The following is a 56,619-nucleotide window of genomic DNA, read 5'->3' as shown; positions in this document are numbered from 1 at the left end:
GCCGAGATCCAGAAGTCGCTCTGATGGCGGTCGACGTGGGGACCGGTCTCCAGGTCGAGATGGTCGCGGCCGACCGCGTCGTGTGGTCGGGGGAGGCCTCCATGGTGCTCGCTCGTACCGTCGAGGGCGACGTCGGCATCCTGCGCGGCCACGCGCCGCTGCTGTCGCTCCTCACGGACGCGGCCGTCGAGATCACCTCGCCGGACGGCATCGTCCACGCGGTGGTCGACGGCGGCTTCGTGTCCGTCGCGGACGACCGGGTCTCGATCCTCACCCAGCGGGCCCTGCTCGCCGAGGAGATCAAGATCGACGAGGTGCACGCGGAGCTCGAGGCCGCTGAGCACCTCCCCACCGGTGACGAGCGCGAGGAGCGGATCCGCCGCGCCGAGGCTCGTCTCCGTGCCTACGAGGCATCCAGGGGCTGAGGCCCCGCCCCCTCCGTCCGCGTCGCGCGGCGCCCGCTAGGATCATCCAGCGAGCGCAGCGCGGCGCGGAGGAGGTGCGGATGGCGATCTGGGAGTGGCTGCTCGACGTGGTCGGGGTGCTCCTCGCCGTCCTTCTCCTCACGGTGCTCGCCCTTGTCGTGCGGCGGCGCGTGATCGGCCGCTCCGGCGGCACCTTCGAGATGGCGCACCGTCTGGACGCCACGCAGCCCGGTCGCGGCTGGGCCCTCGGCGTCGGGCGCTACGAGGACGAGCACCTGCAGTGGTTCCGGGTGTTCTCCCTGTCCCCGCGGCCGAAGCGCACGTGGGACCGGGTCGAGCTCGAGTACCACGGCCGTCGCTCGCCCGACGCCGACGAGCAGCTGGCCCTGTACCCGGGCCACGTGGTCGTCACCTGCACGGGCCCGCGGGGTGCCGTGGAGCTGGCGATGGGCTCGGCCACCCTGACCGGCTTCCAGGCCTGGCTGGAGGCTCGGCCCCCCGGCGCGGAGATGCCGGGTCCCGTCCGCCGCTGACAGTTTCGCGGTCTCGGGTGGACCGGTAAACCTTCGAGGTGTCACAGTGGTCCTGTGACCGTCTCAGCTCCCCCCTCGCGTCCGGCGTCGCAGCCCCCCGGGCTGCTGCGCACGCGGAACTGCGTCGCCCTCGCCTTCGCCCTCAACGGCATCGTCTTCGCGACCTTCGTGTCCCGCCTGCCCGACGTCCGGGAGAGCCTGGGCCTGACCAACGGAGACCTGGGGCTCCTCCTGCTGGCCACCTCGACGGGCTCGATCCTCGCCCTGCCGGCGACCGGGTGGCTCGTGGGCCGGCTGGGGGCGGCCACCACGGTCCGCCTCGGCGCCGTCCTGGCCACGTCCGGCCTCGTGGTGGCGGCGCTGGGCGCCGTCCTCGGCACCGTGCCCCTCACGGGGATCGGGCTCTTCGTCCTGGGCATGGGACACGGCACCTGGGACGTGTCGATGAACGTCGAGGCGGCCGAGGTCGAGCGGCGGCTGCGCTACACGATCATGCCGCGGTTCCACGCCGGCTGGAGCCTCGGCTCGTTCACCGGGAGCGGCGTGGCCATCGTCCTGCTGGCCCTGCACGTGCCCCTGATGGTGCACGTCCTCGTCGTCGTGGCCGTCTGCCTGGTCGCGGTCCAGGTCGTCACCCGGCGGTTCCTGGACGCCGAGGTGGCCGGCGAGCACGCCCCGGTCACGCGTGACTCGCGCTCCGCGTGGGGCGAGCCCCGGGTCCTGGCGATCGGCGTCATGGTGCTGGCCTTCGCCCTGACCGAGGGCACCGCGAACGACTGGCTCTCGCTGGCGCTCATCGACGGCTACGACCTGCCCCACTGGGGCGGGGTCGCGGGCTTCACGATCTTCGTCGTCGCCATGACGACGGGCCGTCTCGTCGGCACCACGCTGCTCGACCGGTTCGGCCGTGTCGTCGTGCTCCTCGTGAGCGCGGCCCTGGCCTTCGTGGGCGTCCTGCTGACGGTGTTCGGCGGCCACCTCGCCCTCGTGGCGGTCGGTGTCGTGCTGTGGGGCCTGGGCGCGGCCCTGGGCTTCCCGGTGGGCATGTCGGCGGCCGCGGACGACCCGGTGCGCGCCGCCGCGCGGGTGTCGGTCGTCTCCACGATCGGCTACGGCGCCTTCCTCGCCGGTCCGCCCCTGCTCGGGTGGCTGGCCGACCACGTGGGCACGCTGCACATGCTGCTCGTGCTCGCGGTCCTGCTCGTGCCGTCCGCCGTGGCGGTCTCCGCCGCGCGGGAGCAGCGCGACGACGTCGCCTGACCCGGGCGTGGGGGCGCTCGGGCGCCCACCGTCAGCCAATCGTCAGGTCCGGCGGGCAAACTGGGCCGGTGCCCGGACCGACGCCCGCCCGACCCTCCCCGGCCGGGGACACCCCGCCGGTCCCGGCGGCCGACGTGCTCGTGGTCGAGGACGAGCCCTCGCTGCGCACGGTCCTGGCCCGCACCCTCGGCTTCGCCGGGCACCGCGTGCGCAGCGCCGGGGGAGTGGCCGAGGCGAGGGCGGCCGTCGAGGACGCCGTCCCCGACCTCGTCGTGCTGGACGTGATGCTGCCCGACGGGTCCGGCCTCGACCTGTGCGCGCACCTGCGCACGCACCACCAGTCCGTGGCCGTCGTCTTCCTGACCGCCCGCGACGACGTGGACGACCGGCTCACCGGGTTCGCGCTCGGCGGCGACGACTACCTCACCAAGCCGTTCTCGGTCGCCGAGCTCGTGGCGCGGGTGGCCGCGGTCCTCAGGCGCTCGTTGCCCAGCGCGCCGGTGTCGCTGGGTGGCGCACACCCGGACGCGCTGGTGGTCGGTGACCTCTCGCTCAGCGAGGGCGCGCACGAGGTCACCCGGGGTGGTGACCACCTCGAGCTCTCGCCCACCGAGTTCCGCCTGCTCGCCCTCCTGGCGCTCAACGCCGGGCGCGTCCTGAGCAAGCAGCAGATCCTGGAGCAGGTCTGGGGCTACGACTTCGGCGGGGACGGCGGCGTGGTGGAGAAGTTCGTCAGCCAGCTGCGGCGCAAGGTGGACGACGGTCGGGTGCCCCTGCTGCACACCGTCCGCGGCTTCGGCTACGTCCTGCGCGAGCCGCGGTGAGGGGGCGCGCCCGCTCCCGGCCTCGCTCCCGCGCCCGGCTGGGGTGGGCGGCGGGGCTGCTGGGCAGCGTCCGCGCACGACTGGTGCTGGGGACGGTCGCGGTGCTCCTGGTCGGACTCCTCGCGGTCGACGTGACCGCGTGGGTGGCGCTCGAGCGGCACCTGGCCGCCCGCACCGACGAGGCCCTGGAGGCGACCGCCGACCGGCTGGGCGCGCTCGAGCCGGGGCGGCAGGTGGTCGTGGGGGCCGACCGGGTGGCCGCCCTGGTGCCCGGTGACGCGCTGGTCGTCGCCGTCACCGAGGACGACGGGCAGGTGGTGCTCCGGTCCCCGGCGGGGCAGCCGGCCGCGGCCGCCGAGAGCGCGGTGGCCGCCGCCCTGGCGGCACCGGCGGGGGAGCCGGTGACCACGGGGGAGGGCGACGCCGCGGCCCGGGTGCTGCGCGTCGTCCTGGCCGACGACGCGCTGGAGGTGCGCGACGAGGACGGCCGCGTCGAGCAGGTGTCCCAGGTCGTGGTCGGCACGACCACCTCCGCCGACGCCGCAGCCCTGCACACGCTCGCCGTGGTCGAGGTCCTGGCGGGCCTCCTCGTGCTGCTGGCCGGGCTGCTGCTGAGCAGCGGCGTGGTCGTCCTCGGCCTGCGCCCGTTGCGGGTGCTCGCCCGCGCGGCCCGGGGGGTGGCCGAGGCCGGGGGACGGGGCGAGGAGCAGCCCCTGCCCGTGGGGCGACCCGGGACGGAGACGCACGAGGTGGCGAGCACGCTCAACCAGGCGCTGGCCGCCCGGGCGCGGTCGGAGGCCACGGTCCGGCGGCTCGTCGCCGACGCCTCGCACGAGCTGCGCACGCCCGTGGCGGCGCTGGTCGCGTGGGGCGACCTCTTCGAGGCGGGGGCGCTGCCGGACGCGGCGGCCAAGGACGAGGCGCTCGCGTCGGTGGCCCTCGAGTCGGCCCGGCTGCGCCACCTCGTCGAGGAGCTCCTGGTGCTCGCCAGGATGGACGCCGGCGCCCCGGCCCGGGTGGAGCCTGTCGACCTGGTCTCGCTCGCCCGGGAGTCCTGCGCCGCCCTCGGGGTGCTCGCCGGCGACGACGAGCGGGGCGCCCCCCGGCTCACCGGCCCGGCCCCCGAGGAGCCTCCCGTCCTGGTCCGCGGCGACGCGGCGGCCCTGCGCCGCCTGGTCGACAACCTCGTCGTGAACGCGATCAGGCACGGCCTGGGCGCCGCGTCGTCGCCGGCGACGCGGGTCCGGGTCCGGGTCGCGGCCGGCGCCGTCCTCGAGGTCAGCGACGACGGCCCCGGCCTCGCCCCCGACCAGCTCGCGGTCGCGACCGAGCGGTTCTGGCGGGCCTCGCCCGGACGGGAGCACGCGTCGTCGGCCTCGGCCGGCTCCAGCGGGTCGGGCCTGGGCCTGGCCATCGCCGCGGGCACGGCGCGGGCGCACGGCGGCTCCCTCGCGCTGCTCGCCGGTCGTCCGACCGGCCTCGTCGCCCGCCTCGTCCTCCCCGGCGACGACGGCGTCGTCAGCGAATCGTCAGGGACCCGGCAGCCCGCCGTCGGCTCCTCGTCGGGGCCGGGCAGGGGAGACGGAGGTGGACTGGGGAGCGTGAGCACCGAGCAGTCGACCCCCCGGACCGAGCAAGCGCCGGAGCGAGCCCCCGAGCACGCGCGCGGCGGGCGTGCGCTGGCGCGGCTCGCCGACCTGCCGGTCACCCGGCCGCGCGGCGTGCTGGCCGCGTGGTCGGTGGCCGTCGTCCTGCTGGTGGCGGCCCTGACCGCCTGGGGCGGCACCTACACCGACGACATCGACATCCCGGGCAGCCAGGCGGTCGAGGCCAGCTCCCTGCTGGCCGAGCACCGGACCGGCGGCGGCGGGTTCAGCTCGACCGTCGTCCTCCACGACGACCAGGGGCTGGCGGGGCAGGAGCGTGCGCTCGACGCGTTCGCCGCCGACCTCGCGGACGTGGACGGGGTGACGGCGGTCAGCGCGCCGCTGGCCGACGGCTCGGTGAGCGCGGACGGGACGACCGCCACGCTCACGCTCCAGACCCGGGTGAACCCCCGCAGCCTCGACGACGCCTCGCTGGACGGGCTCCGGGCCGCCGCCGACGACCTGGTGTCGGACGCGCCGGCGGTGGAGGTGTCCTGGGCGGACGTGCTCGGCGAGGCGATCGACGACGGGTCCGGTGGGCACCTGGCGGAGGGGATCGGGATCGCCGTCGCGCTGCTCGTCCTGCTGCTCACGTTCGGCTCCGTGCTGGCCGCCGTGCTGCCCGTGGCCACCGCCGTCGTGGGCGGGGTGGCCGGCGTGGCCCTGCTGGGGCTGCTGGCCTCCCAGGTCACCCTCGGCACCTCCGCGCCCACCCTGGCGCTCATGATCGGCCTGGGGTGCGGCATCGACTACGGGCTGTTCCTGCTGACCCGGGCGCGGCAGCGGCTCCTGGAGGGGGCCGAGCCGCGCGCGGCGGTCCGTGCGGCGCTGCGCAGCTCCGGCCACTCCGTCGTGGTGGCCGCGGCGACGGTGGCCGTCGCGCTCCTGGGCCTCTACGCCAGCGGCATCTCGTTCGTGGGCCGGCTCGGGCTGGCCGCGGTGGTCACGCTGGCCACGGCGGCGCTCGCCGCGCTCACGGTGGTGCCGGCGGTGACGGTCCTGCTGGGACGACGCCTCGACCGGGTCCGCGTGCGCACCCCCGTCGCCGAGGAGCCGGTCGGCCCCGCTGAGGCCGCCGGGGCCGCCGGCGCCACGCTCGCCGCCAGCCGCTGGGCGCGCTTCGCCCGTGGGGTCGCCCGGCACCCGGTGGCGGTGGTCGTGCTCGCCGTCCTGCTCCTGGGGACGCTCGCGCTGCCCGTGGCGTCCCTCCGCCTGGGCCACGTGGACGCCGGCGCCGACCCCGTCGGCACGACCACCCGCACCGCCTACGACCGGCTGGTCGAGGGCTTCGGCGAGGGTGCCCCCGCCTCGATCAGCGTGGTGCTCGACCTCCCGACGACCGGCAGCGGCTCGGGGGACGTGGACGACGACCTCGAGGCGGCTCGTCGGCTGGTCGCGGGCACCGAGGGGGTCGCCTCGGTCAGCGCCTTCACCGTCACCGAGGACGGCGCGGTGGCGACGGCACGGGTGGTGCCCACGACGGAGCCGCAGGACGCGGCGACGACGGCCACGGTGCACCGCCTCATGGACTCCACCGAGCAGCAGGTCGCCGACGCGACGGGGGCGAGGATGCTCCTCACCGGCTCGACGGTGGGCCAGGTCGAGCTCGCCGACACGCTCACCGCGCGCCTCCCGCTCATCGTGGCGCTGGTGGTGGGGGCCGCCTTCGTCCTGCTCACGCTCACGTTCCGCAGCCCCGTGATCGCGCTCAAGGCGGCGGTGATGAACCTGGTCTCGATCGGGGCGTCCTACGGCGTCGTCGTCGCCGTCTTCCAGTGGCAGTGGGGCTCCGGGCTGCTGGGCCTCGACGAGGCCGTTCCGGTGGAGAGCTTCGTGCCGATGATGATGTTCGCCATCGTCTTCGGCCTCTCGATGGACTACGAGGTCTTCCTGCTCTCCCGCGTCCGCGAGGAGCACCTCGCGGGGCGTGCCACCACCGAGGCGGTGGCCGTGGGTCTGGCCGCGACCGCTCGGGTCATCACCGCCGCGGCGCTCATCATGGTCAGCGTGTTCACGGCGTTCGCGTTCACCGGCGACGTGGTGATCACCATGCTGGCCGTCGGCCTGGCGGTCTCGGTGCTGATCGACGCGACCGTGGTGCGGCTCCTGCTGGTGCCGGCCACCATGGTCCTGCTGCGCGAGGCGAACTGGTGGCTGCCGCGGTGGCTGGACCGGCTGCTGCCGGGAGGGGCGGCTCAGGCCTCCGCGGCCGCGCCGCCCGAGAGCTCGCGGGCCAGGCCCTCGAGCCCGGTGAGCAGCCAGTCGTAGACCTCCACGCGGTTGATCGCCTCGAGCAGCATCGCCGGCGGCACGACGAGGACGACGTGCTCGGGCTCCTCCACGCTGGGCCACAGGGTCGGGGTCGGCTCCTCGAAGCCCTCCAGCACGGCCAGGTGCAGGCGGGGGGAGCCGGCCGGCCACTCCTGGTGGCGCGCGAGCGCGCGGTCGAACGCGGGGTCGGACGCGGGCACGGGCCCGAACGCCGGGTCCGGTCCGATGCCGAGGGCGCCGGTCACCTCCGCCACGTTCTCGTCGTAGGCGGTCTCCACGTCCTCGGGCGAGGTCAGGTGCAGCCACTGGAAGGTCACAGCCGGCTCGCCGGCGAGGTCGAACGCCTCGTCCTCACCCTCGACCGGGGCGACCACCAGCAGCGCCTCCGCCTCGTCCCAGGCCCAGCGGTCCGGGTCCAGCGGGGCCCCCGCCGCGAGCGTGGCCTCGTAGGTCTCCCGGCCCGCGGCGACGACCGCGGCCGCCAGCCACTCGGCGGTGTCGCCGGTGTGGCTGCTCGGCACGTCGCACGCCCGCAGCAGCTCCTCGACCAGCGACTCGACCCGCTCCGCGAACGCCTCGGCCTCCTCGGCGGTGAGCCGCTCGACCAGGGCCTCGACGCTCGCGTCGTCCGCCACGCCACCGAGACCGGCGACGTGGGACCAGAACTCCTCGGGGGTCATCGGCCCGCGTCCTCGCCCGCGCCCTTGCCCGCGTCCCCGCGCTCCCCGCCGGGCACCCACAGGACGTCGCCCTGAGCCCGGTTCGCGTGCCGCGCGAGGATGAAGAGCAGGTCGGAGAGCCGGTTGAGGTAGGTGACGGCCAGGACGTTCATCGTCTCGCCGTGGGTGTCCACGGCCGCCCACGCGGAGCGCTCGGCCCGTCGGGCGACCGTGCGCGCGACGTGCAGGTGCGCGGCGCCCGGGGTGCCCCCGGAGAGGATGAAGGAGCGCAGCGGCACGAGGTCGGCGTTGTAGGCGTCGCACCAGGACTCGAGCCGGTCGACGTAGCCCTGCTCCACCCGCAGCGGGGGGAAGTCCGGGTCCGGGACCACCGGCGTGCACAGGTCGGCGCCCACGTCGAAGAGGTCGTTCTGGACGTGGGTGAGGACCGCGACGACCTCCTCGTCGAGGCCACCGCAGGCCACCGCGACGCCGATGCTCGCGTTCGTCTCGTCCACGTCGGCGTAGGCGTGCAGCCGGGGGTCGTTCTTGGTGGTCTCGCTCATGTCGCCGAGCCGGGTGCGCCCGGCGTCGCCCGTGCGCGTGTAGATCCTGGTGAGGTTGACCATGGCCCGAAGCGTAGTCGGGCGGGCGCGACCGGCCGGACGGCACAGGTCCACGACAGGTGTGAGCGAGGTGGTCCGCAGCGACACACGAGAAATTCCTCCCGACGATGCAACCCGAGGCGCCTGGGAGGCGTCACAGTGGGTAAAGGACGGGCAGGAGCACCGTCCACGGGAGGTCGAGATGCAGATCGAGAGCCACGGCAGCACGCTGCTGCTGCACGGCGACTGCGTCGGGCACGTCACCGCCCAGGTGCGTGAGGCCCTGGCGGAGCACCTCGAGTCCCACCCGCGGGCGACCGTCGACCTCTCCGACGTCGAGGTCGTGGACCTCACCAGCCTGCGGATGCTGGCGGCCGCGAGCCGGAGGGCCCACCTGGAGGGACGTCACCTGGCGCTGCGCGGCTGCCGTCCGTCGGTCCGGCGCCTGCTCGCGGTCTCGCGGCTCAACCGCATGGTCGAGGTCGAGCGCGCGGCCGTGGGGGTCTGAGGAGGGCTCCCGGGCCGTCGCGGAGACCGGGTTCCGTCCGGTCAGCGACCGGGAACGTCCGCTCGTCAAGACGCGCGGCGAGTGTGACGGGCCACACGGAAGCGGGTTACCCCGGGGTACGGGGCGTCCTACCCTCGCGGCATGAGCGACGAGCAGCAGCGCCCCGAGCGGGACAAGCCCTGGGTCATGCGGACCTACGCCGGCCACTCCACGGCGGCCGCCTCCAACGAGCTGTTCCGCACGAACCTGGCCAAGGGGCAGACGGGTCTCTCGGTCGCCTTCGACCTCCCCACGCAGACCGGCTACGACCCCGACTCGGCCCTCGCCCGCGGCGAGGTGGGCAAGGTGGGCGTCCCGGTGCCCCACCTGGGCGAGATGCGTCGGCTGTTCGACGGCATCCCCCTGGCGGAGATGAACACGTCCATGACGATCAACGCCACCGCCATGTGGCTGCTCGCGCTCTACCAGGTGGTCGCGGAGGAGCAGGCCGGCGTCCCGGAGGGCCTGGCCGACCCCGCCGAGGTCGCCGCGCAGCTGTCCGGCACCACGCAGAACGACATCATCAAGGAGTACCTCTCCCGGGGGACCTACGTGTTCGGGCCCGAGGCGTCGCTGCGGCTCACGGCGGACGTCATCGCCTACACCGTCAACACGGTGCCGCGGTGGAACCCGATCAACATCTGCAGCTACCACCTCCAGGAGGCGGGCGCGACGCCCACCCAGGAGCTCGCCTACGCGCTGTGCACCGCCGTGGCGGTGCTGGACCGCGTCCGCGACTCGGGCCAGGTGAGTCCCGAGGACTTCGGTCGGGTCGTCGGTCGGATCTCCTTCTTCGTCAACGCGGGCGTCCGCTTCGTCGAGGAGATGTGCAAGATGCGGGCCTTCGTCCAGCTGTGGGACGAGATCACCCGTGACCGGTACGGGGTCACGGACGAGAAGATGCGCCGCTTCCGCTACGGGGTCCAGGTGAACTCGCTCGGCCTCACGGAGGCGCAGCCGGAGAACAACGTCCAGCGGATCGTGCTGGAGATGCTCGGGGTGACCCTGAGCAGGGACGCGCGGGCGCGGGCCGTCCAGCTGCCCGCCTGGAACGAGGCGCTCGGGCTGCCGCGGCCGTGGGACCAGCAGTGGTCGCTGCGGCTCCAGCAGGTGCTCGCCTACGAGTCGGACCTGCTCGAGCACGCGGACCTCTTCGCCGGCAGCCACGTGGTGGAGGCCAAGGTGGCGGAGCTCGTCGCCGGCGCGCGGGCGGAGATGGACCGGGTGCAGGCGATGGGCGGGGCCATCGCGGCGGTCGAGTCCGGCTACATGAAGTCGGAGCTCGTCTCCGCCCACGCGGCCCGACGTGCGCGCATCGAGTCGGGGGAGGAGGTCGTGGTGGGCGTCAACAAGTTCACCACCACGGAGCCGTCCCCGCTCACCGCGGACCTGGACTCGGCGATCCAGACCGCCGACCCGGCGGCCGAGGCGGCAGCGCTGGAGTCGCTGCGGGCCTGGAAGGAGCAGCGGGACGAGGCGGAGGTCGCCGACGCGCTGGCCGCGCTGGCCGCCGCCGCGAAGACGGACGAGAACCTGATGACCGCCACCCTCGCGGCGGCGCGCGCCGGCGCGACGACCGGCGAGTGGGCCCAGGCGCTGCGCGAGGTCTTCGGGGAGTTCAGGGCCCCGACGGGCGTGGCCGGCGCGGTCGGTGCGGCCGCGGCGGGCGCTGAGTTGTCGCAGGTCCGCGAGCGGGTGCACGCCACCGGCGAGGAGGTCGGCGGCCCGGGCGCGCGACTGCGTCTCCTCGTGGGCAAGCCGGGGCTCGACGGGCACTCCAACGGGGCCGAGCAGGTCGCCGTGCGGGCCCGGGACGCGGGGTTCGAGGTCATCTACCAGGGCATCCGCCTCACGCCCGAGCAGATCGTGTCGGCCGCCGTGGCGGAGGACGTCCACTGCGTGGGCCTGTCGATCCTGTCGGGGTCGCACATGGAGCTGGTCCCGGCCGTGCTCGACGGGCTGGCTGCCGCCGGCGCCGACGACGTGCCCGTGGTGGTCGGCGGGATCATCCCCGACTCCGACGCCCGGGCGCTGAAGGAGCGCGGGGTCGCGGCCGTCTACACGCCCAAGGACTTCGGCCTCACCGAGATCATGGACGGGATCGTGGACGTCGTGCGGCGGGCGCAGGGACTCGACCCGGCGACGTGAGGATCACGTGAGGGATCACCCGCTCAGGTAAGGCTTGCCTTCCTTCGCCTGCTACCGTGCAGGCGTGGGCAAGGACAAGAAGGGCAAGAAGGGGAAGAAGGCCGTCAAGGCCCGGGTCCCCAAGGTGAAGTGCTGCGAGTCGCGCTCCAAGTGCGGCCGCTGCCCCCTGCGCATGCTCAAGGAGGGCACGCTGCCCGACGGGTACACCGTCAAGCGGCGCAAGCTCGTCCGCGTCGACGGCCGGACCTTCTCCAAGAAGGACCTCTCGCGCGCCGCGTGACGACTCGCCCGGGCTAGCCTTGGCCCACCTGCGCGGGCGGTTCGTCCGCGCTGCCACGACGACGAAGGAGCCACCGTGGTCGCCGCCCGGTTCGCCGAAGCCCTCAACGCCCAGATCGGCCACGAGCTGGCCGCGCACAGCCAGTACCTGGCCTGCGCGATCCACTACGAGGGTCAGACCATGCCGCGCATGGCCGCCTTCTTCTACTCCCAGGCGCTCGAGGAGCGCGAGCACGCCATGATGATGGTCCAGTACCTGCTCGACACCGATGCGGAGGTCGTCATCCCGGCCGTGCCCGCGCCGGTCAACGGCTTCGAGGACGTCGTCGCCCCGGTGCGGCTCGCCCTGGCGCAGGAGAAGACCGTCACCGCCCAGATCAACGACCTCATGCGGATCGCGCGCGAGGAGCTCGACTTCGCCAGCGACCAGTTCATGCAGTGGTTCGTCAAGGAGCAGGTCGAGGAGGTCTCGACGATGTCGGACCTGCTGGCCGTCGCGACGCGCAACGCCGACGACGTCGACGAGATTGAGGAGTGGGTCGCCCGCGAGACCGGCGGCGAGTCCGGCGACGCCACGGCTCCGCCGGTCGCCGGCGCCTGACGCGCCGCACCGACCGTCCGCACGCCGGCCTCCAGCGCCTGACGGACCCCCGGGGCCCCGCCCCGGGGGTTCGCCGCGCCTGCTTGGATGGCGTGCATGGGTCGAGTGCTGATCGTCGGGGCCGGGGTCGTCGGCCTGAGTGCGGGTGTCCGGCTCCTCGAGGCGGGGCACCGCGTCGACGTGCTGGCGCGGGACCTGCCGGCCGAGACCACGTCGGCGGTGGCCGCCGCGATCTGGTACCCGTACCTGGCGGACCCGCCGGAGCGCGTCGGCGCGTGGGCGGCCCGGACCCGCACCGTCCTGGAGTCCCTGGCCGGTGCCGAGGGCGAGGACGCCGGCGTGCGGCTCGTCGCCGGGCGGGAGCTGCGTCGCGTGGCCGGGGAGGTGCCGTGGTGGCGGGACGCCGTCGCGGACCTCGGTCGCACCGACGACGTCCCACGGGGCTACGCCGAGGCCTGGACGACGACGGTCCCGGTGGCCGACATGAGCCTGTACCTGGCCTGGCTGCGCCGCCGGTTCGAGTCCCTCGGTGGCACCCTCACCCGTGCGGCACTGCCCTCGCTGCCCCCGGCGCCGGCCGGCGGCGTCGTCGTCAACGCCTCGGGCATGGGGGCGCGGCTGCTGGCCGACGACCCGTCGGTGGGGCCCGTGCGGGGCCAGGTCTTCCGCGTGCTGGCGCCCGACGTCACCGGCTGGACCCTCGACGGCGAAGGCCCCACCTACGTCGTCCCGCGTGTCCACGACGTCGTGGTCGGCGGCACGGAGGACGCCGGTGACTGGAGCCGCGACGTCCGCGAGGACACGGCCTCGGACATCTGGCGGCGCGCCCTGGCCGTCGAGCCGCGGCTCGCCGGGGCCCGTGTCCTGGCGCGGCGGGTGGGGCTGCGTCCCCGACGTCCCGAGGTCCGGCTGGAGCGGGAGGGCGACGTGGTCCACTGCTACGGTCACGGCGGAGCCGGCGTGACCCTCTCGTGGGGCTGTGCCGAGGAGGTCGTGGCCCTGGTCGAGGCCGGGCCGGGCGGGGCCTGACGCCTTCCTCGCGAGATGACCTGGGGCACCTCGGGGGAGCCGTGTGGCCCGGAGGAGGCGCCGTTATACCCCACCCGGTATAACGGCAGGGTGAGCTCGGGTCCTGACGCAGGTCTCGGGTCGCCGGCGTCCGACGGTGGTCGGCCGGGGCAGCCCGAGGGCGCTGCGCCCTGCCCCGACGGGTGCTCGGAGGAGGAGCTCCTCTTCTGGGCCTCCCTGGCCGCCTCCTCCCCGTGGCCGGCGGTCGTCCTCGATCCCGACGGGGTGGTGCTGGCCCACAACGGTGAGGCGGGCACGCTCCTCGCCCTCGACCGGCCGGTGCTCGGCAGCCGCCTGTGCGACCTGGTCCGGCCACTGCGGGGCGACGCCGCGGAGGTTCCCGGGTGGTGCGAGGACGGGCGGCCCCGGCCGGGCGTGCACGACCTGCTCCTCCCCGGTGGCGAGTCGGCGGCGGCGTCCTCGCCGGGGGCGGCGGGAGGCCTGGCCGCGTCGTCGGCCGGCGCGGGAGGGAGCGAGCAGGAGCGCGCGCTCCGCGTGATCGTCTCGCCGGTGCCGGAGAGCGTGGGGAGGGTCGTGCTCGTCGGCCTGCGCGACATCAGCGAGGAGCGGGTGCAGGCGCAGCGCGCCGACCGGATGCGGGACGAGCTGCTGGCGACGGTCTCCCACGAGCTGCGGACGCCCCTCACCTCTATCCTGGGCTACGCCGAGCTGCTGAGCGACGTGGAGTCGGGCCGGCTCGGTCCGCGCTCGGCGTCCATGCTGGACGTGATCACGCGCAACGCCCGGCGGGAGCTGCGACTGGTCAACGACCTGCTGGACGTGACCGCGCTGGAGGGGGCCGTGCCGGTCGGGACGGCCCGGGCGGTGGACGTCCGCGCCCTCCTGGCCCGGTGCGCGGAGCAGCTCCGTCTCGCCGCCAGGGAGCGCGGGATGGGCCTGCACGTGGACGTCTCGGGGGAGCCGGTGACCACGGGCGACGCCCAGCGGCTCGAGCAGCTGGTGGAGAACCTCGTCGTCAACGGCCTCAAGTTCTCCCGACCCGGCGCCGTCGTCCGGCTCAGCGCGCACGAGCGGGGGAGCGAGTGCCTGCTCCTGGTGGAGGACGACGGGGAGGGGATCGATCCCGCGGACCTGCCTCACGTCTTCGAGCGGCTCTACCGCGGTCGCAACGCCCTGCGCTCCGCCGCGCAGGGGGCGGGGCTGGGCCTCGCGATCGCGCGCGCCATCGCCGCGACCCACGGCGGGAGCATCGCGATCGAGAGCCGGCCGGGTCGGGGCACCCTGGTCACGGTGCGTCTGCCCGGGTACGCGGCCGCACGGGACTGACCGCGGCTGCCTGCCCTGCCTGCCACCTGACTCTGATCACCGGGGCAGCGGTCGTACCTCCAGGACGGCCCCGACCGGCACGGTGCCGTACAGGTGCGGGAAGCGTTCGCCCCCGCTCGTTGCGGCCTCCTCCCGCACCGGGCAATCCAGCAGTCCGGTGTCGATCACGAGCAGCACCAGCGGTTCGCGAGCGTCGGCGTAGTAGCGCTCCAGCACGCCGGCCACCTGGTGCGGGTGCGCCGCGTGGACGAAGCCGGTCTCGACGACGGAGCTGCCACGCGTCGAGGTGCCGTAGGAGCCGGTGGCCACGGCCGCCTGCCAGTCGGCCGCGGACGCGACGTGGTGGACGATCACGCGGACCCGCCTGAGGGCTCCGGCAGGCGCCGCAGGATCTCGTGCAGCAGGCCGGTCTGGGTGTCCAGGGTGCGGCCGTGGTCGGCGAGGGTCTCGGTGTGCTGGTCGAGGACTCCGCGCTGCTCGGCGAGGGTGGCGGTGTGCTGTTCGAGGGTGCGGCCGTGGTCGGCGAGGGTGGCGGTGTGCTGGTCGAGGACTCCGCGCTGCTCGGCGAGGGTGGCGGTGTGCTGCTCGAGGGTGCGGCCGTGGTCGGCGAGGGTGGCGGTGTGCTGGTCGAGGACTCCGCGCTGCTCGGCGAGGGTGGCGGTGTGCTGCTCGAGGGTGCGGCCGTGGTCGGCGAGGGTGGCGGTGTGCTGGTCGAGGACTCCGCGCTGCTCGGCGAGGGTGGCGGTGTGCTGCTCGAGGGTGCGGCCGTGGTCGGCGAGGGTGGCGGTGTGCTGGTCGAGGACTCCGCGCTGCTCGGCGAGGGTGGCGGTGTGCTGCTCGAGGGTGCGGCCGTGGTCGGCGAGGGTGGCGGTGTGCTGGTCGAGGACTCCGCGCTGCTCGGCGAGGGTGGCGGTGTGCTGGTCGAGGACTCCGCCCTGCTCGGCGAAGGTGGCGGTGTGCTGCTCGAGGGTGCGGCCGTGGTCGGCGAGGGTGGCCGTGAGCTGCTCGAGGACTCCGCCCTGCTCGCCCTGGACCCTGCGGACGTCGTCGAGCAGGCCGTAGAGGGCCAGGACGTCCTGGCCCTGCTGCCGGACACGGCGCTCGAGGTCGGGCTGGCTGCTCATGCCCCCACGGTAGGCCGGGCTCGGCGGTCCCGCCAGGTGGCCACGACCGCCTGTGGAGGACGCGCGGGCACGCTCAGAACAGCCGGCTCTCGGGGTCGTCCAGGCCGCGCAGCGCGTCGTAGTCGACGAGGGCACAGGTGATACCGCGGTCCTCGGCCAGGACGCGGGCCTGGGGCTTGATCAGCTGGGCGGCGAACATCCCCTGGACCGGCCCCTTGGCGGTGAGCAGCGGGTCGCGGTTGAGCAGCTCCAGGTACCGGGTGAGCTGCTCGACGCCGTCGATCTCGCCGCGGCGCTTGATCTCGACGGCCACGGTGAGCCCCTCGGCGTCCCGGCAGAGGAGGTCGACCGGGCCGATGGCCGTCGGGAACTCGCGCCGCACGAGGGTGAGCCCGGGCGCCAGGGTGGCGGGGTGGTCGGCGAGCAGCTCCTGCAGGTGCTTCTCGACGCCGTCCTTCTGCAGCCCGGGGTCCACGCCGAGGTCGTGCTCGGAGTCGTGGAGCACGTCGGCGAGCAGGATGCGGAGGGTGTCGTCGGTCTTGGTGCTGGTGACGACCCACTCGGGCACGCCGTCGTCCGTCGTGCCCTCCACCACGGTGCAGGGCGGGCTCATCCAGTTCAGCGGCTTGTAGCTGCCCCCGTCGGAGTGGACGAGCACCGACCCGTCCGCCTTGATCATCAGGACCCGGGTGGCCAGGGGGAGGTGGGCGGTCAGGCGGCCGGCGTAGTCGACCTGGCAACGAGCGACGACGAGTCTCACGCCGGGTGAATCTACGCGTCCCGTCCACCGACCCGGCCCGGAGGGGTGAAGCGTCCCGGGCCCGCCTCGGGTTGTCTCGATGCGCATGACACCCGAGGTGATCGTGCCGCTGGCCGCAGACCCCGGCGTGGTGGGCCGCCTCGAGGACGGGATCAACACCGTCTTCGAGCCCGTCGCCACCGCCGCCACGTCCGTCGTGTTCTGGGAGGTCCCGCTCGGGGACTACTCCTTCCCCCTCATCGTCCTGTGGCTGGTGGTGGCGGCGGCGGTCTTCACCGTCTACTTCCGCGGCATCCAGTTCCGCTCCTGGCGGACGTCGTGGGCCCTGGTGCGCGGCCGGTACTCGCGTGCCTCGGACCCGGGGGAGGTCACGCACTTCCAGGCCCTCGCCTCCGCCGTCTCCGGCACCGTGGGCCTGGGCAACATCGCGGGTGTCGCCGTCGCCGTCACCGTCGGCGGCCCCGGGGCGACCTTCTGGATGATCCTCGCCGGGCTGCTGGGCATGTGCACCAAGTTCGTCGAGTGCACCCTCGGCGTGAAGTACCGCGAGGTGCACGAGGACGGCACCGTCAGCGGCGGACCGTTCCGCTACCTGCCGGTGGCGTTCGAGAGGTTCGGCGCGACCGCCTCCCGGATCGGGGTCGGGATCTTCGCCGTGGCCCTCATCCTGTTCGGGGCCCTCGGTGGTAACGCCTTCCAGGCGAACCAGACCTTCGCGCAGGCCCGCGAGATCACCGGCGGCGAGGACGGCCTGCTCGGCTCGTCCCTGGCGGCGCTCCTGTTCGGCCTGCTGCTCGCCGCGGGGGTCGGTGTCGTCATCCTCGGGGGCGTCACCTCGATCGCCCGGGTGACCTCGAAGCTGGTGCCGTTCATGGCGGGCCTCTACGTGCTGGCCTGCCTCGCGGTGATCATCGGGAACCTCGGCCAGGTGCCCGGTGCGTTCGCCACGATCCTCTCCTCGGCCTTCAGTCCCGACGGGATCGCGGGTGGTGCGATCGGCGTCCTCATCGTCGGGTTCCAGCGTGCGGCGTTCTCGAACGAGGCGGGGGTCGGCTCCGCGCCGATCGTCCACTCGGCGGTGAAGACCCGCCACCCCGTCACCGAGGGCTTCGTGGCGCTGCTGGAGCCCTTCATCGACACGGTGGTCATCTGCACGATGACCGCCCTGACCATCGTCATCGCCGACACCGACCTCTACGGCTCCCTGCTCGACGACGCGGCGGCCGGGAAGTCGATCACCAACGACGCCGGGGTCGTGCTCACCTCTCGCTCGTTCGACTCGATCCTGCCCGGCTTCGACGCGGTGCTGACCGTCGCGGTCGCGCTCTTCGCCTTCTCCACGCTCCTGACCTGGAGCTACTACACGCTCAAGGCCTGGACGACGCTGGTGGGCCGCAGCCCGGTCAAGGAGAACGCCTTCAAGGCGATCTTCTGCGTGTTCACCGTGCTCGGTGCCGTGGTCGACCTCGGGCAGGTGCTGAACTTCGCGGACGCGATGCTCTTCGTCTGCGCCGTGGTGAACCTGATCGCCTGCTACCTGCTCCTGCCGGTGGTCAAGCGTGAGGTGATCGCCTTCGTGGGTGGCCTGCGGTCCGGCGAGATCGCCGAGGTGCCCCAGGCCGAGCGCGCGACCACCTGAGCCCGTTCTGGCAGGCTGGGCGGATGAGCCAGCACCCGCCCGACCAGCCGGCCGGGCCCGCCCGGCCGGTCCGGGTCCGGCCCGCGCGCCCGTCCGACCTGCGCCACCTGGCGGCGGTCGAGGACAGCGGCGCCGAGCCGTTCCGCGCTCTGCTGGGCGCCGCGGCGCCGCCGGCGCTGCTGGCCGCGGCCCCGTCGGGGCTCGAGCGGGACGCGGCGCCCGGCCGCCTGCTCGTGGCCGCCGAGCGCGATGGCTCGGACAGCGCCGTCGTCGGCTTCGCACACGTCCTGCACGTGCCGGGGGAGGCCACGCCCGACGGGTTCGCCCGGGCGCACCTTGAGCAGGTCTCGGTGCTCCTGCCGACGCACGGGCGGCGCGGGATCGGCACGGCCCTCGTCCGTGCGGCCCTCGAGGACGCCCGCTGGGACGGTTTCGAGCGGCTGAGCCTGTGCACGTACGCCGAGATCCCGTGGAACGGGCCGTTCTACCGGCGGCTCGGCTTCGAGGAGGTGGCCGAGCCCGAGCCGTGGCAGGCGCGTATCCGCGCCCACGAGCGGTCGCTGGGCCTGGACGGGGCGGGGCGGCGGGTCGTGATGGAGCGTCCCACCCGCTGAGGGCGCGCTGGTGCAGACCGGCGGCCGGGCCCACCAAGAATCTTGGGCGACCGCCCCGCGCCATGTCCGCTGGTAGGACGCCCATTTCCGGTAGTCGGACGTTCCGGCTGACCTCGCTGGGTGACACAGGTCACGCGCCTGCAACGTCGGCGCTGTCATCATCCCCGCCATGAGCAGCGCAGGCAGCAGCCCCACCCCGTCCTCCACCGCCCCGTCCTCCACCGCCGAGGACGCCCCCGGCCGGACCGTCGAGACGATCGGCGTGGTCGGCCTCGGGACGATGGGGGCCGGCATCGCCGAGGTCTTCGCCCGGCACGGCTTCGCCGTCGTCGGTGTCGAGGTCGACGAGGCGGCCGTGGCGCGCGGTCGGGGCCACCTCGAGCACTCCACCGCCCGCGCGGTCGAGCGGGGCAAGCTGAGCGAGCAGGAGCGGGACGAGCTCCTGGGCCGGCTCACCTACTCCACCAGCCTCAAGGACCTCACCCACGCCGACCTGGTGGTCGAGGCGGCGGTGGAGTCGATGGGCACCAAGAAGGAGATCTTCTCCGCGCTCGACGAGATCGTCTCGCCCGACGCCGTCCTCGCGACCAACACCTCCTCGCTCTCGGTCACGGAGCTCTCCAGCGCGACCCGCCACCCCGGGCGCGTCGTGGGCGTGCACTTCTTCAACCCGGCGCCGGTGCAGCGGCTCGTCGAGGTGGTCCGCACCGTCGTCACCGAGCCGCGGGTGCTCGACGACGTCGCGAGCGTGCTCGACCGGCTCGGCAAGAGCCCGGTGGTGTGCGGGGACAAGGCGGGCTTCATCGCGAACGCACTTCTCTTCGGCTACCTCAACCACGCCGTGGCGATGTTCGAGCAGCGCTACGCCTCGCGCGAGGACATCGACGCCGCCATGCGCTTCGGCTGCGGCTACCCCATGGGGCCGCTGGCGCTGCTGGACCTCATCGGCCTCGACACGGCCTACGAGATCCTCGACACGATGTACAAGCAGGGTCGCGACCGGCTGCACGCGCCGGCGCCGATCCTCAAGCAGATGGTCACGGCCGGCCTGCTCGGCCGCAAGAGCGGCCGCGGCTTCTACTCCTACGAGCGGCCGGACAGCCCGGTCGTCGTGGCGGACGCCGCCACCCCCAGCGCGGACGACGCTCCCCGGCTGCGCCACGACATCCGCACGGTCGGCGTCGTGGGCACGGGCACGATGGCGGCGGGGATCGTGGAGGTCTTCGCCAAGGCCGGCTACGAGGTCACCTACGTCGGTCGCAGCGAGGAGAAGAACGCGGGCGTGGTCGCCCAGATCTCCAAGAACTTCGACCGGCTCATCGCCAAGGGTCGCGCGACCGAGGAGAAGAAGGCCGAGACGCTCGCCCGGCTCACCGGGGCCACCGAGCGCGAGGCGCTGGCCGAGGTCGACCTGGTGGTGGAGGCCATCGCCGAGGACCTCGAGGTGAAGACGGCCCTGTTCGCGGACCTGGACCGCATCTGCAAGCCCGGCGCGGTGCTGGCCACCACCACGTCCTCGCTGCCGATCATCGCGTGCGCGCGGGCCACGAGCCGCCCGCAGGACGTCGTCGGCATGCACTTCTTCAACCCGGCGCCCATCATGAAGCTCGTCGAGGTGGTCTCGACGGTGGCCACCTCCGAGGAGGTCACGGAGACGACCCGCGCTCTGTGCGCCCGGCTCGGCAAGGTCGCGGTCTCCTGCGGTGACCGGGCCGGCTTCATCGTCAACGCGCTGCTGTTCCCCTACCTCAACGACGCGGTCAAGATGCTCGAGGCGCACTACGCCGACGCCGACGACATCGACCTGGCGATGAAGGCCGGCTGCGCCCTGCCCATGGGGCCGTTCGAGCTCCTGGACGTGGTGGGCAACGACGTCTCGCTGGCGATCCAGAAAGAGCTCTACCTGGAGTTCCGCGAGCCCGGCTTCGCCCCGGCGCCGCTGCTGGAGCACCTCGTCACCGCGGGCTACCTGGGTCGCAAGACGGGCCGCGGCTTCCGCGACCACACCCGCCGCTGACGCCCCGGCGCCGCCTCAGTCGAGGCAGAACTCGTTGCCCTCGGGGTCGGCCATGACGATCCAGCCGTGGTCGCGGGCGCTGGGCTCGTGCCGCTCGAGGCGGGACGCGCCCAGCGCCACCAGTCGCGCGCACTCCTCCTCCAGGGCCGCCATCCGCTCCTCGCCCCGCAGCCCGGGGGCCACGCGGACGTCGAGGTGCATGCGGTTCTTGCCCGCGCGCTCCTCGGGGACCTGCTGGAGGAAGAGCCTCGGCCCGGCACCGGTCGGGTCGACCAGGGCGAAGGCGCTGTCGTGGAGCGCCGCGGGCACGCCCTGGGCGGAGAGGAACCCGAGCCAGGCGTCGGCGGTCTCGACGACCCGGTCGGGGTCCGGTGCCGCCTCCGACCCGGGCACGGGCTCGGCGGCGTAGCCCAGGACCTGGGCCCAGAACAGCCCGAGCGTGCGTGGGGAGCGGGCGTCGAGGGTCACCTGGACCGTGCGCAGGATGGTGGGCATGCGCCCCACCCTGCCTCCCAGCGACCCGCCGGTCCACCCGTCCGCGCCGCGCCTGTGGTCGAACGGGGCCTCGCCCGGCCGACGGACGGGCGGGGCCCCGCGCTGTGGGGGAGTCGTGCCGCGCGACGCCGCTGTGCCGGGCCCTCGCCCGCAGACGCCGCAGCGGATCCGTGCAGGTGCCGTGCGCACGGGTTCGCCCTTCCAGGGAAGCACGCGGGAGGGGCGAAGGACAGACCCCGGGCGGGGGATGTTCGGGTTTCTTCGTTGTCCCAGGCAACTTCTGGGCTGGGGGGTGAGGATCGGGACGCGGGGCCGGGGGTACCCCGGAGGCATGAGCGTTCAGACAGGCAGGATCACCACCGACGTCCCGGCCCGGCTCGACCGGCTGCCGTGGTCGCGGTGGCACTGGATGGTGGTCCTGGGGCTCGGCACCGTCTGGGTGCTCGACGGGCTCGAGGTCACCATCGTCGGGTCGATGTCGTCGGCCCTCCAGGAGCCCGGCACGGGCCTGGGCATGAGCAGCTTCCAGATCGGCCTCGCGGGCGCCGTCTACGTGGCGGGCTCCTGCCTCGGCGCGCTGTTCTTCGGCCAGCTGACCGATCGGCTGGGGCGCAAGAAGCTCTTCATGGCCACCCTCGGCGTCTACACGGTGGCGACGGTGCTCACCGCGTTCGCCCCCGCCCCCTGGTGGTACTTCCTGGCCCGCTTCCTGACCGGCACCGGCATCGGCGGCGAGTACGCGGCGATCAACTCGGCGGTGGACGAGCTCATCCCCTCGGCCTACCGGGGCCGGATCGACGTCACCATCAACGGGTCCTACTGGATCGGCGCCGCGGCCGGCTCCCTGCTCACCATCCCCCTGCTCGACCCGACCCTCGTCGACCCCGCGTGGGGCTGGCGGATCGCGTTCGGCCTGGGGGCGGTCCTCGCGGTCGGCATCCTCTGGGTGCGCCGCCAGGTGCCCGAGAGCCCGCGCTGGCTCTTCATCCACGGCCGCGAGGACGAGGCGGACGCGATCGTGGCCGACATCGAGGGCAGGGTCCAGGAGGAGACCGGTGAGGACCTGCCGGCCGCCGAGGGGACCCTCACCGTCCGGCAGCGCCGGTCCGTCGGGGTCGGCCTGATCGCCCGCTCCGTGGTCAGCCTCTACCCGCGTCGGACCGTGCTCTGCCTGGCGCTGTTCGTCGGGCAGGCGTTCCTCTACAACGCGTTCTTCTTCACCTACTCCGACACCCTCACGACGTTCCTGGGGGTGAACCAGACCGGCTGGTACCTGGCGGCGTTCGCGGCCTGCAACTTCGTCGGGGCGCTGGTCCTCGGGCCGCTCTTCGACTCGCTCGGCCGGCGCCGGATGATCACCGGCACCTACGTCCTCTCCGGGCTGCTGCTGGTCGCGGCGTCGTTCTTCCTCGGCTCCCTCGACGCGATCACCCTCACGGTCGTCGGGGGCCTGGTCTTCTTCATCGCCTCCCCGGGCGCGAGCTCGGCGTACCTCACGGTGAGCGAGGTCTTCCCGCTCGAGACCCGCGCGCTGTGCATCGCGTTCTTCTACGCGGTCGGCACAGCCGTCGGCGGCATCAGCGGACCGCTGCTCTTCGGCTGGCTCATCGACCGGGCCTCGGCCACTGGTGACATCTCGGGGATCTCGATCGGCTACGTGATCGGCGGTGTCCTCATGATCGGCGGCGGCATCGTCGAGGCCTTCCTGGGCATCGACGCGGAGGGTCGCTCGCTGGAGTCGATCGCCGCCCCGCTCACCGTCGACGACGGCTCGGCCGGGGACGACGAGCCCGCGACCGCGTCCGCCTGACGCTGCTGTCCACGCGGCTGGGCGCGACGCGGCCGGCGGACGGGTGGGCGGACGGGCCTCAGCCGGCGTCGGGTCCCACGGGGCCGGCGGCCGACGACGGCAGCTGGCTGGAGGCCCGCTCCAGTGCCGCGGCCAGCGAGTCGATGGTCATCGGCTTGGAGACGTAGTCGTCCATGCCGGCCGCCATGAACCGCTCGCGGTCGCCCGAGAGCGCGTTGGCGGTGAGTGCGACCACCCACGGGCGGGGCGTGGGGTCGAGGTCGCGGACGAGACGCACCGCGCGCACGCCGTCCATCACCGGCATCTGCACGTCCATGAGGATGATGTCGAAGGCGTTCTCGGCGACGGCGTCGACCGCCTCCTGGCCGTTGGCCACGATGGTGGGGCTGACGCCGAGGCGCTGGAGCATCCGGTGCACGACCTTCTGGTTGACCAGGTCGTCCTCCGCCACGAGCACCCGCAGGCCGCCGTGGTGCGGCAGGGCGTCGGGGGACCGGACGGCGGCCGTCTGCTCCTCCTCCACGACGGCGAGGTCGAGGGTGATGCGGACGGTCGTGCCGTGCCCGAGCTCGGAGTCGAGCTCGATCGTGCCCCCCATCGCCTCGGCGAGCGTGCGGGAGATGGCCAGGCCCAGCCCGCTGCCGCCGTAGGTGCGGGTGGAGGAGACGTCACCGCGCGCGAACGAGCGGAAGAGCTGCGGGATGCGCCACTTGGGCACGCCGATGCCGGTGTCCTCGACGACGATCTCGAGCTGGCTGCGGCCCTGTTCCGCGCCGGTGAGCCGAGGGCTGATGCGGACGCTGCCGTGCTCGGTGAACTTCAGGGCGTTGCCGACCACGTTGACGAGGATCTGGCGCACGCGGACCGCGTCGCCGCGCAGGAGCGGCGGGATGCCCGGGTCGGGGTCGAGCCGGAGGTCCAGCCCCTTGCGCTCGGCCTGGGCCAGGAACATCGTCGTCGTCTCGTCCAGCACCTCCCACAGCGAGAACGGGTCGTCGTGGTACTCCATCCGGCCCGCCTCGAGCGCGGAGATGTCGAGGATGTCGTTGACCAGCGCGAGCAGGTGCTGCCCGGACTGCTGGGCGGTCTCCACGTAGTCCTTCTGCTCGGCGTTGAGGGGCGTGAGCAGGAGCAGGTCGGTGAGGCCGAGGACGGCGTTGAGGGGCGTGCGGATCTCGTGGCTCATGGTGGCCAGGAACGCGGCCTTCGCGCGGGCGGACGCCTCGGCGTCCAGCCGTGCCTGCTTGAGCAGCAGCTCGGCCTCGTGCCGCTCGGAGATGTCCGACTGGATCGCGCAGAAGCCGGTGACCTCGCCGTCCTCGTCCAGGACGGGGGAGACGTCCACGGCCATCCAGATCTCCTGGCCGTCCGCGGTGTAGTTGGCCAGCTCGCAGCGGAACTGCTCGCCCTCGTGGATGCGCTCCTGGAGCGCGCGCACGGTCTCGAGGTCCGTCGCCGGGCCGTGGAGCAGCTCGGGGGGACGCTTGCCGGTCACGTCCGCGTAGGAGTAGCCCATCGTGCGCTCGAACGCCTCGTTGACCCAGGTGAACCGGCCCTCGGTGTCGATGGTGAAGAGGATCGAGTCGGTCGCCTGGACGATGCGGGCGTACCACATCAGGTCCTCGTTGAGCTGGCTCAGCCGCTCGTGCGCGGCGCTGCGCTGCTGGTGCAGGCGGAACATGAGAGCGCCGCCGGCGGCGAGCAGCACGGCAGCCGTGGCGAACGTCCCCGTCAGCCACATGAACAGGTCCTGGGTCGACTCCACGAGCTCCTCGTTGTCCGCGTTGGCCTTGGCGGCCTGCTCCCGACGGTAGATCTCCCCCAGGCTGACGAGGTCGAAGTACGACTTCTCCAGCTCGTCCAAGTCTGCCATCAGTGCACGGACGCTGTCAGGGTTCCGGGCAGCCGGGGCGAGGGCGGCCAGCGTCCGGACCCGGGGGAGCAGGCCGGTGCGCCACTGCCTCGCGTCGGTGCGGGCGACGGCCACCAGGTCGTCGGCGCCCAGGGTGGCCTGGTGGGAGTCGAGGGCGCTCTCCTGCGTGCGCTGGGTGACGTAGGCGGCCTGCCGACGCAGCTCGGCACCGGTCGCGTTCGTCGCCAGGAGCACCTGGAGTCGCAGGACCTCGCGCTGGGTCTGCCCGAGCGTCCGGACGTTCGCGAGGACGAGGTCCTCGGTGGTGTCCACGCCGTCGACGAGCTGCCGCGACTGCTGGGTCACCTGCAGACCCACCAGCGTCGCCATCGCCAGCACGAGCAGCCCGAGCGTCACGAGCAGCCAGGCGGCCGGACGCCGACCGCGCAGGAACGAGCCCAGCGCGCTCGTCCCCGTCCCCCCTCCCGCGCTCACCCGCGCGTCACTCGACGTCGATGGACGCCAGCTGCCAGATCCACCGGGGGTTGTAGGTCGCCGTGTCCAGGTCGAAGCCCTCGGTGGGGTAGACGAACCGGGTCGGGCCGTAGCGGGCCACCGTCATCGGCTCCCCGTCCATGAGGGTCGCCAGGATCAGCGGGAGCTCCTCGGCGTCCGAGACCGGCACGTCGACCGAGTAGTCGTTGAGCGCGACGGTGTGCATCGTCTCGGCGTCGTCGGGCACGCCCGCCACGGCCAGCACGTCGCTGACCAGGGGGCCGGAGAACGTGGCCACCTCGCCGGTCGCCTGGTCGTCGTCCACCTCGTAGGAGACGGTGCCCAGCGCGTCCAGCAGGTCCCGGTCCAGCTGGAGCTCGTCGCCGACGTTGGTGACGGTGCCGCCGGTGACGGTGAGCAGCACCTTCCCGGTGGGGGCCGGCACCTCGTCGCCGGGGTGCAGGGTGGCGCCGGTCGGCGCGTAGGGGTCGGCCTCGCTGGTCGCGTCCTCCTGCGTCCCGCAGGCCGTGAGGCTGCCCGCCAGGGCGATCGAGGCCAGGGCCGTGATGACGGTCGCCAGCAACCGGGCCGCCCGGCGCAGGACGCGGTGGGGGAGGACGGTCGCCCGGGAGCGGGCGCGGGTCGCGCCGGCGTGCGGGCGCGAGGACAGGAGGACGTGTGCCACGACCCCAGGGTCCGCGCGCCCCAGGAAGCGCTCCGCAAGGCAGCGGCAAGATTGCGACAAGACGACCCGCGGGGGTTGCTCAGGTGGCCCCGCACCGTGCCGACTTCTCCTCGTGGAAGACGTCCTGCGGTGGCAAGATGCCCTGACAGGCCCCCTCCCGTCCCCCCAGGAGCACCCATGACCGCGATCCCCGGTGGCACCTCCGCCGTCGACACGGCCGTCCTCGACGACCTCGGGCGGCAGCTCGGGGCGCGCGAGGAGGCCGAGGAGATCCTCCAGATGCTGCTGGACTCCCTCGAGGAGCGACTGCGCGCGCTGCTGCAGGCGGAGCGCGACGGCGACGCCGAGGTGCTGCGCCGGGTCGCGCACAGCCTGCGCTCGACGTCCTACCAGATGGGATCGGTGGTGCTCGCCGGCGCCGCCGGCAGGGTGGAGCAGGGGCAGGCGGACGCCGAGAGCGTGCTGCCCGTGGCCCGCGCCGCCGAGGCCGAGTGGCGGGCCTGGCTCGCGGGCTGACGCCCGTCCCCGGTCCCCGTTGCTGCCCCGTTCCTGCCCCGTCCCTCGCCGTGTTGCGATCCTCGGACCCGGTCTTCGTGCCGACTCCTGCTCGCCCTCGGGAGAAACTGGTGCGCTTCTGTGCGCAGCCTTGTCCTTTCCTTGATGAGGGCGGTCCAGGCTGCTGCCATGACCACCACCCAGGAGCACCCGGTCCTCGTCGGGCTCGACCGCCTCGAGGCCGTCGAGCCGGTCGCCGCCACGCCGCTCACCGGCGGTCGGCAGGCCGTCTACGCCCGTGCGGCGATGGTCACCGACCTCGACGCGGTGCGGCGTCGTCGCGCTGCCGAGCGGGCGCTCGCTGAGAGCGCGGGCAGCGTGATGGACCAGAGCGTCTCCGGTGCCCCGCGCCGTCCGGCCGCCGGCACCGCCGAGCCCGAGGTGCTGGTCGCGGACCTGCTCGGTGAGGACGGGCTGCTGTCCGTGCCCGGTGTGACCCGGGACGACGTCGTCTCGGCCGCGACCGACCTGGTGGCCCAGCTCCTCGGCGTCGAGGACTGCTGGCTCCAGCCCCCGGGCGTCTTCGCCGACTCCCTGGCCCAGCGCCTCGACCGCGACCAGAGCATCCGCCTGTGCAACGTCGGTGCGCACGACGCCGGCTGGGGCCCGCTCTCCTCGCACGCCACGCGGGGCGCGGCCATCGGCATCGCCGAGGTGTGGGTCGACGGCGAACGGCACCTGCTCGTCGTGTGGGGCCGCGGGCCCCGCGCCTGGACCCCGCGCGACCACCGCCTGCTGGCCACCTCCGCGGACGCCCTGGCGACCGCGCTGGAGCGGATGGCCGCAGCCCACCGCTCGCCGGCCCAGCGCGCCCGCGCCCAGTTCGACGAGATGCGCCGCGAGCTGCTCACCACCGTCAACCACGAGCTGCGGACGCCCCTGAGCGTCATCCGCGGCGGCGTGGAGCTCCTCGCCGAGGCCGCGGAGGAGCACCTGTCCGACCCCGAGCAGCGGCTCCTCGCCCGGGTGGAGACCTCGGTCGCCCGGCTCCTCGACATCGCGCAGAACGCGTCCCTCATGGCGCGGGGCACTCCCGACCCGCTGCTCGCCGACCAGGCCAGCGCCTCCGTGGACGAGGTCGTCGCCGACGTCCTCTCCCGGGCGGTGCCGCTGCACCGGTCGCTCGGGGTCCAGCAGGTGCCCTCGCAGGGCACCAGCGTCCGGATCGTCGTGGACGACCTGCGGGAGATCCTGGACCGGCTGGTCGACAACGCCGTCACCTTCACCCCGGACGGCGGCACGGTCTCCGTCCGGGTCGAGCAGGCCGAGGACGGTCAGGTCGACATCGTCGTGCGCGACACCGGGGTCGGCATCCCCGAGGACGAGCAGCACCACGTCGGCGAGCCGTTCTTCCGCTCGCGGACCTCCCAGCAGCTCGAGCACCAGGGAGCCGGGCTCTCGCTCGCGGCCGCGATGGCGATGGCCGCGTCGTGGCAGGGCTCGATCGTGCTCGACAGCGCGCCCGGCGGCGGGACCGAGGCGCGGCTGCGCCTCCCGTCGGCGGCGGCGGGGCTGCAGCACCGCACCGCGCTCTGACCCGCGGCGCGACCGCGCGGCCGGCGCCTCAGAGCGCGGCGGGGTCGAACTTGTAGCCCACGCCCCGCACGGTGCGGATGAGGTCCACGTCGTCGCCGTGGGTGCGCAGCTTGCGGCGCATGTTGCCCATGTGGACGTTGACGACGTGGTCGTCCCCGTCGGCGTAGCCCCACACCGTCTCCAGGAGCTGGGCGCGGGTGAAGACCCGCTTGGGGGCCGAGCTGAGCACGGCCAGCAGGTCGAACTCGATGCGGGTCAGCTCGACGAGGTCGCCGTCGACGCGGACCTCGCGGCCGTCCGCGTCCAGCGCCAGCCGACCGAACGTCCGCACCTGGCTCTCGGCCTGCGGGGCGGCCCGCGGGCGGCGCCGCATCGCGAGGATGCGCGCGGACAGCTCCAGCGGCGAGTACGGCTTGGTCACGTAGTCGTCGGCGCCCATCCGGAACCCGACGACCTTCTCGGCGTCCGCGTCCCGGCCGGTCACCATGATGACGTAGGCGTCGCTGGTCTCGCGGAGCCGGCGGCAGAACTCGAAGCCGTCGATCCCGGGGAGGGTGACGTCGACGAGGTACAGCTCGAACGAGCTGCCGGGCACCAGGCCCAGCGCGTCCTCGGCGGAGACGGCGTGGGTGACGTCGAAGCCCTCCATCTCGAGCACCCGACGGCCCATGCGCGCGAACTCCTCGGTGTCCTCGACGATGAGGGCCTGGGGGCGTGCCATGGGTGAAGACTGCCACGACCACCGGTGTCCGCGCAGCGACCCCACGGCATCCGATCTGGTCTTTTCCAACGTCCGTCGAGATCCGCACGGCCCTCCGACCGCGCGCCGGGTACCGCCCGGTCGGTACCGTGGGGCCATGGGTCTCCTCGTGGTCCTCCTGCTCGTCGTCGGCGGCTCCGTGGCGCTCGCCGTCCTCGTGTCCCGCAGCTCTCGGCGTCGTGAGGCCGAGCGCCTCGAGGCCGAGCTCGCGCCCGTCCGGCGGCTCGCCGAGGAGGACGTCACGGCGCTGGGCACCGAGCTCCAGACGCTGGACGCCGACCTCGCCGGCGCGCCGCTCGACGAGGGCGCTCGGGCCGACTACCAGCGTGCGCTGGACGCCTACGAGGCCGCGAAGTCCTCGGCGGCCGCGCTGCAGCGCCCGGAGGACGTCCGGCACGTCACGGAGATCCTCGAGGACGGTCGCTACGCGATGGCCTGCGTGCGGGCGCGGGTCGACGGGCTGCCGCTGCCCGCCCGACGTCCGCCCTGCTTCTTCGACCCCCGTCACGGGCTGTCGGTCGTCGACGTGCCGTGGACTCCTCCCGGTGGCTCCCCGCGCGACGTGCCGGCGTGCGCGCTGGACGCCGAGCGGGTCCGGGCCGGCGCGGAGCCGGACTCGCGCAAGGTGATGGTCGGCTCCCAGCGGGTGCCCTACTACCAGGCCGGCGGCGCCTACCGGCCGTACGCGGCCGGCTACTTCGGGGCGTTCACCCCGATGGACTGGATGTTCGCGGGGCTGCTCTTCGGTGGGATGGGCGGCTTCGACGCCCTGGGTGCCGTCGGCGAGGGCCTGGGCGAGGGCCTGGCCGGCCTCGGCGAGGGCCTGGGCGACGGCATCGCCGGCCTCGGTGAGGGCATCGGCGACTTCTTCGACGGGTTCGACTTCTAGACGCGCCCGCGCGCCCGGGTGCCCGGCTGGTGGTGTCGCGCCGCCCCGGCGCTGCCGGGCGAACCAGGGCGGCGCGAGTCCGTGGGGGGAGGACTCGCGGTGTGTGGAACGAGGTCGTGGGTGGCGGCGGGGCCGTCGACGGCTCCGGCTACCGAGGACTCAGGCCACCGAGGAGTCGGCGACCGAGGCCACCGCACTGAGCAGCGTGGCGGAGTCGAAGGGCTTGCGGATCACCGTGTCGATGCCGGCGGCCAGCGCCGGCTCGTGGTCGGGCATGGCCGTCACCATGACCAGCGGCAGGTGGGCCAGGCGCTCGTCCTCGCGGATGCGCGCGCAGAGCCCGAGCCCGTCGAGGCGCGGCATGGACCAGTCGAGCACGACCGCGTCGACGGGCTCCTCCGCGAGCACGGTCAGCGCCTCGAGCCCGTCACCCGCGGTGACCACCTCGTGGCCGCCCTGCCTGCGCAGGAACAGGGACATGAGGAGCACGAGGTCGGGGTCGTCGTCGACGACGAGAACACGCACGGGACCTCCAGTGGGGGGAGAGGGGAGGGTGGAGCGGGGGAGCGTTGCGTCGGCCGGGGCCGTCGCCAGGGTCCCACACGTGGTACCGCTGTGCACCCTTCCCACCCCTTTCATCGTCAGCCGGCCCCGGTTCGTGAGAGGGACGCCGTGATCGGCTCGTCGAGGCACTTCGTCGGGACCAACGAGGACGGTCGCCTCCGGTCACGCCTGTGGTGACGGGCTGTCAGGAGCGACCCGGTCCGGGTACCGTCCCGGGATGGCCCGCCCCCACCGACCCCTCGGCCTCCTGGCGCTTCTGCTCGCCTGGCTGGCCCCGCTGCTCAGCGCCTGCGGACAGGCTCCGGGGACGGGCGGCGACGCCGTCGCGGCCGCCCCGGCGCGTGCCACGTCCAGCGCGACGCCCCTGGCCGACCCGCTGCCCGCCGAGGAAGACGTCGACTACCAGCTCGGCGGGGCGTCGGAGCCCGACGCCGGCGTCGGCATCGTCGCGCGCGACCGCACCGAGGACCCGGCGGGCCTCTACGACGTCTGCTACGTCAACGGCTTCCAGACCCAGGCCGTCGAGAAGCGCTTCTGGCGGCGCCACTGGTCGCTGGTGCTGAAGAAGGACGGCCGCCCGGTCACCGACTCCGCCTGGGGGGAGTGGCTCCTGGACATCCGCACGGCCGCGAGGCGGAAGGACCTGGCGCGGATCGTGCGGCGCTGGACCAGGGGGTGCGCGGACGACGGGTACGAGGCCGTCGAGTACGACAACCTCGACTCCTTCACCCGCAGCCGGCACCTGCTCACGGCCTCGGACGCCACGGCCTACGCCCGGCTCCTCGTCCGGGGCGCCCACGCGGTCGGTCTGCGCGCCGGGCAGAAGAACCGAGCGGGCTGGGACGGCACGGACGTCGGGTACGACTTCGCTGTCGCCGAGGAGTGCGGCCGCTACCGGGAGTGCGGGTCCTACCGGCGCCACTACGGCGACCAGGTGCTGATGGTCGAGTACCGGCGGCGGGACTTCCGGCGCACCTGCCGGACCCAGGGCGACGACGTGCCCGTCGTCCTGCGCGACCGTGCCCTGCGCCCCGACGGCGTGCACCGCTACTGCTGAGCCTGCCGCCGGGTCCTGCCGTGCGGCGGGGAGGACGCGGGCTCAGTCGGCCGACTGGCGCGCGCGGTAGGCGGCCACGGCGTTGCGGTTGCCGCAGGTGGTGGAGCAGAAACGCTTCGAGCGGTTGCGCGAGAGGTCGAGGACGAGCGCCTCGCACTCGTCGTCGGCGCAGGTGCTCAGCCGCGACATCTCGTCGGTGCGGATGACGTCGATCATCGCCATCGCCGCCTCGACCTCGATGCGCACGGCGAGCTGGGCGTCCGGCGCCACGGCGTGGACGTGCCAGTCGTAGGGGTCGTGGCGGACCAGCTGGGGCGTGGCCTCGGCCTCGCGCAGCATCGCGTTGACGATCTCGACCGCCTCGTCGCGCTCGGCCAGCAGGAGCGACCGGAGGCGCGGCCGCAGGGCCCGGACCTCCTCGAGCTCGGCGACCGTCCGCTCGTGCCGGCCCGTCCACTCCCACACGGTGAAGAAGGCGTCCAGCGCCGCCACCGAGGTGAGGCCGTCCGGCTCCTCCTCGGCGGTGTTCACGAGCCAGACGGTGGACTGGAGGGCCACCTCGGTGTCATGGGCGAATACCACTTTGACAACTTACCGCACTCTGCCTACTGTCATGTCTCATGACGACAATGACTCATGACAGCGCAACGGTGCGCCGTCCCGCCTCGCAGGTCCGCTCCGGCCTCGTGCTCGCCCTGGTCTCCTCCGCCGCCTTCGGCCTGTCCGGCGCGCTCGCGCGCGGGCTGCTGGACGCCGGCTGGACGCCCGGCGCGGCCGTGCTCGCCCGGATCGCGATCGCGGCCGTCGTCGTCACCCCCCTCGGGCTGCGCGCGCTGGCGGGCCGCTGGCACCTGCTGCTGCGCAACAGCGGTGTCGTGGTGGTCTACGGGCTGCTCGCCGTGGCCGGTGCCCAGTTCTGCTATTTCTCCGCCGTCCAGCACATGCAGGTCGGGCCGGCGCTGCTGATCGAGTACACGGCCCCCGCGGTGGTCGTGCTGTACCTCTGGCTGCGCCAGGGCCAGCGCCCCGGCCGCGTGACGGTGCTCGGCGCCGTCCTGGCCTCGGCCGGCCTGGTGCTGGTGCTGGACCTGTTCTCCGGCGCCTCGGTCAGCGTGGTCGGTGTCGCCTGGGCGCTGTGCGCGATGATCGGCGCGGCCACCTACTTCGTCCTCAACGCGGACGAGAGCAACGGCCTCCCGCCGCTCACCCTCGCCGCCGGCGGCCTGGTGGTCGCCAGCCTGGTGCTGGGCGTGCTCGGCGCCGCGGGCGTCCTGCCGATGGCGGGCTCGCTGGCGCCGGTGGCCTACGACACCGCCGTCGGCTCCGTGGCCGTGCCCTGGTGGCTGCCGCTGCTGCTCCTCGGGGTCGTCACGGCCGGTCTCGCCTACACCACCGGCATCGCCGCGGGCCGTCGCCTCGGCTCGCGCCTGGCCTCGTTCGTCTCGCTCATCGAGGTGCTCTTCGCGGTCGCCTTCGCCTGGCTGCTGCTCGCCGAGCTGCCGGGCCTGGTGCAGATCCTCGGCGGCGTCCTCGTGCTGGCGGGTGTCGTCGCGGTGAAGCTCGGCGAGGACGCCTCGGTCACCTCGGCGACGGAGCGACCCGAGCCCGTCCCGGCCTGACGCCGGGCCGGCCCTCCCCGCCTGCTCGACGGAGACCCGTCCCGGCGGGGACGCGTCGCCGCGACCCACCCCCGGGGTGAGGCTGCTCGCCTAGGGTCGGGGTGTGCCCGTCGACGTCCGCCCCTACGAGGAGTCCTCGTGCGCGGACGCCGAGGGGATCGCCGCCCTCAGCCGCGTGGTGCGGTGGCCGTCGCTGGTCGACCCGGCGGTCGTGCACGCGGTGTGCACCGCCCCCGGGTCGACGGCCTACGTCGCGGTCGACGGCGCCGCCGTGGTCGGCTGGGCGCAGGCCCTCGGTGACGGGGTCCTCCAGAGCCACCTGTCGTTCGTGGCCGTCCACCCCGACCACCGTCGCCGCGGTGTGGGCCGCCTGCTGGTGATGGCCACCTTCCAGGGGACGGGCACCAAGCGGATGGACCTCATCACCGACGGCGGGGAGCGGTTCTACGAGACCTTCGGGCACAAGGTGATGAGCGGGTACCGGCTCTACCCCGGTGCCTGAGCGCGTGCTCGAGCGGGTGCGGAGCGGGAGCTAGCGGGCGTCCTGCCGCGGGAGGAGCACCTCGCGCGTGAGCATGAGCAGGGCGGAGGCGGTCGGGATCGCCAGGAGCGCACCCACGACGCCCAGCAGCGCCCCGCCGACGAGCGCGGCGATGACGGTGACGACGCCGGGGACGTCCACCGACCGCGACATCACGCGCGGGTAGATGAAGTAGTTCTCCACCTGCTGGTAGACGAGGTAGAAGATCAGGCAGGCGATGCCGATCGAGGGGTCGACCGCGAAGCCGATGAGGGTCACCACGACCGCCCCGAGCGTCGCGCCGACCATCGGGATGACGTCCAGCAGCGCCACGACGAAGGCGAGCGCCACGGCGTAGTCGGAGAGCCCCACCACGAAGAAGAAGATCAGCGAGCTGAGTCCGGCGCACAGCGCCACCACGAACGCGCCGGCGACGTAGCCGCCGACGCTGGCCAGCACCCGGTCGCCGAGACGGCTCACCCGGTCGCGGCGGGAGGCGGGCGCCAGCTGGTAGAGCGCCTGCTTGGTGGCCTTCATGCTGGCGAGGAAGTAGAGCGTCAGCACCACCACGAAGAAGACGTTGGCCAGCGCGCCCACGATCGCGATGCCGACGCCGAGGACGCCGCCGAAGATCGAGGAGAGGAACGACCCGCCGGTCACGAAGTCCTGGACCTTCGTGAGGATGTCGTACTCGTCGTTGAGGTCCCGGATCTGCTGGTTCGACTCCAGCTGGTCGATCCAGCCGGGCACGTTCTGGCCGATCGCGGTCACCTGGTCGGTGATGACCGGCACGAGCGCGAAGACGAAGGCGGCGAACGCGGCGAGCACGGCGACGATGACGAGGAGCACGGCCAGGCCGCGCCGCAGCCCGCGCCGCTCCAGCAGCTCGACCGCCGGGTTGAGGCCCGCGGCCAGGAACATGGCCACCACCAGCAGCACCAGGGTGCTGCCGAGGGAGACGACCAGGCCCGCCAGCCACCAGGCCGCGAACGCGCCGAGGGCGCCGAAGAACCCGATGAGGAACGGGCCACGGCGCAGCGGCGGTCCGGGCACGCCGAGCTCGGGCACGTCCCCGCTGCCGGGGGGCCCGGACGCGTCGTCGGACCCGTCGCCGGACCCATCGCCGGACCGGGCGCCGGGCTGGTCGCCGGGGGAGTCCTCGGGCTCCTCGAGGAGGGTGCCGACCTCGACGAGCGGGTCCGTCGACGCGGCGTCCGGGTCCTGGGTCACCCTCGTCAGCCGTGCTGCTCGTCGGACGACGGCTCGTCCTCGTCGCCCGTGAACTTGCCGACCAGCTCGGCCAGCGAGGCGAGCTGCGCGGTGATGCCGTCGCGACGCTTCCGGAGCCGGTCGACCTCGGCGCGCACGACCGCGCGCTCGCGCTCCGCCTCGGCGAGGCCGCTGGAGGAGATCGACTCGGCCTGCGTACGGGCCGAGGTGACGATCTGCTCGGCCTCGCGACGGGCGCGCGAGAGCAGGGCGTCGGCCTCGGTCTGGGCCTGCTCGCGGTACGAGGTGGCCTGCTCGGTCGCCTGGCGGGCGCGCTCCTCGGCGGAGGAGGCACGCTGCTCGGCCTCCACGACGAGGCGCTTGGTCTCGGCCATGGTCGACTCGTGGTGGTCCGTGGCCTCGCGGGCGAGGCGCTCCTTCTCCACGGCCAGGGCCCGGCGGGCCTCGGTGACCTCGCGGTCGGCGGCCGCACGTGCCTGCTCGACGTGGCGCTGGGCCGAGGAGCGCATCTCCGTGGACTCCTGCTCGGCCGCCAGGCGCAGCTGGTCGGCGTCCCGCTGGGCGGAGGCGCGTAGGTCGGCGGCCTCGGCACGGGCCAGGGAGCGCTCCTGCTCGGTGTCGGCGGTGGTCCGGGCGCGCGCCTCGTCGAGCTCCTTGAGCTGGACGGTGCGCATGTCCTCGGCCTCGCGGGCGGCGTCGGCGCGGATCGCGTCGGCGTCGCGCTGGGCCTGGGTGCGGATCTCGTCCGCCTCGCGCTCGGCGGTCTCGCGGACCTCGGCGGCCTCCTCCTCGGCCAGCCGCAGCATGGCGGAGGCGCGGCCGCCCAGGCCGGCGTAGGAGGGGCTGTCGCGCTCGGCGAGCTCCTGCTTGACCTTGGTGAGCTCCGGCTCGAGGGCGCCGACGCGCTGCTGGGCCGCGGTGAGGTCGGCGGCCAGGGCGTCGCGCTCCTCCAGGAGCTGGCGGACCCGGGCGTCGACCACGGCGGTGTCGTACCCGCCGCGGCGCACGGTCGGGAAGGACGGGGCGGCACCTGTGGCCGGCGCGGACGCCGGGCGGTGCGCGGGAGCGGGGCGGGTGCCGGTGCGCGGCGCGGTGGCCGCGGCCGGCGCTGTCGGCTGCGGCGCGGTGGTCTGCGCGGCCTGCTCGTCGGAGACGGTCGGGATGACCTGGGTGCGGTCCTCGGAGGACGCACCCCGCCCCGGCTCGTCCTGGAAGATCGACAGACCCTGGTCGCTCATGGGTGGTGACTACCGTCCTTGTCCGGTCTCGTCCGTTGGTGGCGCCCTCGGCGGGGCGCAGGTGCCCATCCTGTCGGAAGGCCGGGGCAAACCGAACCCCGCCAGGCGAATGTGGCCCAATCGGTGGACGGTGGGCCGCCCGACACGCCCGAACGGGTGCTGTGGATCGGCCGTGGGCACGGAACGGGGGACGAGCGGGGAGGCGCTCACGGCGGGGCGTGCCGCCCGGGCCGGACCCGGGCGGCACACCAGTCGTGGGGCGGGTCAGACCCCGCGGAACCGGTTGATGGCGGGCAGGTGCGCCTCGCGCAGGTCCTGGTCGCGGACGCCGAGGCCCTCCTCGGGCGCGAGGCACAGGACTCCGACCTTGCCCTGGTGCTTGTTGTGGTGGACGTCGAGGGCCGCCTGCCCGACGTCCTCGAGGGTGTAGGTGCGCGAGAGGGTCGGGTGGATCTTGCCCTTGGCCACGAGGCGGTTGGCCTCCCACGACTCGCGGTAGTTGGCGAAGTGGCTGGAGATGATCTTCTTGAGGTTCATCCACAGGTAGCGGTTGTCGTACTCGTGCATGTAGCCGCTGGTCGAGGCGCAGGTGGTGATGGTGCCGCCCTTGCGGGTGACGAACACGGACGCGCCGAAGGTCTCCCGGCCGGGGTGCTCGAAGACGATGTCGATGTCCTCCCCGCCGGTGAGCTCGCGGATCTTGGCGCCGAAGCGCTTCCACTCCCGGGGGTCCTGGGTGTGCTCGTCCTTCCAGAAGCGGTACCCCTCCTCCGCGCGGTTGATGACGAGCTCGGCGCCCATGGAGCGCGCGATCTTCTCCTTCTCCGCGTTGGAGACCACGCAGACGGGCGTGGCGCCGCCGTTGAGCGCGTACTGGGTGGCGAAGCCGCCGAGGCCGCCCGAGGCGCCCCAGATCAGGACGTTGTCGCCCTGCTTCATGTTGCCGCCGTTCTTGGAGACGAGCTGGCGGTAGGCGGTGCAGTTGACCAGGCCGGGGGAGGCGGCCTCCTCCCAGGTCAGGTGGTCCGGCTTGGGCATGAGCTGGTTGGCCTTCACCAGCGCCACGTCGGCCAGGCCGCCGAAGTTCGTCTCGAAGCCCCAGATCCGCTGCTGCGGGTCGAGCATCGTGTCGTCGTGCCCGTCGGGGTCCTCGAGCTCGACCGAGAGGCAGTGGGCGACGACCTCCTGGCCCGGCTTCCAGCGGGTGACGCCGGGGCCGGTGCGCAGCACGACGCCGGCCAGGTCGGAGCCCACGACGTGGTAGGGCAGGTCGTGCCGCTTGGTGAGCTCGGACTGGCGGCCGTAGCGCTCCAGGAAGCCGAAGGTGGAGACCGGCTCGAAGATCGACGTCCACACGGTGTTGTAGTTGATGGCGGAGGCCATGACCGCCACGAGCGCCTCGCCCGGGCCGAGCTCCGGCATCGCCACCTCGTCCACGTGGAGCGACTTCCGCGGGTCCTTCTCCTTGGAGGCCACCCCCTCGAACATGTCGACCTCGTCCTTCTTCACGAAGGCGGCTCGGTAGGACTCGGGCAGGGGCAGGTTCGCGAAGTCCTCGCCTGCTGTGTCGCCGGCCTTGATGGCGTCGAGGATGTGCTGCACGGTGCTCTCCTTCGGGCTGTGCCGCGGGTGGGGTGGCGTGCACGGTAGCCGGACGCGGACGTCCGCTCCTGTGACGCGAGTCTCACGCTAGTGCCACGACGTCGCGAGCGCGTCGCGCGTCCCGGAGCGCCGTGCGCCACCGGCCGCGCGCCCAGTGTTACGCCCCTCCCCGAGCACGCTCGTGGGCGCCGGCCGCGCACCCCTGACATCCGTCACGGGGACGTCGTGACAGCACCCAGGTCCGCCCGAGCCCTGCCGCGACGAGGGTGGAGCCATGACCGCATCCCTCTCCCGCACCGGGGCCGTGCCGGCCCTCGAGCTGCGCGACCTGCGTCGCTCGTTCCGCACCCGCGACGGTGACGTCGTGGCCGTCGACGGCGTCGACCTGGTGGTCCAGCCCGGCGAGGTCGTGGCGCTCCTCGGCCCCAACGGCGCCGGGAAGACGACCACCCTGGACGTCGTCCTCGGGCTCACGTCGCCCACCTCCGGCACGGCCCGCGTGCTGGGCCGCAGCCCGCGGGGGGCGGTCCGCGCCGGACTCGTCGGGGCCGTGCTGCAGACCGGCGGGCTCCTGCCCTCGCTCACCGTGCGCGAGACGCTGCTGTACCTGGCCGCCTGTCACCCGGGGCTCTCCGGCGGCCGGGGCGAGGCCGCCGACGACGCGCTGCACCGCACCGGCATCGCTCACCTGGCCGGCCGACGGGTCTCCCGGTGCTCGGGCGGCGAGCAGCAGCGGGTCCGGTTCGCGGCCGCCCTCCTGGCCGACCCGGCCCTCGTCGTCCTCGACGAGCCGACGGCCGGGATGGACGTCCACGCGCGGCGCGAGTTCTGGGACGTCATGCACGCCGAGGCCGCCGCGGGGCGGACCGTCGTCTTCGCCACCCACTACCTCGAGGAGGCCGAGGCGTTCGCCGACCGCACGGTGCTCATGGCCGGCGGTCGGGTCGTCGCCGACGGGCCGACCCACGAGGTCCGTGCCCGCGCGCTCGGGCGCACCGTCGCGGTGAGCGTCCCCGACCCGGACGCCGCGCTGGCCGTCGTGGCCGCGGCGGTCGCCGAGGCCGGGGGAGCGGTCCTGCACGCCCGCACCGACGCCGGCCGCCTGGAGGTGCGGGTCAGCGACTCCGACGCGGCCGCCCGCGCCGTCCTGGCGCTGCCGGGGGCCCACGACCTCGAGGTCCGCGCCGGCTCGCTGGAGGACGCGTTCGTGCTGCTCACCGGGCGTGCGGAGCCCGGCCCCGAGGCGCCCGGCACCGCCCGCCCGCTCCCTGCCTCGACCACCGCACCGACCACTGCTCCCACCGCTGCTCCGACCATGGAGGTCTCCCGATGAGCACCGTGCTCCCGTCCGCCCCGACCGCGGACCGGCGTCCCGCCCGCCCCCGGCCGCTCGACCCGACGCTGCTGCGCCTCGAGCTTCGACGCCTGCTCCGCGACCCCACGGTGTGGGTCTTCTCGGTGGGCCTGCCCGGCTTCCTCTACGTCATGCTCGGGACCTCGCAGGAGTACGCGGACACCAGCGTCGGCGACGGCAACCTCGCGATGTGGGTGATGGTCGCGATGGCCGCCTACGGCGGGGTCACCGCGACGGTGGGCGTCGGCGGCCGGGCCGCGCTGGAGCGCACCCAGGGCTGGGGCCGCCAGCTCGGTCTCACCCCGCTCGCCGACCTCACGTGGGTCGGCACCAAGGCGGCGCTCGCCTGCGTGCTGGCGGCGCTGCCGGTGCTCCTCGTCTACGGGCTCGGCCTCGCGCTGGGCGCGGAGGGGACGACCGCGGCCTGGCTGGGCAGCCTCGCGCTGGTGCTCGCGGGCTCCTGGCTGTTCGCCCTGCTCGGGCTGGCCGTCGGGCTGGCCTTCTCCAGCGACCAGGCGGTCGGCGTCGCCAGCGGTGCCGTCGTGGTGCTCGGGTTCCTCGGCAACGTCTTCTACCCGCTGTCCGGCGTCCTCCTCGACCTCGCGCGCTTCACGCCCATGTACGGCTACGTCGGCCTCGCGCGGTACCCCCTCACCCAGGGGTGGACCAGCGCCGGCGCGGGCCCCGCCTACCACGACGCGTGGTGGCTGCTCGTCGCTAACGTGGCCACGTGGACGATCCTCTTCGCCGTGGCCTCGGTGCTGCTCGTGCGCCGCGGACGCGGCCGGCAGTGAGCGACCCGCTCGGGGCGCGAGGCGGCGCCCGGTGACCACGCGCCACGGCTGGGCCCTGTGGTCGGTCTGGCTGCTCTTCCTCGTCTTCCCGGTCATGGACGCGTGGGGCAGCGGGTCGCCGCTGACCCGCGTGGTGGGGCTGGCCGACGTCCTCGCCTTCGCCGCCCTCTACCTGTGGGGCGTGCGCTCCTTCGGCCTGGGGTCGCGCGACCGTGGCTCGGGCGCGGTGCTGGCCGGGCTGGTGGTGCTCGCCGCGGTCGCGGTCTGGCCGCTGGGCCTCGGCTACGTCTCCTACCTGCCCTACCTGGTGGCCCTGGGCGTCTTCACGCTGCCGCGCCCGTGGTGCTTCCGCTGGCCGTTCCTGGTCGGCCTCGGGCTCGTCGCCCCGTGGGTGCTGGACCCCGACGAGGGATGGCTGGTGGTCTCGTTCATCGTCGTCGCGACGGGGGCCGGGACGTCGGCCGGCCGGCTCGCCGGGGACACGGCTGCGCACGCGCGCGACCTCTCCCAGCAGCTCGCGCTCACCGCCGAGCGCGAGCGGGTGGCCCGCGACGTCCACGACGTCCTCGGTCACAGCCTCACGGTCGTGGTGCTCAAGGCGGAGCTGGCGGAGCGGCTCGTGGACGCCGACCCGGACCGGGCCAGGGCGGAGCTCGCCGAGCTCCGCGACCTGGCTCGCGAGGCGCTGGCCGAGGTGCGCAGCACCGTGACCGGGCTGCGCGCCGCGGACCTGGACCAGGAGCTGGCCGCGGCCCGGACGGCCCTCGAGGCGGCCGGCGTCCGGGCGGACGTGCCGGCGGACGGCTCGGCGCTCGACCCGCGCCGGCGCCCGGCCGCGGCCTGGGCGGTGCGGGAGGCGGTGACCAACGTCGTGCGGCACGCCGAGGCGCGCGCGTGCGCGGTGGAGCTGCACCCCTCCGGGCTGCGGGTGGCGGACGACGGCGTCGGGCTGGCCGGCAGCGCGCCCGGCAACGGGCTGCGGGGCCTGCGCGAGCGGGTGGCGGCCACGGGCGGCCTGCTGGAGGTCGCCGACGCCCCCGGTGGGGGCACCGTGCTGGAGGTGTCGTGGTGAGCGACGTGATCAGGCTGCTGCTGGCCGACGACCAGGCCCTGGTGCGCGGCGCGCTGGCCACGCTGCTCGGTCTGGAGGGCGACCTCGAGGTCGTGGCCCAGGTGGGCCGCGGCGACGAGGTGGCCGCGGCCGTCGAGGCGCACGCCCCCGACGTGTGCCTCCTTGACATCGAGATGCCCGGGCTCGACGGCATCGAGGCGTGCCGGCTGGTGGCCCGCGGACCGGCGCGGCCGACCGGCCCCCGGGTGCTGGTGGTGACGACGTTCGGGCGGCCGGGCTACCTGCGACGCGCGCTCGAGGCCGGGGCGAGCGGGTTCGTCGTGAAGGACACCCCCGCCGGCGAGCTGGCCGACGCGGTGCGCCGGGTGCACGCCGGGCTGCGGGTGGTCGACCCGGACCTGGCGACGGCCTCCCTGCTGGACGGGCCGAGCCCGCTGACCGAGCGGGAGGCCGACGTCCTGCGGCTCGCGCTGGACGGGGCGCCGGTGGCGAGCATCGCGGCGGCCCTGCACCTCTCGGGCGGGACCGTGCGCAACCACCTCTCGGCCGCGATCGGCAAGACGTCCACCACGACGCGGGTGGAGGCCGCCCGGGTAGCGCGCGACCGCGGCTGGATCTGAGCGGGGGCGGACCTCAGCGGGGGCGGATCTGAGCGGGAGCGGGCAAGCGCGACAACGGGGTGGATGCGGTGCACCGGGTGCACCGCATCCACCCCGAACGTGGCTTCCGGGCGGGCTGTCGGGCCCGACGGGGGAGCGCGTCAGTGCGCGGCGGCGGGCTCCACGAGCTCGACGAGGATGCCGCCGGCGTCCTTGGGGTGCACGAAGTTGATCCGGGAGTCGCTCGTGCCGCGGCGCGGGGCGTCGTAGAGCAGCCGCATCCCGCGCGCCCGCAGCTCGGCGGAGACCGCCTCGACGTCGGTGACGCGGTAGGCGATCTGCTGGCAGCCGACGCCGTTGCGGTCGATGAACTTGGCGATGGTGGAGGACTCGTTCAGCGGGGCGAGCAGCTGCACGCAGGAACCGGAGTCGCCGACGGCCATCATGGCCTCGCGGACGCCCTGCTCCTCGTTGGTCTCCTCGTGCTTGAGCTCCATGCCGTAGACGTCGCGGTAGAAGGCGATGGCGGCGTCGAGGTCCGGCACGGCCATGCCGACGTGGTCGATGGCGGTGAAGAGCGAGCCGGTGAGGATGGAGCCGGGGGTCAGGTCGGTGGCGCTGTCGGTCATGGCCCCGATGCTCGTCGCGCCGCAACCCGCTGGCAACGGTCCTTGGTCAGTCTGTGACGTGTGCCACGCCGAGGTCGGTGGTGGCCCGTGCGCCCGCGCGAGAGCGTGGGTAGCCTCGCGAAGGGGTCGGCCGCGCCCGGTCGACGCCCCCGTCCTGCAGCAGGAGGAACCATGTCCGCATCCGTCATCGTCGCCGGTGCCCGCACCCCGATCGGCCGCCTCCTCGGCGGCCTCTCGTCCCTCACGGCCGCCGACCTGGGCGGCGTGGCGATCGCCGGCGCCCTGGAGAAGGCGGGCGTCTCCGGCGACCAGGTCGACTACCTCGTCATGGGCCAGGTCATCCAGGCCGGCGCCGGCCAGAACCCGGCCCGCAGCGCGGGCCTCGCCGGGGGGCTGCCCCCGGCGGTCCCGTCGATCACCATCAACAAGGTGTGCCTGTCCGGCATCAACGCCATCGCGTTCGCCGACCAGCTGGTGCGTGCCGGCGGGGCCGAGATCGTGGTGGCCGGCGGCATGGAGTCGATGACCCTCGCCCCGCACCTGCTGCCGAAGTCCCGCTCCGGCTTCAAGTACGGCGACACCACGCTGGTCGACTCGATGGCCTACGACGCGCTCTACGACCAGCTCACCCAGCAGGCGATGGGCGGCCTCACCGAGGCGGTCAACGCCGAGGGCGTCCAGCTGACCCGCGAGGAGCAGGACGCGTTCGCCGCGGAGAGCCACCAGAAGGCGGCGGCGGCGCAGAAGAACGGCCTGTTCGACGACGAGATCGTCCCGGTGTCCATCCCGCAGCGCAAGGGCGACCCGGTGGTCGTCTCCGTCGACGAGGGCGTCCGCGGCGACACCACCGCGGAGTCCCTGGGCCGCCTGCGCCCGGCGTTCTCCCGCGAGGGCACGATCACGGCGGGCTCGGCCTCGCAGATCTCCGACGGGGCCTGCGCCGTCGTGGTGATGAGCAAGGACAAGGCGGAGGAGCTGGGCCTGGAGTGGCTCTGCGAGATCGGTGCCCACGGCATGGTCGCCGGCCCCGACTCCAGCCTCCAGATGCAGCCCGCCAACGCCACCGCCAAGGCCTGCGCCAAGGAGGGCATCGAGCCCACCGACCTCGACCTGGTCGAGTTCAACGAGGCCTTCGCGGCCGTCGGCCTGGAGTCCACCCGCGCGCTCGGCCTGGACCCGGCGAAGGTCAACGTCAACGGCGGCGCCATCGCCCTCGGCCACCCCGTCGGCATGTCGGGTGCCCGGATCGTGCTGCACCTCGCCCTGGAGCTCAAGCGTCGCGGCGGCGGCGTCGGCGCGGCCGCGCTCTGCGGCGGCGGCGGCCAGGGCGACGCCCTGATCGTGCGTGTCCCGCAGGCCTGAGGCCGGGCGCCGGGACGTCGACGTCGCGGACCTGGTCGAGCGCGCCCGCGCCGGCCAGGTCCGCGCCGTGGCGCGCCTGCTCTCCCTCGTGGAGTCCGACTCCGCGCACCTGCGCGGGGCGATGACGCTCCTGGCTCCGCACACCGGTCACGCCCAGGTCGTCGGGCTCACCGGCGCCCCCGGCGTCGGCAAGTCGACCAGCACGAACGCGCTCATCACGGCCCTGCGCGCCCGGGGCCGCACCGTCGGCGTCCTCGCCGTCGACCCCAGCTCCCCGTTCTCCGGGGGCGCGCTGCTCGGCGACCGCATCCGGATGGAGCACCACGCCGGCGACCCCGGGGTGCTCATCCGGTCCATGGCCTCCCGGGGGCACCTCGGCGGGCTCTCCGCCGCGACGCCCCAGGCGGTCCGGGTCCTCGACGCGGCCGGCTTCGACGTCGTCCTCGTCGAGACCGTCGGGGTCGGTCAGAGCGAGGTCGAGGTCGCGGGGCTCGCCGACACGACCGTGGTGCTGCTCGCGCCCGGCATGGGTGACGGCATCCAGGCGGCCAAGGCCGGCATCCTCGAGGTCGGGGACGTCTACGTCGTCAACAAGGCGGACGCCGAGGGCGCCGGTCGGCTGCGGCGGGAGCTGCGCGGCGCGCTGTCGATGGCCGAGCGCGGCGCGGGCGAGTGGGAGCCGCCGGTCGTGAGCACGGTCGCCTCCCGGGCCGAGGGGGTGGACGACGTCCTGGACGCCCTGGCCGCGCACCGGGAGTGGTCGGTGGCGACCGGCGCGCTGGGCCGCCGCCGGTTGGCCCGGGCGCGGGCCGAGGTGGAGGCGGTCGCCGTGGCCGAGCTGCGCCGCCGCTGGGCGGACCTGGGCGGCAGCGACCGCCTGGACGCGCTGGCCCGGGAGGTCGCGGCCGGCCGGCTCGGCGTCCACACGGCGGCGGACGCGCTGGTGCAGGGGCGTCCCCAGGACGGGTGAGCGCGGGAGGCAGCCTGCCGCTCGCGCGGCGCGCCTCGGACCGGCGTGCGGCGCGGACTGGTACAGATAACCCGTTCCCTGTTCGAGAACGCTGAGGACTGATTGCCGTGAAGAAGCTGCTGCCCTGGGTGGTGGTCCTGTTCCTCGTCTTCTGGGTCGTCACCAGCCCCGAGACGTTCGCCAGCTCCGTCCACGCCGTCGTCGGGATGGTCGGGTCGTTCTTCGCGTCCCTGGTCACCGTCATCAACGGCTTCGCGAGCTGATCCGGCCCGCCCGAACCGAGGAGCGGCCGTGGGGCTCCTGAGCTCGCTCTCCGACCCGCGCATCTCGCGCCACCTCCTGCGTGAGGAGGGCGAGGTGATCGTGGACGAGGTCGGCAAGCACTGGGCCGCCCTCACCCGTCCCTTCCTCGAGGGTGCCGCGGGCGTCGCGCTGCTCTGCGTCACCCCCTTCCTCCCGGTCGACATCGCCTGGCTGCCCCTCCTCGTGGTGCTCGTGCTCGCCGTGCGCGTCACGTGGGGCGTGATGTCGGTGCGCGTGGACCGCTTCGTCATCACGAACATGAGGGTGTTCCGGGTGCACGGGGTGGTCAACCGCAAGCTCTCCACCATGCCGCTGACCCGCATCCTCGACATCTCCGTCACCAAGCCGCTGCTGGGTCGGCTGCTGGGCTACGGCCACTTCGTCTTCGAGTCCGCCGCCCAGGAGCAGGGGCTGCGGGACGTGCGCTTCGTCGGCCGCCCCGACGAGCGCGACCTGGTCATCCAGGGCGTCGTCCAGCGCGCCGGCCTGCGCGGGCCGCGGGTCGGCTGACCGGCGTCGGTCCGGCGCCCGTCCGGCGTCCGTCCACTCCGGGTCGGGCCCCTCGACCTCTCGGTCGGGACCTCCGTCCTCCCTGGTCAGAGGCCTAGGTGCCGCTCTTGGGCCCGCCTGCGGGCGACGAGACGCGGATCTCACGGGACAGGGACTGAGGTCCCCTGGCGGGGGGTGATCCGGCGGGTGTCCAATCATGGACGTGGACCTGACGACACTGCTGTCCGACCTTCCGAAGAACCCCCGCGTGGTGGTCACCGGTAACCACGCCACGCCCTGGTACGCGCTGGGCCTGCTGGACGAGGCGATGACCTCCGCGGGTCGCCCGTACAAGCTCTGGGCCCTCAACGGCCAGAAGGGCCTGCCCGACCACGAGGGGGTGATCCTGGAGAGCTGCTTCGTGGGCGCCGGCCAGCGCAAGAGCCCGCGGCTGCGCTACGTGCCGGCCCGGCTGTCGCTGGTGCCGCTGGTGCTCAAGACGACCCTGGTGCCCGACCTGGTGCTGCTGCACACCACCAAGCCGCGCAACGGGCAGGTCTCGCTCGGCGTCGAGGTCAACGTCCTGCCGGCCGCCATCGAGGCCTGCAAGGCCCGCGGCGGCAAGGTGGTCGTCCAGGCCAACGACAACGTCCCGTGGACGACGGGCGACGCCCTGCTCGACCTCGACCAGGTCGACCTCGTGATCGAGGCGGACGACGCGGTGCCGCTGGCCCCCGAGATCCCGCTCGACGACGAGTCCCGCCTCATCGGCGGCCTGGTCGCCGCCCGCGTCACCGACGGCTCGACGCTCCAGGCCGGCATCGGCGCCGTGCCCGACGCCGCGCTGCGGGGCCTGGCCGACCGGCGCGGGCTGCGCGTGTGGACCGAGATGTTCTCCGACTCCGTGCTGGCCCTGGAGAAGGCCGGCGCGCTCGACCCCGACGTCCCCGTGCAGGCGTCCTTCCTCTTCGGTTCCGCCGAGCTGCTCGACTGGGTCGACGACAACCCGCGGGTGCACATGATCCGCACCGAGACGTCCAACGACCCGGGCCTGATCTCGAAGAACCCGAAGATGGTCAGCGTCAACACCGCGCTGCAGGTGGACCTCTTCGGCCAGGCCAACGCCTCGCGCCTGAGCACCCGCATCCACTCGGGGTTCGGCGGCCAGACCGACTTCATCGTCGGCGCGCTCCACAGCCCGGGTGGGCAGGCGCTGCTCGCCCTGAAGTCGTGGCACCCCAAGGCGCACGTCTCCACGATCGTCCCGCTGGTCGACGAGCCGGTGACCTCCTTCCAGGTCAGCGCCGTCATCACCGAGAACGGGGTGGCGGAGGTCTTCGGCCGCTCGCAGAACCAGCAGGCGTGGAACCTCATCGCCCACGCCGCGCACCCCAAGGTGCGCGAGGAGCTCACCGAGGAGGCCATCGCGCTGGGGCTGCTGCCGGCCGACTCGCCGGTGCCGAACTGACCCTGCGCAGCCGACGGCCGCCCGCGGGCGGCCCGGAACGAGGCGCCGCGCCCCGTCCCTCCCCTGACCGGGGCGTGGCGGGGCGCCGCGCCGTCCCTAGGATGGCGCCATGACGCAGCAGCCGTTCTCCCGTCCCGGTGCCATCGACCTGTCCGCGCTGAAGGCGCCGGCTCCGTCGGCCCCCGCCGGTGGTGCGCCCGCGTCCTCCGGGTCGGGGCACTCCTACGCGATCGAGGTCGACGAGGCCAACGTCCAGCAGGTCGTCGAGGCGTCGATGACGGCGCCCGTGCTGCTCGCCTTCCACTCGCCCTCGCGGATGCCGGAGTCGAGCCAGCTCGCCGCGGACCTCGCCGTCGTCGGTGACGAGCTCGAGGGCCGGGTGCTCGTCGGCCTCGTCGACGTCGACGCCGCCCCGCAGATCGCGCAGATGGTGCAGGTGCCGTCGATCCCGTTCGTGGTGGCGATCATCGACGGGCGCCCGCAGCCGCTGCTCCAGGACGCGGTGCCGATCGACTCGCTGCGCCAGATGCTCCAGCAGGTCGTCCAGCAGCTCACCGCTGCCGGCATGACCGGGCGACACCAGCCGCGGCACCCGCAGGCCGCCGACGGCGAGGAGGAGGTCGTGGACCCGCGGTACGCCGCCGCCCAGGACGCCCTCGGCTCCGGGGACGTGGACGCGGCCGTCGCCGAGTACGAGAAGCTCGTCGCCGCCAACCCGGCCGACACCGAGGCCGCCGCCGGACTCGCCATGGCGAAGGTGCTCCAGCGCACCCGGGGGGTCGACCTCCACGCGGCCCGCGCCGCTGCCGCCGCCGACCCGGCCGACGTCGACGCCCAGACCCTCTGCGCCGACCTCGACATGCTCGGCGGGCACGTCGAGGACGCCTTCAACCGGCTCGTCGACGTCGTCCGCCGCACCGCCGGCGACGACCGCACCAAGGCCCGCGAGCACCTGCTGGCGCTCTTCGCCGCCGTCGGCAACGACGACCCGCGGGTGCTGCGAGGTCGCCAGAACCTCGCCTCCGCGCTGTTCTGAGCGTCTGGACGTGGCGGGCGGAGCGGTGCCCGGGCCGGGTGCTGGGCTTCCTGGGCCGGGGGCGGGGCGTGGCTCCGGGCCGGTTGTCGGGGTGGGCCCCGCGCTCGGCTCCGCCGTCGGCTCCACCGTGGGCTTCGCGGACGGCGTGGGGCACCTGCTCCGCGGGTTCGCGATGTGGCGGCGCCGACCCGGTCTGATGCTGCGGGGGATGCTCCCGGCGCTGCTGGTCCTGCTGCTCCTGGTCGGGTTGTTCACCGGGCTGGTGCTCGAGGTCGGCGACCTCGTGGCCTGGGCGACCCCCTTCGCCGACGGCTGGGCCGCCGGGCTGCGCAGCGCGCTGCGGGTCGGGTTGGCGCTCGTCGTCCTGGCTGCGACGGTGATTCTGTTCAGCGTCACCTTCACCGCGCTCACCCTGACGCTGGGCGACCCGTTCTACGAGCGCGTGTGGCGGGCGACCGAGGAGCTGCTGGGCGACCCGCCCGAGGGCGACGGCCTCGGCTTCTGGGCCTCGGCACGGGACGCGCTCGTGCTCCTGGGGCTCGGCCTGGCCGTCGGGGTCGGGCTGTTCGTGCTCGGGTTCGTGCCGGTGGTCGGTGGGGTCGGCGGGACGGTGCTGGGGGTCGTCGTCGCCGGCTGGCTGCTGGGCTCGGAGCTCCTGAACCGTCCGCTCGAGGCGCGCGGCATCGACCGCGCCGGTCGCCGGGCCCTGCTGCGCGGGCACCGCTCCGCCGTCCTCGGCTACGGGGTCGCCACGCAGGTCTGCTTCCTCGTGCCCCTCGGCGGTGTGGCTGTGATGCCGGCTGCCGTCGTGGGCGCCACCACCCTCGCCCGGGATCTCCTGTCCACCCCCGCGCCCTCCGCGCCCCCTGCGCCGCCCGCCTGATCGCGTCCTGTCTGCCGGTGCTCCGGGGCGCGCTGCGCCGTGGCTGAGCCAGGCCGTCCGGTGCCCTGCTGCGGCCTCCCGTGCTGCTGCCGCGCCGGGCCCGGGCTTCGGTCCTCGTGGGTACGAGGACCGAACGGGCGCCCCGGGGCCGGTGCCTCTGCGTTGTCGCAGGTCAGCGGACTGTGACTGTGCCGACCCGGGGCTTGGGTCCTCGTGGGCACGAGGACCGAACGCATCAGGCCGCCGCGGGGCGGTGATTCAGTGTGCCGCTCCTCAGCACCCGGCGGGTGCGCCGCTGCGGGGCTTGGTCCTCGTGCGGACGAGGACCGAACGCGGGGCAGTGGGCAGCGGGCCCCGCGTTGTCGCAGGTCAGCGGGTTGCGGCTGCGTCGGCCCGGGGGTTGGGTCCTCGTCGGCACGAGGACCGAACGGATTCAGTGGGCTGGGGGCACGGCAGCTGGGAGCGGGGCAGGGGGGAGCGGGGCGACGGGGAACGGGGCGACGGGGAGCGGGGCAGGGGGGAGCGGGGCAGAGGGGGAGGAGGCAGGTCAGGGGGTGCCGAGGGCGCGCGCGAGGGCGGCGAGGGCGGGGGACGGCGCCATGCTGCGCCGGTGGACGAGGCTCACGACGCGGGTCGGCACCGGGTCGGTGACCTCGACGGCCACGAGCGGTCCGCCGGGCACCGTGGCGAGGTCGGAGCGGCCGAGCCGGGGCACGAGCGCGACCCCCAGCCCGGCGGCCACGAGGGCGAGGTGGGAGTCGAACTCGGCCGCGACGTGCTCGACGCGCGGGCGCGCCCCGGTGCCGTCGTACATGCGGCTCAGCCACTGGCGGCAGATCGAGCCCTCCGGGGTGGCCACCCAGCTGACGCCGACCAGGTCGTGCGGGGACACGCGGGCGCGGGCCGCCAGCGCGTGGTCGGGCCGGACGACGAGGTCGGCGACGTCCCGCGCGACGACCCCGACCTCCAGGTGCTCGGGGATGTCGAGCGCGACGTCGCCCCACGAGTGCACGACGGCCGCGTCCTGCCGGCCCGCCGCCACCAGCGCGACCGCCTCCCACGGCTCGGCCTCGCTCAGCGTCACGCGCAGGAGCGGCTCGGTGCGTGCCAGCCCGGCCAGCGCCGGCGCCACCAGCCCGCGCGTCGCGGTCGAGAAGGTGGCCAGGCGCAGGTGCCCGGCGGCGGTCGAGGCCTGCCGGTGCAGGTCGCTCTCGAGCAGCTCCAGGTCGGTGAGCAGCCGGGCGCCGTCCTCGACCAGCTGCGCGCCGGCGCGGGTCAGCACCACCCCGCGTCCGACCCGCTCCAGCATGGCCAGGCCCGTGTCCCGCTCCAGCCGCTTGACCTGCTGGGAGACCGCGGACGGGGTGAACCCGAGGGCCGCGGCGGCCGCGACCACCGAGCCCTCCTCCGCCACGGCTCGCAGGCTGCGCAGCGCCTCCAGGTCGATCATGCAGCGATGCTACCGAGTGAGGCGTAGATCCATTCGCTGGTGCTGCATGGTCGCCTCCGGGGATGATCGGCCTCGTGAACCGCCGAGACACCTCCCTCATGCTCGTCGTGGCCCTCGTCTGGGGGCTCAACTTCCTGGCCATCGACCTCGGCCGGGGCGACGTGCCGCCGCTGCTCTTCCTGGCGGTGCGGTTCGTGCTCGTCGTCTTCCCGGCGGTGCTGGTCGTGCCGAGGCCCGACGTGCCGTGGCGGACGCTGGCCCTGGTCGGCACGTTCATGTCGATCGGCCAGTTCGGCTTCCTCTACCTCTCGATGTCCCTGGGGCTGCCCCCGGGCCTGGCGGCGCTCGTGCTGCAGGCGCAGGTGATGTTCACCGTCGTCATCGCAGCCGTCGCGCTGCGGGAGCGGCCCACGCCCCTCCAGGTGGGCGGCGTGGTGCTCGGCGGCGTCGGTCTCGTGGTGGTCGGGGTGGGGCGCGGCGGCGACGTCCCGCTGGTCGCGCTGCTGCTCTGCCTGCTCGGCGCCCTCTCCTGGGGCATCGGCAACGTGGTCTCCCGGGCCGCGAAGGTGCCCGGCGGCCTCGGTCTGACCGTCTGGTCGGGCGTGGTCGTCCCCGTGCCGCTGCTCGCCCTCTCCCTGCTGCTCGACGGCCCGTCGGGGGTGGCCGACGGCCTCGCCGCCTTCGGCTGGGAGGCCTGGGTCTCGACCCTGTACACCGCGGCGCTGGCCTCCCTGGTCGGCTACGGCATCTTCAACTCGCTGCTGGCGCGCAACCCCGCGGCCGCGGTGGTCCCGTGGGTGCTCCTCGTCCCGCCGATCGCCGTCACCGCGTCCTGGCTGCTCCTGGGCGACGTCCCCACGCCTGGGGAGGCCGTCGGCGGGCTCGTGGTGGTGCTCGGCGCGCTCGTGGCGATGAAGGGCGGTCGCCCGCGCGTCCCCGAGAGCGTGGACGCCGGGGAGGAGACCGCGTCGCCGGTCGGCGAGGAGTGTGCGGCCGGCCGCGAGGGCTGAGGCCCGAGGCCCAGCGCGCGCCCGGCCTCAGACAGCCCGGCCTCAGACAGCCCGGCCTCTGGCAGCCCGGCCTCAGACCGCCCGGCCGGACTCCGTGTAGCGCACCGACCCGTCCTCGAGGCCGGCGAGCGCCGCCTCGACCCGGCGGGCGGTGAAGTCGGTGGCCCGCTCGCGGACCTCCTCGAGGGTGCAGAACGCCACCGAGCGGATCTCGCGGGTCTGGAGGATCGCCCCGTCGAGGTCGGAGGGACGCAGCACGCCGCCGTCGAAGACCAGGCAGAGAGCGTCGTCCCAGCCGGCCCACGGCGGCAGCCAGTCGGTGAGCAGCAGGCGGCCGGCGTCCAGGGTGATCGCGAGCTCCTCCTCGACCTCGCGCGCCACCGCGACCCGGGGCGACTCGTTGACCTCGACGACACCACCGGGCAGGTCCCAGTCCTGCTTGTAGGTCAGCTGGCACAGCAGGACCCGGCCGTCGGGGTCGCGCACCAGCATCTGGCCGATGGCGCGCTTGCGGGGGAGGAAGGAGTTGAGCAGCGTGCGGAACGCGCCCGGCTCGGTGAGCGGCGGGTCGGTGGCCAGCCGGGCCATGACGACGTGGGCCTCGACCGCCTCGCCGGGGCCGCGGACGCGGCGGCGGACGCCCTCGCGGCGCATGCCCACCCGGGTGGAGACCCGCAGGGCGGCCTCGTCCTGCTCGGGGATCCACGACTCGACCCGCTGGAGCCCCAGGCCGTCGGTGCGGGTGCCCGCGAGGGCCCAGTCGACGAGCATCCGCAGGGCCCGCACGGCGTAGCCGCGCCCGCGGGCCCGCTCAGAGATCTCCACGGCCACGGCACCCGTGCCGGGGTCGGTCATGACGACGGTGGCGGTGCCGATCGTGCGGTCGTCGGTCACCACGTAGAACGCGAGCCGGGACGGATCGGGGCTGCGGGCCGGCCGGAGGGTGACCGTGCCGTCGTCGAGGGTCGGCTGCGAGGTCACCCCCGCAGCCTACCGAGACCGGCGGGCCCGCTCGGGCCCGTTCACGAGGGGATCCGGCGGAACCACACCGTCGCCAGCGGGGGCACGACGACGTCCGCGTGCGCGGGCTGGCCGGACCACTCGCCGCGGTGCCCGGTGATCTGCCCGAGGTTGCCCACGCCGGAACCGGTGTAGCCCGTGGCGTCCGTGTTGAGGATCTCCTCCCACGTGCCCTCGGCCGGCAGCCCGAGCCGCAGGTCGTGCGGGACGGCGGCGAAGTTGCTCACGCACACCACCTCCGGCTCCCCGGGGGAGCGGCGGATGAAGGAGAAGACGTTGCGGTCGGCGTCCCCGCCGTCGACCCAGGTGAACCCCGACGGGTCGTGGTCGCGCCCCCAGAGGGCCCCGGAGGAGGTGTAGGCGTGGTTCAGGTCGCGCACGAGGTCGCGGACGCCGGCGTGCTCGGCGTGCTCGAGGAGCCACCAGTCGAGCTCGCGGGACTCGGCCCACTCCGACTCCTGGCCGAACTCGGAGCCCATGAAGAGCAGCTGCTTGCCGGGGTGCGCCCACATGAAGGCCAGGTAGGCGCGCAGGTTGGCCAGCTGCTGCCAGCGGTCGCCGGGCATCTTGCGCAGGAGCGAGCCCTTGCCGTGCACGACCTCGTCGTGGCTGATGGGCAGCACGTAGTTCTCGCTGAACGCGTAGACGAGGGAGAACGTCATCTCGCCGTGGTGGTAGCGGCGGTAGATCGGGTCCTTGGAGACGTAGTCCAGGGAGTCGTGCATCCAGCCCATGTTCCACTTGAAGCCGAAGCCGAGCCCGTCGTGCTCGGTGGCGCGGGTGACGCCCGGCCAGGCCGTGGACTCCTCCGCGATGGTCACGATCCCCGGCACCCGGCGGTAGACGGTCGCGTTCATCTCCTGGAGGAACTGGACGGCCTCGAGGTTCTCGCGCCCGCCGTACTTGTTGGGGCTCCACTCGCCGTGCTCGCGGGAGTAGTCCAGGTAGAGCATCGAGGCCACGCCGTCGACGCGCAGGCCGTCGGCGTGGAACTCCTCCAGCCAGTAGACGGCGTTGGAGTAGAGGAAGTTGCGCACCTCGTGGCGGCCGAAGTTGAAGATGTGGCTGCCCCACTCCTTGTGCCAGCCGCGCTGGGGGTTGGGGTCCTCGTAGAGCGGAGTGCCGTCGAAGCGGGCCAGCGCCCACTCGTCGGTGGCGAAGTGGCCGGGCACCCAGTCGAGGATGACGCCGACGCCGTTCTGGTGCAGGCGGTCGACGAGCCGGCGGAAGCCGTCCGGGTCGCCGAAGCGGCTGTCGGGGGCGAAGTAGGAGGTCACGTGGTAGCCCCACGAGCCGCCGAAGGGGTGCTGCATGACGGGCATGAGCTCGACGTGGGTGAACCCCAGGTCGGCGACGTAGGCGGACAGGTCGTCGGCCAGCTGCTCCCACGTCCACAGGGAGCCGTCGTAGTTCTTCTTCCAGGAGGCCAGGTGCACCTCGTAGATGCTCATCGCGGACTCGATCGCCTGGGTCGCGCCGCGGGCCTCCATCCAGGCCTGGTCGCCCCACTCGTAGGAGGTCTCGAAGACCCGCGAGGCCGTCTGCGGGGGCTTCTCCGCCCAGCCGGCCATCGGGTCGGCCTTCTCCAGCCAGCGGCCGTCCTGGGTGAGCAGGGCGTACTTGTAGGTCGCGCCCGAGCCGACGCCCGGCACGAACAGCTCCCACACGCCCGAGGTGCCGAGCTGGCGCATCGGGTGCTCGCGGCCGTCCCAGGAGTTGAAGTCCGCCTTGAGCCGGACGCCGCGGGCGTGCGGCGCCCACACGGCGAACGAGGTGCCGGTGACGCTGCCGGCCGGGGTGTCGTAGCTGCGCACGTGCGCGCCCAGGACGTCCCAGAGCTGCTCGTGCCGGCCCTCGTTGAACAGGTGGAGGTCCATCTCGCCCACGGTGGGCAGCCACCGGTAGGGGTCGTCGTGGACGGCGGGCTCCCCGCCGTAGGAGACGCTCACCCGGTAGTCGGGCACCGAGGCGAGCGGCAGGACGCCGACCCACACGCCCTCGTGCTCGTGGGTGAGCGGGGTGCTGCCCCACTCGCCGCTGACGGCGACCGACGTCGCCAGCGGACGCAGGACGCGGACCGTCACCGCACCGCCGTGCTCGTGGGCTCCGAGGACGCCGTGCGGGTCGCCGTGCTCGCCGCGCACCAGCTGCTCGAGCACCTCGGTCGGGACGGGCTGCGGGGTGGGGGTGGGGGTGCTCATGCTGCTCCGATCTCGGCGACGGCCTGGAGCGGGATGTCCACCCAGGTCGGCCTGTTGCGCGTCTCGTAGACGGTCTCGTACACGGCCTTGTCGGCGACGTAGGCGTCGAGCAGCGTGCGCTGCTCGGGCGTCACCTCGCCGCCGGTGTAGGCGACCAGGAAGTGGTTCTTCGCGCGGTTGGCCCACTCCTGGGCGCGCGCGGTGCGGGCCTGCGAGCCCTCGGGGTCGTCCTCGGCGAAGGCGCGCTCGACCACGCGCGGGGCGTAGTCGAAGGAGCGCAGCATGCCCGCGACGTCCCGCCAGGGGGAGTCGGGGAGCACCCGCTCGGCCAGCGTCTTGGCGGGCTCGCCCTCGAAGTCGACGATCTTCCAGCCCAGGGAGGTACGCAGCGTCTGGCCCAGGTGGAGGTCGCCGTGGACGCGCTGAGTGGTGAGCAGGCCCTGGTCGGCCACCGAGCCGAACACCCGCTGGAGGCCCTCCAGGTACGGCTCGAGGGAGGGGACGACCGCGGAGGCCGCCGCGAGCCGCCGGCCCATGACGGCGGCCAGGGCCCCGGCGTCCGCCTGGCTCGTCCCGAAGTGCGCGGCGAGGGTCTCGTGGACGTCGCGCAGCGCCTCGCCGAGCCGCGTGGCCTCGCCGGCGAAGTCGCCGCCGGAGGCCGACGCGCGGGTCTCGGGGTCGGAGAAGAGGGTGCGCACGGAGGCCAGGGCGAGCTCCCAGCCGTCCGAGGCGGTGCGCAGGAACTGCTGCAGCATCGAGAGCTGCCAGATCTCGCCGGTGCGCGGGTGGGTCCAGTCGATCCAGCCGTAGAGGGCAGCGACGTTCGGGCAGCCGGCCCGGGTGAGGACCTCGTGGATCTCGATGTCGGGGTTGCGGCCCGGCGTCAGCTTCCGGAACACCTTGAGGATGGCGTCCTCGCCGAACATCACCGTCGAGTTCGACTGCTCGCCGGAGAAGAGCGACGCCCGCGCCTCGGGGTCCAGCTCGTAGCCCGGCAGGCGGCGGAAGGTGAGGCCGGAGGCCTCGTCGCGGGCCTCGCCGGTGTCGTAGGCGTCGAAGAAGGAGCGCTGCCAGGCCGCCATCGCCTCGCGGTCGTGCACGGCGTCGTAGACGTGCACCCAGCCGAGGCCCGGCTCCTCCCACCACCCGAGGAAGGCGTGGTCGAGGCGCTGCACGGGGTCGGTGTAGAAGGCCAGCGGCACCTGGTAGACCTCGACGGCCTGCTCCCCATCGGCACCGGCGGCACCGTCGGCGCCGGCCGCGACATCGGCGTAGGTGAGCTCGACCAGGTGGTTGAGCACGGCCAGCGGGCCGCCCTCGGCGATCCCGGGCACGTGCCCGATCCGGTAGACCTGGCTGACCGTGAACGGGCGGCCCTTGCCGCCGAACCAGCGGGTGCGGCCGAGGTACTCGGCGAGGACGGCCGGGTCGACGTGGTCGACCGGGCCGGTGGTGGGGACGGGTGCGTCGGTCACAGGAGGGGTCCCTCCTCCGGGGTCGGTGCGGTGGGCAGCCGGAACCAGTAGAAGCCGTAGCCGGCCAGCGTGAGGAGGTAGGGCAGCTCGCCGATGACGGGGAACGGGACGTTGCCGATCAGCTCGACGGGGCGCCGTCCCTGGAACCGGCGCAGGTCCAGCTCGACCGGTTGCGGCCAGCGCGAGAGGTTGTTGACGCAGAGGATCACGTCCTCCGCCCCGGTCTCCGGGTCGGTGTACTCGCGGACGTAGGAGAGGACGGTGGCGTTGGAGCCGCCCAGGTCGTGGAACTCGCCGAGGCCGAACGCCAGGTGGTGGCGGCGGGCGTGGATCATCCGGCGGGTCCAGTGCAGCAGGGAGGAGGGGTTCTCCATCTGCGCCTCGACGTTGACCGACTCGTAGCCGTAGATCGCGTCCTGGACGACCGGCAGGTCCAGCCGGCCGGGGTTGGCCGAGGAGAACCCGGCGTTGCGGTCGCTGGTCCACTGCATCGGCGTGCGGACGCCGTCGCGGTCGCCCAGCCAGATGTTGTCGCCCATCCCGATCTCGTCGCCGTAGTAGAGGACGGGGCTGCCGGGCAGGGAGAGCAGCAGCGCGTTGAAGAGCTCGATCTGGTTGGTGTCGTTCTCCAGGAGCGGGGCCAGCCGTCGGCGGATGCCGATGTTGGCCTTCATCCGCGGGTCCTTGGCGTACTCCTGCCACATGTAGTCGCGGTCCTCGTCGGTGACCATCTCGAGGGTCAGCTCGTCGTGGTTGCGCAGGAAGATGCCCCACTGGCAGTTGTGGGGGATCGCGGGCGTCTGCTCGAGGATCTCCGAGATCGGGTAGCGCGACTCGCGGCGCACCGCCATGAAGATGCGCGGCATCACCGGGAAGTGGAACGCCATGTGGCACTCGTCGCCGCCGGCGGCGAAGTCCCCGAAGTACTCCACGACGTCCTGCGGCCACTGGTTGGCCTCGCAGAGCAGGACGCGGCCGGGGTACTCGTCGTCGACGACCTTGCGGATCTTCTTGAGGAAGTCGTGGGTCTCGGGGAGGTTCTCGCCGTTGCTGCCCGGGCGCTCGTAGAGGTAGGGCACGGCGTCGAGGCGGAACCCGTCCAGGCCCATGTCGAACCAGAACCGCAGCGCGTCGATGATCGCCTCGTGCACGGCCGGGTTGTCGAAGTTGAGGTCCGGCTGGTGGGAGAAGAAGCGGTGCCAGAAGTACTGCTGGCGCACCGGGTCCCACGTCCAGTTGGACGGCTCGGTGTCGACGAAGATGATCCGCGCCTCGGAGTAGAGGTCGTCG

The 56,619-nt window shown here is 73.9% G+C and carries 53 protein-coding genes and 1 pseudogene (2 of these 54 running past the window's edge); 34 read left to right on the top strand and 20 right to left on the bottom strand.

The genetic code is table 11. The features are described 5' to 3' along the window. From atpD to E8D37_RS04460, 6 genes are all read left to right on the top strand, one after another. Nucleotides 1-24 carry the final stretch of a F0F1 ATP synthase subunit beta gene (atpD, locus tag E8D37_RS04485; RefSeq protein WP_136568577.1) on the top strand. Its footprint begins 1,431 nt before the window's first position, so 24 of the gene's 1,455 nt are visible here — the last part of the coding sequence; the start codon falls outside the window, past its left edge; the stop codon is at nt 22-24. After that, nucleotides 24-425 carry a F0F1 ATP synthase subunit epsilon gene (locus tag E8D37_RS04480; protein ID WP_136568576.1) on the top strand — a complete coding sequence of 134 codons (402 nt, stop codon included), beginning with the start codon at nt 24-26 and terminating at the stop codon, nt 423-425. Before atpD ends, E8D37_RS04480 begins: the two co-directional genes overlap by 1 nt. 80 nt (nt 426-505) lie before the next feature. Then, nucleotides 506-958 carry a DUF2550 domain-containing protein gene (locus E8D37_RS04475; protein ID WP_136568575.1) on the top strand — a complete coding sequence of 151 codons (453 nt, stop codon included), beginning with the start codon at nt 506-508 and terminating at the stop codon, nt 956-958. Nucleotides 959-1,012: 54 nt separating this feature from the next. After that, nucleotides 1,013-2,218, top strand: coding sequence for an MFS transporter (locus E8D37_RS04470; RefSeq protein WP_240770186.1), 1,206 nt, complete (start codon nt 1,013-1,015; stop codon nt 2,216-2,218). 68 nt (nt 2,219-2,286) lie between these two features. Beyond that, nucleotides 2,287-3,042 carry a response regulator transcription factor gene (locus E8D37_RS04465; protein ID WP_136568574.1) on the top strand — a complete coding sequence of 252 codons (756 nt, stop codon included), beginning with the start codon at nt 2,287-2,289 and terminating at the stop codon, nt 3,040-3,042. Next, a complete protein-coding gene (locus E8D37_RS04460; protein WP_136568573.1) occupies nt 3,039-6,956 on the top strand; it encodes an MMPL family transporter in 3,918 nt (1,305 codons plus the stop codon). Before E8D37_RS04465 ends, E8D37_RS04460 begins: the two co-directional genes overlap by 4 nt. Here E8D37_RS04460 and E8D37_RS04455 read toward each other — a convergent pair. After that, entirely contained in the window at nt 6,884-7,639 is a 756-nt protein-coding gene (locus E8D37_RS04455; RefSeq protein ID WP_136568572.1) for a hypothetical protein, read from the bottom strand. The genes E8D37_RS04460 and E8D37_RS04455 overlap by 73 nt on opposite strands. Then, on the bottom strand, nt 7,636-8,247 hold the full coding sequence (locus E8D37_RS04450; protein ID WP_136568571.1) for a cob(I)yrinic acid a,c-diamide adenosyltransferase: 612 nt from the start codon (nt 8,245-8,247) through the stop codon (nt 7,636-7,638). Before E8D37_RS04450 ends, E8D37_RS04455 begins: the two co-directional genes overlap by 4 nt. 178 nt (nt 8,248-8,425) lie before the next feature. Between E8D37_RS04450 and E8D37_RS04445 the strand changes: the two genes are divergently transcribed. The 6 genes and pseudogenes from E8D37_RS04445 (at nt 8,426) to E8D37_RS04420 (ending at nt 14,153) form a co-directional block, all read left to right on the top strand. Beyond that, nucleotides 8,426-8,731, top strand: coding sequence for an STAS domain-containing protein (locus E8D37_RS04445; RefSeq protein ID WP_136568570.1), 306 nt, complete (start codon nt 8,426-8,428; stop codon nt 8,729-8,731). A 138-nt stretch (nt 8,732-8,869) separates the two neighbouring features. After that, a pseudogene (locus E8D37_RS04440) lies at nt 8,870-10,918 on the top strand (protein meaA); the annotation flags it as partial. 64 nt (nt 10,919-10,982) lie between these two features. Continuing rightward, entirely contained in the window at nt 10,983-11,198 is a 216-nt protein-coding gene (locus E8D37_RS04435) for a hypothetical protein (protein WP_136568568.1), read from the top strand. Nucleotides 11,199-11,273: 75 nt separating this feature from the next. After that, nucleotides 11,274-11,798, top strand: coding sequence for a ferritin (locus E8D37_RS04430; RefSeq protein ID WP_136568567.1), 525 nt, complete (start codon nt 11,274-11,276; stop codon nt 11,796-11,798). A 96-nt stretch (nt 11,799-11,894) separates the two neighbouring features. Next, nucleotides 11,895-12,827 (top strand): FAD-dependent oxidoreductase, encoded by a 933-nt coding sequence (locus E8D37_RS04425; RefSeq protein WP_136568566.1) that lies wholly within the window; start codon nt 11,895-11,897, stop codon nt 12,825-12,827. A gap of 90 nt (nt 12,828-12,917) precedes the next feature. Continuing rightward, a complete protein-coding gene (locus E8D37_RS04420; protein WP_168929615.1) occupies nt 12,918-14,153 on the top strand; it encodes a HAMP domain-containing sensor histidine kinase in 1,236 nt (411 codons plus the stop codon). A gap of 36 nt (nt 14,154-14,189) precedes the next feature. On the opposite strand, the gene E8D37_RS04415 is transcribed toward E8D37_RS04420, so the two are convergent. The 3 genes from E8D37_RS04415 to nucS all read right to left on the bottom strand — a co-directional run bounded on the left by E8D37_RS04415 (nt 14,190) and on the right by nucS (nt 16,037). Further along, entirely contained in the window at nt 14,190-14,507 is a 318-nt protein-coding gene (locus tag E8D37_RS04415) for a DUF952 domain-containing protein (protein WP_136568564.1), read from the bottom strand. Next, complete coding sequence (locus tag E8D37_RS04410; protein ID WP_136568563.1) at nt 14,504-15,277, bottom strand: hypothetical protein; 774 nt, start codon at nt 15,275-15,277, stop codon at nt 14,504-14,506. Before E8D37_RS04410 ends, E8D37_RS04415 begins: the two co-directional genes overlap by 4 nt. A 73-nt stretch (nt 15,278-15,350) precedes the next feature. Continuing rightward, on the bottom strand, nt 15,351-16,037 hold the full coding sequence (gene nucS, locus E8D37_RS04405) for an endonuclease NucS (protein ID WP_206055568.1): 687 nt from the start codon (nt 16,035-16,037) through the stop codon (nt 15,351-15,353). 79 nt (nt 16,038-16,116) lie between these two features. Between nucS and E8D37_RS04400 the strand changes: the two genes are divergently transcribed. From E8D37_RS04400 to E8D37_RS04390, 3 genes are all read left to right on the top strand, one after another. Next, nucleotides 16,117-17,676 (top strand): alanine/glycine:cation symporter family protein, encoded by a 1,560-nt coding sequence (locus E8D37_RS04400; RefSeq protein ID WP_136568561.1) that lies wholly within the window; start codon nt 16,117-16,119, stop codon nt 17,674-17,676. A gap of 23 nt (nt 17,677-17,699) precedes the next feature. Then, on the top strand, nt 17,700-18,290 hold the full coding sequence (locus E8D37_RS04395; protein ID WP_136568560.1) for a GNAT family N-acetyltransferase: 591 nt from the start codon (nt 17,700-17,702) through the stop codon (nt 18,288-18,290). A 169-nt stretch (nt 18,291-18,459) separates the two neighbouring features. Further along, on the top strand, nt 18,460-20,307 hold the full coding sequence (locus tag E8D37_RS04390) for a 3-hydroxybutyryl-CoA dehydrogenase (protein ID WP_136568559.1): 1,848 nt from the start codon (nt 18,460-18,462) through the stop codon (nt 20,305-20,307). A gap of 15 nt (nt 20,308-20,322) precedes the next feature. Here the strand turns inward: E8D37_RS04390 and E8D37_RS04385 are convergent, their stop codons facing one another. Then, nucleotides 20,323-20,793 carry a VOC family protein gene (locus tag E8D37_RS04385; protein WP_136569027.1) on the bottom strand — a complete coding sequence of 157 codons (471 nt, stop codon included), beginning with the start codon at nt 20,791-20,793 and terminating at the stop codon, nt 20,323-20,325. A 340-nt stretch (nt 20,794-21,133) separates the two neighbouring features. On the opposite strand from E8D37_RS04385, the gene E8D37_RS04380 reads away from it, so the two are divergent. Beyond that, on the top strand, nt 21,134-22,612 hold the full coding sequence (locus E8D37_RS04380; protein WP_136568558.1) for an MFS transporter: 1,479 nt from the start codon (nt 21,134-21,136) through the stop codon (nt 22,610-22,612). Nucleotides 22,613-22,670: 58 nt separating this feature from the next. Here the strand turns inward: E8D37_RS04380 and E8D37_RS04375 are convergent, their stop codons facing one another. Beyond that, on the bottom strand, nt 22,671-24,959 hold the full coding sequence (locus E8D37_RS04375) for an ATP-binding protein (RefSeq protein WP_136568557.1): 2,289 nt from the start codon (nt 24,957-24,959) through the stop codon (nt 22,671-22,673). Nucleotides 24,960-24,966: 7 nt separating this feature from the next. Next, nucleotides 24,967-25,644: a molybdopterin-dependent oxidoreductase gene (locus E8D37_RS04370; RefSeq protein WP_136568556.1), complete on the bottom strand. Its 678-nt coding sequence runs from the start codon at nt 25,642-25,644 to the stop codon at nt 24,967-24,969. A 177-nt stretch (nt 25,645-25,821) separates the two neighbouring features. Here E8D37_RS04370 and E8D37_RS04365 point away from each other — a divergent pair, with 177 nt between their 5' ends. Further along, nucleotides 25,822-26,160 carry an Hpt domain-containing protein gene (locus tag E8D37_RS04365; protein ID WP_136568555.1) on the top strand — a complete coding sequence of 113 codons (339 nt, stop codon included), beginning with the start codon at nt 25,822-25,824 and terminating at the stop codon, nt 26,158-26,160. Nucleotides 26,161-26,328: 168 nt separating this feature from the next. Further along, nucleotides 26,329-27,735, top strand: a complete 1,407-nt coding sequence (locus tag E8D37_RS04360) for a HAMP domain-containing sensor histidine kinase (RefSeq protein ID WP_168929614.1) — start codon at nt 26,329-26,331, stop codon at nt 27,733-27,735. Between the two features lie 28 nt (nt 27,736-27,763). Here the strand turns inward: E8D37_RS04360 and E8D37_RS04355 are convergent, their stop codons facing one another. Then, nucleotides 27,764-28,456: a response regulator transcription factor gene (locus E8D37_RS04355; protein ID WP_136568553.1), complete on the bottom strand. Its 693-nt coding sequence runs from the start codon at nt 28,454-28,456 to the stop codon at nt 27,764-27,766. Nucleotides 28,457-28,592: 136 nt separating this feature from the next. On the opposite strand from E8D37_RS04355, the gene E8D37_RS04350 reads away from it, so the two are divergent. Next, the gene (locus E8D37_RS04350) at nt 28,593-29,384 is read left to right on the top strand and encodes a hypothetical protein (protein ID WP_136568552.1); all 792 of its coding nucleotides are present in this window, start codon (nt 28,593-28,595) and stop codon (nt 29,382-29,384) included. A gap of 159 nt (nt 29,385-29,543) precedes the next feature. Here E8D37_RS04350 and E8D37_RS04345 read toward each other — a convergent pair whose 3' ends face one another. Next, the gene (locus E8D37_RS04345; protein ID WP_168929613.1) at nt 29,544-29,909 is read right to left on the bottom strand and encodes a response regulator; all 366 of its coding nucleotides are present in this window, start codon (nt 29,907-29,909) and stop codon (nt 29,544-29,546) included. Between the two features lie 256 nt (nt 29,910-30,165). Here E8D37_RS04345 and E8D37_RS04340 point away from each other — a divergent pair, with 256 nt between their 5' ends. Further along, complete coding sequence (locus tag E8D37_RS04340; protein WP_136568550.1) at nt 30,166-31,005, top strand: endo alpha-1,4 polygalactosaminidase; 840 nt, start codon at nt 30,166-30,168, stop codon at nt 31,003-31,005. Between the two features lie 42 nt (nt 31,006-31,047). On the opposite strand, the gene E8D37_RS04335 is transcribed toward E8D37_RS04340, so the two are convergent. After that, nucleotides 31,048-31,587, bottom strand: a complete 540-nt coding sequence (locus tag E8D37_RS04335; protein WP_136568549.1) for a CGNR zinc finger domain-containing protein — start codon at nt 31,585-31,587, stop codon at nt 31,048-31,050. 38 nt (nt 31,588-31,625) lie between these two features. Between E8D37_RS04335 and E8D37_RS04330 the strand changes: the two genes are divergently transcribed. Further along, complete coding sequence (locus E8D37_RS04330) at nt 31,626-32,624, top strand: DMT family transporter (RefSeq protein WP_136568548.1); 999 nt, start codon at nt 31,626-31,628, stop codon at nt 32,622-32,624. 103 nt (nt 32,625-32,727) lie between these two features. After that, nucleotides 32,728-33,126, top strand: coding sequence for a GNAT family N-acetyltransferase (locus E8D37_RS04325; RefSeq protein ID WP_206055567.1), 399 nt, complete (start codon nt 32,728-32,730; stop codon nt 33,124-33,126). A gap of 30 nt (nt 33,127-33,156) precedes the next feature. On the opposite strand, the gene E8D37_RS04320 is transcribed toward E8D37_RS04325, so the two are convergent. The 3 genes from E8D37_RS04320 to ccrA form a co-directional block, all read right to left on the bottom strand. Then, nucleotides 33,157-34,374 (bottom strand): AI-2E family transporter, encoded by a 1,218-nt coding sequence (locus E8D37_RS04320; protein WP_136568547.1) that lies wholly within the window; start codon nt 34,372-34,374, stop codon nt 33,157-33,159. A gap of 5 nt (nt 34,375-34,379) precedes the next feature. Beyond that, nucleotides 34,380-35,612, bottom strand: coding sequence for a hypothetical protein (locus E8D37_RS04315; RefSeq protein WP_136568546.1), 1,233 nt, complete (start codon nt 35,610-35,612; stop codon nt 34,380-34,382). Nucleotides 35,613-35,876: 264 nt separating this feature from the next. Then, nucleotides 35,877-37,214, bottom strand: a complete 1,338-nt coding sequence (ccrA, locus tag E8D37_RS04310) for a crotonyl-CoA carboxylase/reductase (protein WP_136568545.1) — start codon at nt 37,212-37,214, stop codon at nt 35,877-35,879. A 274-nt stretch (nt 37,215-37,488) separates the two neighbouring features. Between ccrA and E8D37_RS04305 the strand changes: the two genes are divergently transcribed. From E8D37_RS04305 to E8D37_RS04290, 4 genes are read left to right on the top strand one after another with little or no spacing between them, the layout of a single operon-like run. Beyond that, nucleotides 37,489-38,547 carry an ABC transporter ATP-binding protein gene (locus tag E8D37_RS04305; protein WP_136568544.1) on the top strand — a complete coding sequence of 353 codons (1,059 nt, stop codon included), beginning with the start codon at nt 37,489-37,491 and terminating at the stop codon, nt 38,545-38,547. Then, nucleotides 38,544-39,362: an ABC transporter permease gene (locus tag E8D37_RS04300; RefSeq protein ID WP_240770185.1), complete on the top strand. Its 819-nt coding sequence runs from the start codon at nt 38,544-38,546 to the stop codon at nt 39,360-39,362. Before E8D37_RS04305 ends, E8D37_RS04300 begins: the two co-directional genes overlap by 4 nt. A gap of 31 nt (nt 39,363-39,393) precedes the next feature. Continuing rightward, the gene (locus E8D37_RS04295; protein ID WP_136568543.1) at nt 39,394-40,434 is read left to right on the top strand and encodes a sensor histidine kinase; all 1,041 of its coding nucleotides are present in this window, start codon (nt 39,394-39,396) and stop codon (nt 40,432-40,434) included. Between the two features lie 5 nt (nt 40,435-40,439). Then, nucleotides 40,440-41,054 (top strand): response regulator transcription factor, encoded by a 615-nt coding sequence (locus E8D37_RS04290; RefSeq protein WP_206055604.1) that lies wholly within the window; start codon nt 40,440-40,442, stop codon nt 41,052-41,054. A 140-nt stretch (nt 41,055-41,194) separates the two neighbouring features. Here E8D37_RS04290 and mce read toward each other — a convergent pair whose 3' ends face one another. Further along, complete coding sequence (gene mce, locus E8D37_RS04285) at nt 41,195-41,662, bottom strand: methylmalonyl-CoA epimerase (RefSeq protein WP_136568541.1); 468 nt, start codon at nt 41,660-41,662, stop codon at nt 41,195-41,197. A 171-nt stretch (nt 41,663-41,833) separates the two neighbouring features. Here mce and E8D37_RS04280 point away from each other — a divergent pair, with 171 nt between their 5' ends. The 7 genes from E8D37_RS04280 (at nt 41,834) to E8D37_RS04255 (ending at nt 48,173) form a co-directional block, all read left to right on the top strand. After that, complete coding sequence (locus E8D37_RS04280) at nt 41,834-43,024, top strand: acetyl-CoA C-acetyltransferase (protein WP_136568540.1); 1,191 nt, start codon at nt 41,834-41,836, stop codon at nt 43,022-43,024. Then, nucleotides 43,008-43,994: a methylmalonyl Co-A mutase-associated GTPase MeaB gene (gene meaB / locus E8D37_RS04275; protein ID WP_136568539.1), complete on the top strand. Its 987-nt coding sequence runs from the start codon at nt 43,008-43,010 to the stop codon at nt 43,992-43,994. The genes E8D37_RS04280 and meaB overlap by 17 nt, the downstream gene beginning before the upstream one ends. A 107-nt stretch (nt 43,995-44,101) precedes the next feature. Next, the gene (locus E8D37_RS19700; RefSeq protein WP_168929612.1) at nt 44,102-44,257 is read left to right on the top strand and encodes a hypothetical protein; all 156 of its coding nucleotides are present in this window, start codon (nt 44,102-44,104) and stop codon (nt 44,255-44,257) included. 28 nt (nt 44,258-44,285) lie between these two features. Further along, a complete protein-coding gene (locus E8D37_RS04270; RefSeq protein ID WP_136568538.1) occupies nt 44,286-44,807 on the top strand; it encodes a PH domain-containing protein in 522 nt (173 codons plus the stop codon). Between the two features lie 202 nt (nt 44,808-45,009). After that, nucleotides 45,010-46,254: an acetyl-CoA hydrolase/transferase C-terminal domain-containing protein gene (locus tag E8D37_RS04265; protein ID WP_206055566.1), complete on the top strand. Its 1,245-nt coding sequence runs from the start codon at nt 45,010-45,012 to the stop codon at nt 46,252-46,254. 109 nt (nt 46,255-46,363) lie between these two features. Continuing rightward, nucleotides 46,364-47,290 carry a tetratricopeptide repeat protein gene (locus E8D37_RS04260; protein WP_136568536.1) on the top strand — a complete coding sequence of 309 codons (927 nt, stop codon included), beginning with the start codon at nt 46,364-46,366 and terminating at the stop codon, nt 47,288-47,290. A 91-nt stretch (nt 47,291-47,381) separates the two neighbouring features. Further along, nucleotides 47,382-48,173 (top strand): EI24 domain-containing protein, encoded by a 792-nt coding sequence (locus tag E8D37_RS04255; RefSeq protein ID WP_206055565.1) that lies wholly within the window; start codon nt 47,382-47,384, stop codon nt 48,171-48,173. Between the two features lie 547 nt (nt 48,174-48,720). Here the strand turns inward: E8D37_RS04255 and E8D37_RS04250 are convergent. Continuing rightward, nucleotides 48,721-49,623 carry a LysR family transcriptional regulator gene (locus E8D37_RS04250; RefSeq protein ID WP_206055564.1) on the bottom strand — a complete coding sequence of 301 codons (903 nt, stop codon included), beginning with the start codon at nt 49,621-49,623 and terminating at the stop codon, nt 48,721-48,723. A gap of 74 nt (nt 49,624-49,697) precedes the next feature. Between E8D37_RS04250 and E8D37_RS04245 the strand changes: the two genes are divergently transcribed. Next, nucleotides 49,698-50,633: an EamA family transporter gene (locus tag E8D37_RS04245; protein ID WP_136568535.1), complete on the top strand. Its 936-nt coding sequence runs from the start codon at nt 49,698-49,700 to the stop codon at nt 50,631-50,633. A 72-nt stretch (nt 50,634-50,705) separates the two neighbouring features. Here E8D37_RS04245 and E8D37_RS04240 read toward each other — a convergent pair whose 3' ends face one another. The 4 genes in view from E8D37_RS04240 to treS are tightly spaced (at most 41 nt apart) and all read right to left on the bottom strand, a layout consistent with a single transcriptional unit that may run on beyond the window. Then, nucleotides 50,706-51,614: a GNAT family N-acetyltransferase gene (locus E8D37_RS04240; RefSeq protein WP_240770183.1), complete on the bottom strand. Its 909-nt coding sequence runs from the start codon at nt 51,612-51,614 to the stop codon at nt 50,706-50,708. Between the two features lie 41 nt (nt 51,615-51,655). Next, nucleotides 51,656-53,854: a 1,4-alpha-glucan branching protein GlgB gene (gene glgB, locus E8D37_RS04235; RefSeq protein WP_136568534.1), complete on the bottom strand. Its 2,199-nt coding sequence runs from the start codon at nt 53,852-53,854 to the stop codon at nt 51,656-51,658. Further along, the gene (locus E8D37_RS04230) at nt 53,851-55,329 is read right to left on the bottom strand and encodes a hypothetical protein (protein ID WP_136568533.1); all 1,479 of its coding nucleotides are present in this window, start codon (nt 55,327-55,329) and stop codon (nt 53,851-53,853) included. Before E8D37_RS04230 ends, glgB begins: the two co-directional genes overlap by 4 nt. Next, on the bottom strand, nt 55,326-56,619 hold the 3' portion of the coding sequence (treS, locus tag E8D37_RS04225) for a maltose alpha-D-glucosyltransferase (protein ID WP_136568532.1). Its footprint extends 521 nt past the window's final position; the window shows 1,294 of its 1,815 coding nt (coding positions 522-1,815); its start codon lies off the right edge, out of view; it ends in the stop codon at nt 55,326-55,328. Before treS ends, E8D37_RS04230 begins: the two co-directional genes overlap by 4 nt.

It is taken from the genome of Nocardioides sp. GY 10127 (assembly GCF_004919085.1).
GTDB lineage: Bacteria > Actinomycetota > Actinomycetes > Propionibacteriales > Nocardioidaceae > Nocardioides.
This window is presented reverse-complemented; position numbering and strand designations above follow the sequence as displayed.

Coding starts and splice junctions, on each gene's coding strand:
- E8D37_RS04455 (WP_136568572.1), bottom strand. CDS start 7,639: ATGACCCCCGAGGAGTTCTGGTCCCACGTCGCCGGTCTCGGTGGCGTG.
- E8D37_RS04340 (WP_136568550.1), top strand. CDS start 30,166: ATGGCCCGCCCCCACCGACCCCTCGGCCTCCTGGCGCTTCTGCTCGCC.
- E8D37_RS04360 (WP_168929614.1), top strand. CDS start 26,329: ATGACCACCACCCAGGAGCACCCGGTCCTCGTCGGGCTCGACCGCCTC.
- E8D37_RS04250 (WP_206055564.1), bottom strand. CDS start 49,623: ATGATCGACCTGGAGGCGCTGCGCAGCCTGCGAGCCGTGGCGGAGGAG.
- E8D37_RS04350 (WP_136568552.1), top strand. CDS start 28,593: ATGGGTCTCCTCGTGGTCCTCCTGCTCGTCGTCGGCGGCTCCGTGGCG.
- E8D37_RS04425 (WP_136568566.1), top strand. CDS start 11,895: ATGGGTCGAGTGCTGATCGTCGGGGCCGGGGTCGTCGGCCTGAGTGCG.
- E8D37_RS04365 (WP_136568555.1), top strand. CDS start 25,822: ATGACCGCGATCCCCGGTGGCACCTCCGCCGTCGACACGGCCGTCCTC.
- E8D37_RS04380 (WP_136568558.1), top strand. CDS start 21,134: ATGAGCGTTCAGACAGGCAGGATCACCACCGACGTCCCGGCCCGGCTC.
- E8D37_RS04480 (WP_136568576.1), top strand. CDS start 24: ATGGCGGTCGACGTGGGGACCGGTCTCCAGGTCGAGATGGTCGCGGCC.
- E8D37_RS04260 (WP_136568536.1), top strand. CDS start 46,364: ATGACGCAGCAGCCGTTCTCCCGTCCCGGTGCCATCGACCTGTCCGCG.
- E8D37_RS04410 (WP_136568563.1), bottom strand. CDS start 15,277: ATGAGCAGCCAGCCCGACCTCGAGCGCCGTGTCCGGCAGCAGGGCCAG.
- mce (WP_136568541.1), bottom strand. CDS start 41,662: ATGACCGACAGCGCCACCGACCTGACCCCCGGCTCCATCCTCACCGGC.
- E8D37_RS04300 (WP_240770185.1), top strand. CDS start 38,544: ATGAGCACCGTGCTCCCGTCCGCCCCGACCGCGGACCGGCGTCCCGCC.
- E8D37_RS04355 (WP_136568553.1), bottom strand. CDS start 28,456: ATGGCACGCCCCCAGGCCCTCATCGTCGAGGACACCGAGGAGTTCGCG.
- E8D37_RS04450 (WP_136568571.1), bottom strand. CDS start 8,247: ATGGTCAACCTCACCAGGATCTACACGCGCACGGGCGACGCCGGGCGC.
- E8D37_RS04280 (WP_136568540.1), top strand. CDS start 41,834: ATGTCCGCATCCGTCATCGTCGCCGGTGCCCGCACCCCGATCGGCCGC.
- E8D37_RS04305 (WP_136568544.1), top strand. CDS start 37,489: ATGACCGCATCCCTCTCCCGCACCGGGGCCGTGCCGGCCCTCGAGCTG.
- E8D37_RS04400 (WP_136568561.1), top strand. CDS start 16,117: ATGCGCATGACACCCGAGGTGATCGTGCCGCTGGCCGCAGACCCCGGC.
- glgB (WP_136568534.1), bottom strand. CDS start 53,854: ATGAGCACCCCCACCCCCACCCCGCAGCCCGTCCCGACCGAGGTGCTC.
- E8D37_RS04475 (WP_136568575.1), top strand. CDS start 506: ATGGCGATCTGGGAGTGGCTGCTCGACGTGGTCGGGGTGCTCCTCGCC.
- E8D37_RS04390 (WP_136568559.1), top strand. CDS start 18,460: ATGAGCAGCGCAGGCAGCAGCCCCACCCCGTCCTCCACCGCCCCGTCC.
- E8D37_RS04315 (WP_136568546.1), bottom strand. CDS start 35,612: ATGAGCGACCAGGGTCTGTCGATCTTCCAGGACGAGCCGGGGCGGGGT.
- E8D37_RS04395 (WP_136568560.1), top strand. CDS start 17,700: ATGAGCCAGCACCCGCCCGACCAGCCGGCCGGGCCCGCCCGGCCGGTC.
- E8D37_RS04330 (WP_136568548.1), top strand. CDS start 31,626: ATGACGACAATGACTCATGACAGCGCAACGGTGCGCCGTCCCGCCTCG.
- E8D37_RS04445 (WP_136568570.1), top strand. CDS start 8,426: ATGCAGATCGAGAGCCACGGCAGCACGCTGCTGCTGCACGGCGACTGC.